Source organism: Nonomuraea sp. NPDC049129 (assembly GCF_040648495.1).
Taxonomy (GTDB): domain Bacteria; phylum Actinomycetota; class Actinomycetes; order Streptosporangiales; family Streptosporangiaceae; genus Nonomuraea.
Map to the genome: position 1 here is coordinate 1 of NZ_JBEZDU010000049.1, position 41,178 is coordinate 41,178.

General features: G+C 65.5%; 37 protein-coding genes and 1 pseudogene. 12 read left to right on the top strand and 26 right to left on the bottom strand.

The window, feature by feature from the left end; all coding sequences use genetic code 11:
* The 3 genes from AB0B64_RS59050 to AB0B64_RS59060 form a co-directional block, all read right to left on the bottom strand.
* On the bottom strand, window positions 1-159 hold a 159-nt coding region (locus tag AB0B64_RS59050; RefSeq protein ID WP_357961556.1), incomplete at its 3' end, for a DUF5999 family protein.
* A gap of 307 nt (window positions 160-466) precedes the next feature.
* Window positions 467-1,153, bottom strand: a complete 687-nt coding sequence (locus AB0B64_RS59055) for a HAMP domain-containing sensor histidine kinase (RefSeq protein ID WP_358205626.1) — start codon at window positions 1,151-1,153, stop codon at window positions 467-469.
* Window positions 1,154-1,579: 426 nt separating this feature from the next.
* Window positions 1,580-2,359, bottom strand: a complete 780-nt coding sequence (locus AB0B64_RS59060; protein WP_358205632.1) for a DeoR/GlpR family DNA-binding transcription regulator — start codon at window positions 2,357-2,359, stop codon at window positions 1,580-1,582.
* 164 nt (window positions 2,360-2,523) lie between these two features.
* Between AB0B64_RS59060 and AB0B64_RS59065 the strand changes: the two genes are divergently transcribed.
* Together AB0B64_RS59065 and AB0B64_RS59070 are read left to right on the top strand one after the other, a co-directional pair.
* Window positions 2,524-3,984: an APC family permease gene (locus AB0B64_RS59065; RefSeq protein ID WP_358205637.1), complete on the top strand. Its 1,461-nt coding sequence runs from the start codon at window positions 2,524-2,526 to the stop codon at window positions 3,982-3,984.
* A gap of 31 nt (window positions 3,985-4,015) precedes the next feature.
* Window positions 4,016-4,963 carry a carbohydrate kinase family protein gene (locus tag AB0B64_RS59070; RefSeq protein WP_358205643.1) on the top strand — a complete coding sequence of 316 codons (948 nt, stop codon included), beginning with the start codon at window positions 4,016-4,018 and terminating at the stop codon, window positions 4,961-4,963.
* A gap of 1,364 nt (window positions 4,964-6,327) precedes the next feature.
* Here the strand turns inward: AB0B64_RS59070 and AB0B64_RS59075 are convergent.
* From AB0B64_RS59075 to AB0B64_RS59095, 5 genes are all read right to left on the bottom strand, one after another.
* On the bottom strand, window positions 6,328-7,134 hold the full coding sequence (locus AB0B64_RS59075; RefSeq protein WP_358205646.1) for a BtpA/SgcQ family protein: 807 nt from the start codon (window positions 7,132-7,134) through the stop codon (window positions 6,328-6,330).
* Window positions 7,131-7,988 (bottom strand): alpha/beta hydrolase, encoded by an 858-nt coding sequence (locus tag AB0B64_RS59080; RefSeq protein ID WP_357961575.1) that lies wholly within the window; start codon window positions 7,986-7,988, stop codon window positions 7,131-7,133. The genes AB0B64_RS59075 and AB0B64_RS59080 overlap by 4 nt, the downstream gene beginning before the upstream one ends.
* Complete coding sequence (locus AB0B64_RS59085) at window positions 7,985-8,869, bottom strand: sugar phosphate isomerase/epimerase family protein (RefSeq protein WP_358205655.1); 885 nt, start codon at window positions 8,867-8,869, stop codon at window positions 7,985-7,987. The genes AB0B64_RS59080 and AB0B64_RS59085 overlap by 4 nt, the downstream gene beginning before the upstream one ends.
* Window positions 8,866-9,900, bottom strand: a complete 1,035-nt coding sequence (locus AB0B64_RS59090) for a Gfo/Idh/MocA family oxidoreductase (protein ID WP_357961583.1) — start codon at window positions 9,898-9,900, stop codon at window positions 8,866-8,868. Before AB0B64_RS59090 ends, AB0B64_RS59085 begins: the two co-directional genes overlap by 4 nt.
* 188 nt (window positions 9,901-10,088) lie before the next feature.
* Window positions 10,089-10,886, bottom strand: a complete 798-nt coding sequence (locus AB0B64_RS59095; RefSeq protein WP_357961586.1) for a DeoR/GlpR family DNA-binding transcription regulator — start codon at window positions 10,884-10,886, stop codon at window positions 10,089-10,091.
* Window positions 10,887-11,044: 158 nt separating this feature from the next.
* On the opposite strand from AB0B64_RS59095, the gene AB0B64_RS59100 reads away from it, so the two are divergent.
* From AB0B64_RS59100 to nagA, 5 genes are read left to right on the top strand one after another with little or no spacing between them, the layout of a single operon-like run.
* Window positions 11,045-11,971, top strand: coding sequence for an ROK family protein (locus AB0B64_RS59100; RefSeq protein WP_357961589.1), 927 nt, complete (start codon window positions 11,045-11,047; stop codon window positions 11,969-11,971).
* A 13-nt stretch (window positions 11,972-11,984) separates the two neighbouring features.
* Window positions 11,985-13,250 (top strand): extracellular solute-binding protein, encoded by a 1,266-nt coding sequence (locus AB0B64_RS59105; protein ID WP_358205666.1) that lies wholly within the window; start codon window positions 11,985-11,987, stop codon window positions 13,248-13,250.
* A complete protein-coding gene (locus AB0B64_RS59110) occupies window positions 13,243-14,214 on the top strand; it encodes a sugar ABC transporter permease (RefSeq protein WP_357961595.1) in 972 nt (323 codons plus the stop codon). Before AB0B64_RS59105 ends, AB0B64_RS59110 begins: the two co-directional genes overlap by 8 nt.
* Complete coding sequence (locus AB0B64_RS59115; RefSeq protein ID WP_358205672.1) at window positions 14,211-15,071, top strand: carbohydrate ABC transporter permease; 861 nt, start codon at window positions 14,211-14,213, stop codon at window positions 15,069-15,071. Before AB0B64_RS59110 ends, AB0B64_RS59115 begins: the two co-directional genes overlap by 4 nt.
* Window positions 15,072-15,103: 32 nt before the next feature.
* Window positions 15,104-16,324, top strand: a complete 1,221-nt coding sequence (gene nagA / locus AB0B64_RS59120) for an N-acetylglucosamine-6-phosphate deacetylase (RefSeq protein WP_358205678.1) — start codon at window positions 15,104-15,106, stop codon at window positions 16,322-16,324.
* 626 nt (window positions 16,325-16,950) lie between these two features.
* Here nagA and AB0B64_RS59125 read toward each other — a convergent pair.
* The 12 genes from AB0B64_RS59125 to AB0B64_RS59180 form a co-directional block, all read right to left on the bottom strand.
* A complete protein-coding gene (locus AB0B64_RS59125) occupies window positions 16,951-17,868 on the bottom strand; it encodes an IS3 family transposase (RefSeq protein ID WP_358205684.1) in 918 nt (305 codons plus the stop codon).
* 261 nt (window positions 17,869-18,129) lie between these two features.
* Window positions 18,130-19,044, bottom strand: coding sequence for an alpha/beta hydrolase (locus AB0B64_RS59130; RefSeq protein ID WP_358205690.1), 915 nt, complete (start codon window positions 19,042-19,044; stop codon window positions 18,130-18,132).
* A 24-nt stretch (window positions 19,045-19,068) separates the two neighbouring features.
* Complete coding sequence (locus AB0B64_RS59135) at window positions 19,069-21,114, bottom strand: prolyl oligopeptidase family serine peptidase (protein ID WP_357961609.1); 2,046 nt, start codon at window positions 21,112-21,114, stop codon at window positions 19,069-19,071.
* A gap of 190 nt (window positions 21,115-21,304) precedes the next feature.
* Entirely contained in the window at window positions 21,305-22,678 is a 1,374-nt protein-coding gene (locus tag AB0B64_RS59140; RefSeq protein ID WP_357961611.1) for an L-serine ammonia-lyase, read from the bottom strand.
* Window positions 22,679-22,989: 311 nt separating this feature from the next.
* Window positions 22,990-24,201, bottom strand: coding sequence for a helix-turn-helix domain-containing protein (locus tag AB0B64_RS59145; RefSeq protein ID WP_358205700.1), 1,212 nt, complete (start codon window positions 24,199-24,201; stop codon window positions 22,990-22,992).
* 134 nt (window positions 24,202-24,335) lie between these two features.
* Window positions 24,336-26,042, bottom strand: coding sequence for a DUF885 domain-containing protein (locus AB0B64_RS59150; protein ID WP_358205705.1), 1,707 nt, complete (start codon window positions 26,040-26,042; stop codon window positions 24,336-24,338).
* 4 nt (window positions 26,043-26,046) lie between these two features.
* On the bottom strand, window positions 26,047-27,336 hold the full coding sequence (locus AB0B64_RS59155; RefSeq protein ID WP_358205711.1) for an FAD-binding oxidoreductase: 1,290 nt from the start codon (window positions 27,334-27,336) through the stop codon (window positions 26,047-26,049).
* 66 nt (window positions 27,337-27,402) lie between these two features.
* Window positions 27,403-28,632, bottom strand: coding sequence for a M20 family metallopeptidase (locus AB0B64_RS59160; RefSeq protein ID WP_358205716.1), 1,230 nt, complete (start codon window positions 28,630-28,632; stop codon window positions 27,403-27,405).
* A 95-nt stretch (window positions 28,633-28,727) separates the two neighbouring features.
* Window positions 28,728-30,539 carry an ABC transporter ATP-binding protein gene (locus AB0B64_RS59165; RefSeq protein ID WP_358205721.1) on the bottom strand — a complete coding sequence of 604 codons (1,812 nt, stop codon included), beginning with the start codon at window positions 30,537-30,539 and terminating at the stop codon, window positions 28,728-28,730.
* Window positions 30,526-31,395, bottom strand: coding sequence for an ABC transporter permease (locus AB0B64_RS59170; protein ID WP_358205726.1), 870 nt, complete (start codon window positions 31,393-31,395; stop codon window positions 30,526-30,528). The genes AB0B64_RS59165 and AB0B64_RS59170 overlap by 14 nt, the downstream gene beginning before the upstream one ends.
* Entirely contained in the window at window positions 31,392-32,345 is a 954-nt protein-coding gene (locus tag AB0B64_RS59175) for an ABC transporter permease (protein ID WP_358205731.1), read from the bottom strand. Before AB0B64_RS59175 ends, AB0B64_RS59170 begins: the two co-directional genes overlap by 4 nt.
* Window positions 32,346-32,445: 100 nt before the next feature.
* Complete coding sequence (locus AB0B64_RS59180) at window positions 32,446-34,110, bottom strand: ABC transporter substrate-binding protein (RefSeq protein WP_358205737.1); 1,665 nt, start codon at window positions 34,108-34,110, stop codon at window positions 32,446-32,448.
* A 239-nt stretch (window positions 34,111-34,349) separates the two neighbouring features.
* Between AB0B64_RS59180 and AB0B64_RS59185 the strand changes: the two genes are divergently transcribed.
* Entirely contained in the window at window positions 34,350-34,601 is a 252-nt protein-coding gene (locus AB0B64_RS59185) for a hypothetical protein (protein WP_357961635.1), read from the top strand.
* A gap of 55 nt (window positions 34,602-34,656) precedes the next feature.
* On the top strand, window positions 34,657-35,100 hold the full coding sequence (locus tag AB0B64_RS59190; protein WP_357961638.1) for a hypothetical protein: 444 nt from the start codon (window positions 34,657-34,659) through the stop codon (window positions 35,098-35,100).
* Window positions 35,101-35,288: 188 nt separating this feature from the next.
* On the opposite strand, the gene AB0B64_RS59195 is transcribed toward AB0B64_RS59190, so the two are convergent.
* Window positions 35,289-35,795 (bottom strand): IS5 family transposase, encoded by a 507-nt coding sequence (locus tag AB0B64_RS59195; RefSeq protein WP_358205749.1) that lies wholly within the window; start codon window positions 35,793-35,795, stop codon window positions 35,289-35,291.
* On the opposite strand from AB0B64_RS59195, the gene AB0B64_RS59200 reads away from it, so the two are divergent.
* Entirely contained in the window at window positions 35,788-35,919 is a 132-nt protein-coding gene (locus tag AB0B64_RS59200) for a hypothetical protein (protein WP_357961649.1), read from the top strand. The two genes, AB0B64_RS59195 and AB0B64_RS59200, sit on opposite strands and share 8 nt — an antisense overlap.
* Here AB0B64_RS59200 and AB0B64_RS59205 read toward each other — a convergent pair.
* Together AB0B64_RS59205 and AB0B64_RS59210 are read right to left on the bottom strand one after the other, a co-directional pair.
* On the bottom strand, window positions 35,916-36,800 hold the full coding sequence (locus AB0B64_RS59205) for a CU044_5270 family protein (protein WP_358205758.1): 885 nt from the start codon (window positions 36,798-36,800) through the stop codon (window positions 35,916-35,918). The two genes, AB0B64_RS59200 and AB0B64_RS59205, sit on opposite strands and share 4 nt — an antisense overlap.
* On the bottom strand, window positions 36,793-37,365 hold the full coding sequence (locus AB0B64_RS59210; RefSeq protein WP_357961655.1) for an RNA polymerase sigma factor: 573 nt from the start codon (window positions 37,363-37,365) through the stop codon (window positions 36,793-36,795). The genes AB0B64_RS59205 and AB0B64_RS59210 overlap by 8 nt, the downstream gene beginning before the upstream one ends.
* A 285-nt stretch (window positions 37,366-37,650) precedes the next feature.
* Here AB0B64_RS59210 and AB0B64_RS59215 point away from each other — a divergent pair, with 285 nt between their 5' ends.
* Entirely contained in the window at window positions 37,651-37,803 is a 153-nt protein-coding gene (locus tag AB0B64_RS59215) for a hypothetical protein (RefSeq protein ID WP_358205780.1), read from the top strand.
* A gap of 394 nt (window positions 37,804-38,197) precedes the next feature.
* Here AB0B64_RS59215 and AB0B64_RS59220 read toward each other — a convergent pair.
* Window positions 38,198-38,308, bottom strand: a pseudogene (locus AB0B64_RS59220) (transposase); the annotation flags it as partial.
* A gap of 539 nt (window positions 38,309-38,847) precedes the next feature.
* Complete coding sequence (locus tag AB0B64_RS59225) at window positions 38,848-39,195, bottom strand: histidine phosphatase family protein (RefSeq protein ID WP_358205772.1); 348 nt, start codon at window positions 39,193-39,195, stop codon at window positions 38,848-38,850.
* Between the two features lie 103 nt (window positions 39,196-39,298).
* Here AB0B64_RS59225 and AB0B64_RS59230 point away from each other — a divergent pair, with 103 nt between their 5' ends.
* A complete protein-coding gene (locus AB0B64_RS59230; RefSeq protein ID WP_357962693.1) occupies window positions 39,299-40,804 on the top strand; it encodes an ISL3 family transposase in 1,506 nt (501 codons plus the stop codon).
* A gap of 99 nt (window positions 40,805-40,903) precedes the next feature.
* On the opposite strand, the gene AB0B64_RS59235 is transcribed toward AB0B64_RS59230, so the two are convergent.
* Window positions 40,904-41,178: ATP-binding protein (locus AB0B64_RS59235; RefSeq protein ID WP_358205765.1), on the bottom strand; the 275-nt coding region annotated here is incomplete at its 5' end.

Below are 41,178 nucleotides of genomic sequence, written 5' to 3' on the forward strand. Positions count from 1 at the left end.
GATGCTCCGTCCGTCGGGCAGCAGTTCGCCGGTGTCGTCGAAGACGATGACACCGTTGCAGAGCAGACCCCAACCCTGCTCTGGGTGGTAGGCCATCAGACGCGCCGCGTCATGATCGATGGCGTCTGCGGATGGACAGGGTGGTTGATGCTGGCACATGGTCTCGGTCCTTTGAATCCTCGTGTGAACGATCTGATCTCTCCTGCTGGCCGGGCGGTGTCGAGCCGGTCGATGGTGGTCGTGACCGCGGTCAGGGTGGCGGCCCCTCGCATCTCTGTCATTGGGGAGCCCTCCATTTCAGGAAGTCAGGAAAGAGGATGTGAATCGCTCCGGATTCGGTGGAGACTTTTGGTGTGCTCCGGTTTCGGTGGAGGTCTCCACCGAAACCGGAGCGATTCAGACCTACCACGTACGATGTGGCGCACAGGCTCTGACGTCTGACTGGGGTGCCGCCGCTTCGTCTCTGTCATCTTGATGAGCTGAAGCGTGGAAGCTGCAGCATGAGCTGAGCGCCTCCCATATCAGAGGCCCGGACGGTCAGGGTGCCGTTGTGAGCGCGTGCGATGCCCTGGGCGATCGCCAGTCCAAGCCCAGCCCCGCCGAGCTGGCGGCTGCGAGCGCTATCGGTCCGAGAAAAGCGGCCGAATACCCTGTCGCGCTCCTCGGCGGGTATGCCTGGCCCGTCATCGTCAACGGTGACGACGACCTTGTCCTCCTCGCTGCGGACCGTCACCTGCACTGTCGATCTTCCGTGTCGCTGCGCGTTGTCCAGCAGGTTGCCCAGCAAACGGGCAAGATCGCCTATCATGCCATCCACGATCAAGCCCTGCTCCAGATTCAGGTGAATGGGTAGGCCGTCGGCTCGCTTACCGACCTCGTCCACAACGAAGTCGGCCAAGTCGAAGATCACAGGCACGTCATTGGCGCCGACGTCCAGCCTTACGAGCACGAGCAGGTCGCTGATGATGTCCTGGATTCGGTCCACCTGCCGCAAGGTGTGGCGGATGAGCTCGCAAAGATCTGTCTGGCTGGGATACATCCGCGCCTCCTCAAGGCGCAGTCGGAGCCCTGTGAGAGGGGTACGCAGTTCGTGTGAGGCATCGGTGACGAATTGCCGCTGCTGTGCGTGCACTTGCTCCACCATGTTGCTCATGAGGCTAGCGATGTCGCAGTTAGCGCAAGTTGTAGTCATAGGGTCCTCCCCTGAGCACGGCTTTCAGCAGAAGCCCGGTGAATGCTGTCTCAGAGACCGGTAAGAAGGACATTTTTCCTACCGGGGTGAGTTTCCCTCGTTGTCCAGATACCTGTGCCGAGCGATCGGAACTGCGATAAGCAGGGCGCCGGTATCCGAGCGACTCCAGCGAAGAATGGGCCTGAACCCGATGCCGTCAAGCGACCTCGTTGGAGAGGCGGTTCTCCACTAGGGCTAGCTGTACACCCTCAGCCTTGGTCGGGGCCGAACAGGCAGCAGCCAGAGCGATCCTGCTGCCGCCGGTCTGCTCGATCCCGAGCTCTATACTTCTGCACGTATCAAGCACAGCATGCGCTAATTCGCGCAGTCAATACGCGCGAGCGTGCATCACGGATTGCACGGAGATGAGGCAGGGATGCACCTCAGCCCTGCGCCGTAGGAGCTTCGCTCGCCGGCGGCGAGCTCATCGTCGGTGAGGATCAGCGCAAGCTCTGAAAGCTGGCAGACATGGGCGAGGGCCCGGTGGCCGAACTTGGAGCTGTCGGCCACGAGTACAGCACGGTCAGCGGCGGCGATCATCGCTTGCTTGACCGGCACCTCAATGAGGTTGATGTTGGTGATGCCCGCCTGCGGATGGACCGCCTCGGCTCCGATGAATGCCCAGTCGACGTGCAGGCGGGTAAGGCTGTCGACGGCAAGGGGCCCGACGAGGGTATAGACGGTGTCGACCAGGAAGCCGCCGGTGACGTGCAGGCGGTTCGTCGGATGCCCGGCCGTGCGCACACCCACCATCAGGTCATTGGTGACCACTGTGAGGTTGCGCTTTCCCCACAGCGCACAGGCTATCTGGTACATCGTCGAACCACTGTCGACGATCACGCACTGCCCGTCGTCGACCAGCTCGGCCGCCGCCTGGGCAAGTGCCTTCTTGACCGATACGCGCTCCACGCGCCGCACATTGTAAGGAACGTCGATCGCCTCAGCCGGACTGGCTGGCAGCAGCCCGCCTCGGGTGCGTTTGATCAGACCAGCTCGCTCGAGATGGGCCAGATCTCGGCGGATCGTCGAGCTATCCACACACAGCTCGCGAGCGAGCCCCTTGACGCTGACATACCCTTCAGCCTGCACGCGCTCGAGCAGTACCCTTCGGCGATCCGTTGAGGACATCAGGCCTCCCTTCGAAAGCGTGCATTTATCGCCGCACGCTTTCGTGCATTGACACCGCATTCCGTGCGATACAAGCTCCTGGAACATCATAGTTGAGCGCATTCGCGCATGCGCTTCGTGCGCTGGCGCTTGACACGCAGAACGGCCGAAAGAGAGGCCGAGCGATGACCTATTCATCCTCGCCCGACAGCCCGCAAACCTCACACCCCGCGAGATCTGGAGGCCTGCGGCCTAACGCCGTCGGACTCGTCGGGCTGACGGTCCTTGGCGCGGTGATGATGTCACCGGCGATGGGGATCTATGGCACATGGGGCCCAATGGAGGGCATGGTTGGGCAGATTGTCCCACTTGTCTTCCTGGCCGCATTGATCATCTCATTGCCCAATGCGCTCAGCTACATCATCGTCAACCGAGAGATGCCCTCCACCGGCGCGGCCTTCACCTGGACGTGGCGAACGTCGAGTCCGATCGCCGGACTGCTGGTGGGCCTGGTGGCAATCGCGTACTACATCACTCAAGTGATCCTGCAGCCGCTGCTGTTCGGTCTCTTCTTCAATGACCTACTGCGGGCTGTCGGAGTGGAAACAGGGACCTGGACCCTGCTGTTCGGAGCCGCACTCGTCACCGTCGTCGTCTGCATGATGACCTACCGAGGCATCCAGGCATCGACCAAGTCAGCGGTCACCTTCCTGATCATCGAGACGGCGGTACTGCTCGCTCTGTGTGCGACGATCCTCATCACGCGAGGAATCGATCACGAACTCAGTCTGAGCCCGTTCCTGGTCTCCGAGGGGCAGGGTGGCTTGCCGGCGTTCTGGACCGCGGTGCTCCTGGGCGTCTTGTCCTTCACCGGCTTCGACGTCATCTCCACCCTAGCGGAGGAAGCACACACACCCAGGCGCCTTCTCCCCAAGGCCACGCTGCTGGCCGTCAGCCTCGTGGGCTTGGTGTGGGTCTTCGCGACCTGGGCATTCGCGCTCTCCGAGCCCCCGTCGACCGTGAGCAAGTACAACGCCATGGGGTTGACCGCGGTAACGCCCATGGCCCGCGACTACTGGGGATGGGGTCACATATTGATCATCATCACTGCGATGACAGCCTTGACCGGCATTTATGTGGCGACGGTGCTGGGCGCCTCGCGGATGATCTACGCGATCGCGCGACAGGACCTGCTTCCCAGCCCGCTGGCACGCCTCCACCCCCGTTCACGCGTACCTCACAACGCCATGACGCTGGTCTACCTGGTGAGCGCATCCGGCGCCGGCGGGATGCTCGTCCTCCTTGGGAACGCCGTGGACGCATTCGTCTGGTGGTCCCAGGTCGTCGTATTCCTCGCCCTCATCCTCTACAGCGCTGTCAACCTTGCCAACCTGCTGTTCTTCGCCAGGATCGCGCGGGCGCGCAGGCGCTGGCTCAGTAATGCGATCCTCCCGGTGGCGGGCATCGTCCTCAATCTCTACGTCATCTACCGCAGTTTCTTCCTGGCGCTGTGGGACTCAGACTTTCGTCTGGGGAAAAGCGTGGTCATCGCCGCGCTCGCCACGCTGGCGATATTCGTTGCCTACGCGGTTGTCGTCAGGCTACGCGCGCCCGGTCGGCTGCGAGGGGATCCAATCACCGACTGAGGCCCGGTAACACAACGCAGAGGACCCTGACATGTCCAGAATCAGCATCATCGGCAACGTGGGACTCGACATCATCGCCTCCTCCGTTGATCGCCTGCCTCCTCCGGGAACAGAGGTAGTGATCGACAGTATAAGTGTGCGTCCCGGCGGCGGGGCGGGGAACACCGCCATGGCCCTGGCTGCCCTCGGCGTGCGGCACGAACTCTACGGATCGCTCGGCGACGACGCCGTCGCGGCCTTGGTCACCGACCTGCTTGAGCGGGCCGGCGCCGATTGCTCTCATATCCTTCGAACCCCGAAGAGCCCTACATCCGCCACCATCGCCGTCGAGAGCCAGTTCCGCGACCGGGGATTCCTAACAGTGGAAGGACATCTGCGGCACTTCGACCGGAACATCCTTCCCGACGATGCCCTGACCGCCGACTTCGTGCTCTTGACGGGGTACTTCACCACGCCAGCCCTGCACGGGCAGCCCACCGAGGACATGTTGCGCGCGGTCAAGGCCAACGACGGGTGTACCCTTTTCGACCCGGGATCAGACCCGGATGGATGGAAACCGGGCACTGTTGACCGGCTGCGATCCTTGCTCCCACACGTGGACGTCTTCCTGCCGAATGCGCAGGAGCTGTCCGTCATCGGTGGCCACTCGGATCCATGGGCAGCGGCCAGAGCCCTTCACGCATCATCGGGCGGTTGGATCATCGCCAAGCTTGGCCCCGCAGGCTGCATAGGTGTTGGCCCCGGAGAGGAATTCGCTGTCCCCGCGCGAGCGCTACCGTCCACTGAGACGACGGGTGCCGGCGACTGCTTCGACGCGGGGCTGCTCTATGGCTTGGCGAATCATATGTCGTGGGTCCAGGGCGCTCGACTGGCCACAATCATCGCGACCGAGACAACCGTTCGCCCATCACATGACCGGCACGTTCGCCGATCGGACCTAGCAAATCTCTTTCGACAGCACACGGACGAATTTGGATAATCTCACGGCCTCGGGTGCACCACCGCTTGATGCACCCGTGCTGCCTGCCTCCTGCACGCCGCCGATGAACGGGCTTGACCGCAGGGATCGCACTCGATCGGCTGGGGCTCGCCCCAGGGCAGACGTTGGCCGTCACCGGACCAGCAAGGGCCTTTCGCCAGCTAGGTGATCCAACGGGCCAAGGCTGATGGCATACGGTGATCGTGGACGCCTTGGCCGCCGACGGGACCTGATTCGCGAGCTCGGAGCCGGTGCAGTGGCCCGTCGCGGCGACGATGTCGCCGACCGGTTTCAGGCAATTGTCACCGGCGGAGTCGACGGGGCGTTGCGGGACGAACTGGTGGCGCCCGGAGTCCGGGACGGCGGCCAGATGGTGGGTGCCCAACTCCCGGGCCTGGGATGCGGAGACCCGCTTCACCCTGCATCGTGTGCGCGTCCCGGACCACGCCAAAGACACCGCCATGCCTGGATCGCCTGCGTAAGCAGGCCGAGCAGGGCGTGCTCACAGTTGCGGGTGGCCGACGTGCCACCCGGCTGAGCATGCGGCCGATGCGCATCGCCGGTTCGAAGCCAGAGGTGTCCGCGGACGAGGTGTGGGTCAGGCGTCTGGCTCGGACACGCCACCACACGGGCGCGGCGCGTGACGGCCACGTCGACGGAGTCCCTTCCCCAGGACGTGTTGAACTACGGGGCTTCCTGAAGGGCGGGGCCTCAACCGTCGATGTGCGCGCGCTCCAGGGTGAGGGAGAAGGTGGCCCTCGCACATCCTGAACTCGTCGCTGTCCAGCACGCAGCCGAAACCCGAGCATCGAAACGAAGGAGAAACCGAATGCAAGAATGCTCAGGGAACCAGATGGGGCCCCGGCTTCGATCGCGGCGATGGCTATCCGATGGCTTTCGCCGACAGCCTCACCACGGTGGCATCCGCGCAAGCGGCCAGCTGCTCAGTTAATCTACAAGGTCGTGGGTGCCCGGCAGCTCGTCTATGTCCACGACTCCAATTGGAATTGGTGCGGCAGGAGGAGAAAGGGTAATCATGTCCTGCTCGATATGTGTGCGACGGCCTTGACCTCCACCAGGTTGGCTGAGCGTCGCCACCCCTTTCTGGTGATGCCGAGGCCCCGCTCCTGCGCAACCGAGGCGAACTGCTCTGAGGCGGGACGCGGTGGCGGTCATGGTGCTCATCGCAGTGCCCGGATCGCGACGGGCGGACCATAGCAGCACGATCGCGCCGCCACCGGCCACACCCTTTTACCAGGAGAGTCGCTGCCCAGTTCCTGATCGTGAACGAGGGACCCGGCGCAGTCGCCGGGTCTACCGAACTGTCCGGGGCGACCCCGCAAGACACCGCATAAAGGTAATCCTCAGAGAGAGCGGGCTATCTTGACGAATTCGGTGGCCCGGGCCGGGTCCACGGCATTCCAGGTGTAGCCGTCGATCTTGAGGTCGCTGCCGACGATGCAGCCGTCCGCGACGGAGAGGAACTCTCGGATGGTACCCCGCTTGGCGCCGGTATTGAGAAGGACCGGAACGTCAGCCGGCACCGCCTCACGCACGGCCTGCACGGTGGACAGGTCGGGGCCTGCTCCTGCCATGGGACCGGACACCAGGATCGCGTCGGCGAGACTGGAGATGACAGCTGAACGAGCTGTTTCCGGGGCCTGGCGATTTCCGATGGGCGAGGCGAACTCGGGTGTGATGTTCATGAAGATCCCGAGGCCGTCTGCGTGGAGCCGACGGCGTTCACGTAGCGTGTGCGCAGGGTTGGTGTTCCAGAGTCCCATGTCGGATTCCCACACGCCGGTGGTCACCTCACGGATGAATGAGGCTTCACAAGCGATGGCGGCGGCGAGTGCGATGCGCGGGTCCCACAGGAAGTCGACGCCGAAGGCAATCCCTTCAGGGCGGCATTCGGCGACGACGCGGGCCATGACCGCCGCGGATTCGGGTCCGGCGTTCAGCTCGTAGGGGCGGTCGTTCTCGTTGCAGAAGAGGATCGCATCGAAGCCGGCGTCGACCAGGACCGCCACATCCTGGCGGACACGGCGGACCAGGCCGGAGATGCCTTCCTTCTCGTCGTACAGCGGGGTTCCGGGGAGCGCCGGCACGTGGGCCATGGCGATGAGGGGCTTCGTTCCCGGTCCGAAGATGGCGTGAAACCTGGAAGTCACGACAGGGGTCCTTTCGAAGAGCAGTCGCGGACTTGGCCGGCGACGGTCGCGATGATCGCGGCGGATTCGGTGACGTAACGGTCGTCGGACGCTTGTTTCGGCGGTACGACGTGCAGCGTGGTGTGGCACGAATCGGCCCAGTCGCGGGCGATATCCAGCGGATGCAGCGGGTCGTGCCGGGTTCCGATGACCGCGACAGGCGCCCGGATGCGCTGGAGATCGGCCAGGTCGGCGAAGGGGGCGGACATGGGCATCCGCGCGAGCCGAACGTGCCGCGCGGCTGCGTGCGGGGCGGCGAACTGGTCCATCAGGCTGTTCGCAACGGTCTCGGATTCCCGGCGTATGGCCTGGTAGACGGCGGATCGGGCGAATTCCGCAGCGGCGGCGGCATTGTCGCGCGTGGCGAGAAGGTCGGCAATGACCCTGAACGCGCGCAGGTTGCCGGGGTCGGGCCGGTCCTCCCAGGCGGGCCTGATGAAGACGAGCCCACCGAACAGCTGGGGCTCCTGGATCGCCAGCGCGGCCAGGACTCCGGCACCCATGGAGATGCCGACGCCGACGAGCGGCCGGGGGATGGAGCGGGCGGTCAGCAGCGCCGCGAGGTCGGCGCTGAACTGCTGGAAGGTGAAGTCGCCCGCGTCTCCGGTCAGCGTGGTCTTGCCGTGGCCGCGCAGGTCCGGCAGCAGCACATCGTAGGGGAGCCTGGTCAGATGGGGGAGGAAGGCGTCGAACTGTGTGGTGTCGCCGCCCAGGCCGTGCACCAGCACGATGGTGCCGGCAGTCGGCGCGCTTGCAGGTATATGTGTCACCTGGGCTGCTTGGACGTAGCTGTCTGCGGACGAGAGCGTGCTCACGGATCTCTCCGTGTTCGACCTGCGGCGTCGAGCTGTTCGCGGAGGTAGGTCCCGGCTCGGGCGGCGTCGTGGTCGGCGGTGTCCTGGATGATGATGGGTACCGGATGGTCGAGTTGGAGAGCGCGGTCGCAGATGAGCGAGTGGTCGAGGTCACCGCGGCCCAGCGGTGCGGGCCCGGCGGCGGTGAGGTCCTTGGCCTGCAGGCCGATGATGTGCTCGCCGAGCAGGTCGAAGGCTTCGTCGAAGATGTCGCGCTGGTGGTCGAGGGTTCGCGCCGTGACGAGGTTGGCGGGGTCGAGGACGATGCCGACGTGGCGGGCGTCCGCTCCGAGTTCGGTGATGAGCCGCATGGCGCGTTCGGCGGAGTCGATGACGTTGGTTGGTTCCGGTTCGATGCCGAGTGTGACACCCGCCTCGGCGGCGGCTTCCAGGAGGGTGTCGAGGGTGGTGCGCAGGTCGGCCCAGGCTGCGGGGGATCGATTGTCCGGGTGGTCTGCCCACATGTTGTCGGCGTTGCGCGTTCCGCTGCACAGCGTCACCGCGGTGACCTCGAGCGCGGGTGAGAGTCTGATCAGCCGTGCCGCGTCATGGGTTTGCTCGGTGCGGCGGGCCTGGTCGGGGTTGATGATGTTGTAGGTGGCCGACAGCCCCCACAGGCTGACTCCCGCGTCACGGAAGGTCTGCCCCACGGAGGCGACGGTCGCGGCGGAGACATCCGGTGCGAGAGTTGGGGTTGCGATCGCGGAGAAGTTGAACTGGGCGAGGGTGAAGCCGGCCGCCGCGACGGCGTCCGCGACCTCGGCGGCGGTGTCGCGGGGGAACGTGCGGGCGAAGACGCCGACCTCGGGGAGCGCCGCCCCTTGCGGCTCGCGGAGTGTCATCGATGGTCCTCAGGCTGGCCGGCGGCGTCCCGGATCGCCTCGATGATCTTGAGGGCTTCGATGCCATCGCCGGCGGTGGGGTCGGCACTTCTGCCCAGGAGGATGGCCTGGGCGAAGGACTCGACCTGGCGCTCGTACGGGTCGCTGTCGCCGAACACCGGTTCGGAGTAGGTCTGGGTGGCCTCGTCGAAGGTCCTGACGGTGCTGGGCTGCTTGGTGAAGGGGAAGGGGCAGCGCAGCCGGACATGACCGCGGTCGCCGTAGAGGTCGAAACCTTCGGACCATTCGGCATGGACGCTGGCCGTCACCTCCAGGCTCACCGCGGCTCCGTCGTGCAGGCGGCCCAGGGCATGCCAGCTGTAGTCCCGCTCGTTGGTGGACAGAACCGCGCTGTGGATCTCGTAATCGCCCGCCAGGTAACGCAGCAGGTCGACGGTGTGGATGCCATGGGTAGCCAGCAGATGCTCGGCTCGGTGGGCCGCCTTGTACTCCAGCTCGCGTGACTGCACGGCGGGGTCGACGATCAACGGAGGGAAGAGGGTCGCTTCGATCGGCGCGCGTAGCCGTGACATCACGCGGTACCAGCCGACGACGCTGCGCAGAGGGCCGATCTTGGCGACCGCTTCGGCGGCGTACTGCACGCCGGGGTCAAACCGCTTCATACTCGCCACCTGCAGCTCGAGGCCCGTCAAAGCGGCCAGGTCTCGCACCTGTTCGGCCTCGGCGATGGTGCCGGCGATGGGCTTCTCGATGAGGACGTGTTTGCCGGCCCGCAGCGCGAGTTGCGCTACTTCGGCATGGAATCGGTCGGGGATCGCGATCAGTACGGCGTCGACACCCGCGTCGAGCAAGTCGTCAAGCCGGGAAAAGGCTCTCGCGCTGTAGCGCCGGGCCATGGCCTCCGCCACCGCGACGCTCGCGTCGCACACTGCCGTGAGCTCGACGTTCTCGGCTTTCGCGATGGCCGGCAGATGAGCGGCTTGGGAGATGCGTCCGCATCCGATGACGCCGAGACGAATGTGTTGGGACACGATGTGGGCTGTCTCCTCGGGTATGTGGCCCACTGCGCGCTGTGGCTGTATGCGAGCGCGGTGGGCGTCACCAGCGACCGGTCTTGGTCAGCGTGAACACCACATCATGCACGGAAGCGTGCGTCAATAAGGCAGATGCGTGCACTTTCGGCTGCACGCATCATGATCGTCTGCGTTCCCGGAGGTCACTACCCCTCTGCAGGTGTGTCGGCGTGTCCGGTGGCTACGGGAGCCATGCGCAGCCGGGATCCATAGTGCGCGCGCTCGTCGTCGGCGATCCCGTCGTCCGTGATGAACAAGGAGATGGCGTCAAGAGAGCACACCGGCGCCAGGGCCCGCTTGCCGAATCTGGGGCTGGCGGCGATGACGGCGACCCGTTCGGCGGCGTTGACCATGGCGCGCTTCACCGGGAGTTCGACCATGTTGATGTTCGTGATACCGGCCTCGTGATGTACCGCCTCGGCACCGAGGAATGCCCAGTCCGCGTGCAGGCCTTCGAGCTCCGTCACTGTGGATGGGCCGACCAGCGTGTACGCCGTGTCGATGGGAGATCCGCCCGTCACATGTACGCGGATCGTGGGGTCGTTGGCGAGACATACGGCGATCATCAGATCGTTGGTGACGACGAAGATCGCCTTCTTCTGCCGGCGCAGTGCCAGAGCAAGCTGGTAAGCCGTCGAACCGCTGTCCAGGATCACGGACTGGCCGTTCTCGACAAGATCGGCCGCTGCCTCGGCGATGGCGGCCTTCTCCGCCAGATCCGCTGTACGCCGCACGTCGTAGGGCACGTCGATGGCGGCGGCCGGCTCGGCCGGGAGCAGTCCGCCGCGCGTGCGTCTGATGAGTCCCGCCCGCTCCAGGTGCGCCAGGTCGCGGCGGATGGTGGAGCCGTCGACGCCGAACTGGCGTGCCAGCCCGCCCGTCGCCACGTAACCGGTTGCCCGAAGCTGTTCGAGCAAGGCACGCCGACGAGCCGCAGACTGCATGACCTTCTCCCTACGTGCACCCAGAAATGCACACAATGTAGCACTTGACGCACATTATCCGCCGACTGCATGCTGCGATGCACGCAATCGTGCATAACGCCTGCACCACCTGGCCAGTGCCCTGGCATCGGTCGTGGGCCGGCGGAACGGGAGGTCGCATGGCTGACGTGTTCGCGATCGGTGTCGATCTCGGCGGCAGCAAAATCGCCGCGGGACTCGTGGACGAGCGCGGCCTCGTACATCGCCGGATGTCTCTTCCTACACCCCACGGACAGGGGCCATCGGCGATCATCGGCCTGATCGCCGACACGTGCCGCACTCTTGGCGCCGGAGCCGCAGGCTCGCACCTGCCGATCGGTATCGGCAGCCCGGGCGTGATCGACTCCCGTCGCGGGTCCGTCGTCACCGCTACGGACACCATGCCCGGCTGGGCTGGAACCGAGCTCGCCGACGATCTCGGCCGGGCTTCGGGAAGATACGTCGTCGTCGACAACGACGTCAACGCCTTCGCCCTGGGGGAGCACCGCTACGGAGCCGGCCGCGGCGCATCCGACGTGTTGTATGCCAGCGTCGGAACGAGTGTCGGCGGCGGACTCGTGCTCCACGGCCGCCTGTTGACCGGCGCTCATCACGGCGCGGGCGAACTCGGTCACGTCCCGGTCTCCGCAGCGGGCGGCGATGCCTGTAGTTGCGGACGGACAGGACATCTGGAGACCGTCGCCTCCGGCCCGGCGATGGCTGCCGCGTACGCCCGGCTGACCCGCCGCAACCCCCCTCTCGACCTGCGGCACGTGGCCGAACGTGCACGTCGCGGCGATACCGCCGCGATCACTGTGCTCAACCAAGGGGCCGAAGCTCTGGGCAGAACCCTGGCCGGGCTGGCCACGGTCATCGACCCGCAACGGGTCGTGGTCGGCGGCGGCGTCTCCCAGATCGGCCCAGCCTATTGGGCGCCACTGCGCGATGCCTTCCACGGGAGCGGCCTGCCAAGCACGACGGCGGTCGACATCGTCCCCGCAGCCCTCGGCATCGATGCTGGCATCGCCGGCGCAGCCGCCCTCACCCGGCAGCACCCCCGTAACTGAACAGGAGAAACAGATGAAGAAGCAGAGTGCCATCCCCTTGCTCGCCGCAGCCGCGGCATCGGTTCTGCTCACCGCGTGCAGCGGCGGCACCGGATCCGGCAATGTCTCACCCGCGGGCAGCGATGCCGGCGTCAAGGAACTGAAGGTCGTCATCGCGGAATACAGCAAGGACCACACGAAGACGTTCTGGGACGCCTTCGCCAAGGAATACCAGACCCGGACCGGCATCAAGATTAATCTGCAGATCATCGGCTGGGACAACATCGACCAGCAGACCAGCACCATGATTCAGAACGGCAGCCCGCCGGACATCCTCAACCTCAACGCCTACGCCAGCTACGCCAAGGACGGGCTGCTCTACAACTCCGACGAGGTACTGCCCGCCGCGACCAAGGCCGATCTCATCGACGCCTTCGTCAAGAGCGGAACCTACAACGGCAAGATGTACGGCTTCCCCGACCTCGCGTCCAGTCGAGCGATGTTCTACAACAAGGACCTGTTCCGGCGGGCCGGTATCACGGCACCTCCGACCACCTGGACGGAGTTCGTGTCGGCGGCCGAGAAGATCACCGCCATCGGTGACGGAACAGTCGGCTACGCCCTGCCTCTCGGTCCCGAAGAGGCGCAAGCGGAGTTCTCCATCTGGGCCTTCAACAACGGCGGTGCCTGGAAAACCGACGGCAACTGGACGATCAACTCGGCCAGGAACGTCGAAACACTGCAGTTCCTCAAGGACCTGTCGACCAAAAACCGGGTCACACAGAACAACCCCGGCAAGACGAACCGCACCGACGGCGCCTTCTCACTCTTCTCCTCGGGCAAAGCCGGCATGGTCGTCGGGCTCTCGCAGTTCGCCACCAGCCTGGACCAGGACAAGAAGATCAACTACGGGGTGGCGGCCATGCCGACCAAGGACGGCGGCCCGCCCCAGACCTACGGCGTCACGGACTACCTGATGGCCTTCAAGAAGGCCGGGAACCAGGACGCCGTCAAGAAGTTCTACGAGCTGTACTACCAGCCCGACCAGGTGAACACCTGGATCAAAGGCGAAGGCTTCCTCCCGGTGACCAAATCGGGACTCAAGGCATTCGCCTCCGACGCCGGCCTCAAGGTCTACCTGGACACCCTGCCCAACATCCACCTGACCCCCACAGACGACCCCACGTGGGACAAGATCAAGATCGCGGTACAGCAGAACATCGGAACCGCGGTCGCCCCGAGCGGCAACCCCGCCGCCGTGCTGGGCGACCTGCAGAAGCTGGCCAAGTCCGGTGGCTGAGCCAGGCCAGGCCTCACGCACAACGGATCGGCCGAAGGAGCACCGGGCGCCGCCCGCCCGCCGGCGCCGACCTCGGCCCCGAGGTCGCGTATCACCGCTCAGATCGGTTCTCTGGCTGGGACCGGCGCTGCTGCTCATCGGCGGCGTCGTCCTCTACCCCGCCTACGAGCTGGTCCGGGCATCGCTGTCGCGCTACTCGATCACCGGACTGCATCTCGGCGACGCGGGAGCCGCCAACTACGCGCATGTCCTCCAGCAGCCGGCTCTGCCCACCGTCCTGGCCAACACCGTGGTCTGGGTCCTGGGCGTCGTCGCCCTCACCATCGTCATCAGCCTGGCCCTCGCCCAGTTCCTCGCCAAGGAGTTCAGCGGCCGGCGCTTCGTACGGTGGGCCGTCATCGTGCCGTGGGCCGCCTCGCTGGTGATCACCGGCCGACTCTTCACATTGATCTACGACTACTACCACGGCATCCTCAACCGGCTGCTGATGGGCGCGCGTATCATCGACCGCCCGATCGACTTCCTCGGCGACGATCGCTGGACGATGCCGTCCATGATCGCCGTCGGGGTCTTCGTCTCCATCCCGTTCAGCACGTACGTGCTGCTGGCCGGGCTCAACACCATCCCCCGCGACGTGTACGAGGCCGCCCACATCGACGGGGCGGGCGCGTGGAGGATCTACCGCAGAATCACGCTGCCGCTGCTGCGCCCGGCCCTGATCGTCACGATCGTCCTCAACGTCATCTACCTCTTCAACTCCTTCCCCGTCATCTGGACACTCAACGACCGCAACCCCGGCTTCACCCACGACACGACCATCACCTTCATGTACAAGCTGGCCTTCAAGAGCGCCGAACGCGACATCGGCCAGTCCGCCGCCGCCGGGGTCTTCAACGTGCTGCTGATCCTCGTCGTGGTCGTGGCCTACCTTCGTATCGTCAAATGGCAGGAGACCGAGGCATGACGGCCGCGCCCACAGCCCCGCCGGCGAGAGGAGGGTGGAAGAGGGCCCGCCGCTATGTGCTCGCCGTCACCGGGTTCGCCGTCGCCGTCGCCTTCCTCGGCCCGTACCTGGTCATGATCCTTGACTCGCTGCGCCCGAGCGCGGACGTGCTGCAGACACCGCCGACCCTCTTTCCCCGCCACTGGACACTCGCGGCCTACACCGACATAGCCACCGACGCACGCTTCCGCAACTGGCTCAAGACCTCCCTCATCGTCGCCGCCGCGTCCACCGCCATCGTGCTCCTGGCCGCCGTCCCGGCCGCCTACTTCACGGCCCGCCACCGCTTCCCCGGCCGCGGCGCGTTCCTTTTCACAGTGCTGGTCACACAGATGTTCTCGCCGGCGTGCCTGGTCGTCGGGATCTACCGCGAGTACTTCGAGGTCAACCTCATCAACACCTATTTCGCGATCATCGTGACCAACGCCGCCTTCAATTTGGCGTTCGCGATCTGGATCCTCCACGGGTTCTTCGCCTCGGTCCCGCAGGAGGTGGAGGAAGCCGCAGAGCTCGACGGCTGCGGCCGCCCAGCGACACTTCTCCGCGTCATGCTGCCGCTGGTCCTGCCCGGCGTGGTGACCGCGATCACCTTCACCTTCATCGCGGCATGGAACGAGTACGTGGTAGCCCTCACGCTCATGCAGGACGACGACAAGAAGCCGCTGACGGTCGGACTCAGCTCGTACGTCACCGGCTACGAGCAACACTGGGACCAGCTCTTCGCCGCCTCCGTCATCGCGATCGTGCCGGTAGTCATCCTGTTCGCCATGATCGAGAAACACCTCGTCGGCGGCCTGACCGCAGGCGCGATCAAATAGCCAGCCGGGCGACCACCCACGAAGGAGCATTCATGCAGAAGATCTTCGCCCGCCGCGCGATCGTGGACGGCCGAGAATGGGCTGCGGTGGCCCTGACCATCGAAAACGGCGCCTTCACCGAAGTACGCCCATCCGCCGATCCGGCAGAAGCGGATGTGGTACTGGAAGACGGAACCCTGATCCCGGGCCTGATCGACCTCCAGGTCAACGGCTACCATGGCATCGACTTCTCGCACGCAGACCCCGCCGGCTGGCAGCACATCGCACAGCGGCTGCCAGAGACAGGCGTGACCTCCTTCGCTGCAGCGTTCGTGAGCGCGCCCATACCCGACCTGGCGCAAGCCCTCGGCCGGTGCCACACGGCGATGAACACGCCGTCGAGCACTCCGCGGGCCCGCCTGCTCGGCGCCCACGTCGAAGGACCGTTTCTCTCCCCGGCGCACGCGGGCGCCCACAACCCCAGCTTCTTCTGCGATCCCGAACCGGAACACATCAGCGCTCTTCTCAACGCCGCACCGACCGGAACCCTGGCAGCGATCACGCTCGCGCCCGAAAGGGTCTCAGCGCTCACAGCCATCGAAGAACTCGCCTCGGCAGGCGTCCTGGTCTCGCTCGGGCACACCGACGCGACCGCGGCGCAAACCCATGCCGCCATCGACGCAGGCGCACGATGCGTCACCCACCTGTACAGCGCGCAACGCCCGTTTCATCACCGCGACCCCGGAGTGATCGGCCAAACCCTGGTCGACCCCCGAGTGTCCTTCAGCCTCGTCCTCGACGGCCACCACCTCAGTCCTCAGGCCGCGCAGCTGGCCTTCGCCACGGGGGCCTCACGCCTGGTCCTGGTAACGGACGCCGTGGCCGCGGCGGGCACAACGCCAGGCCGGTACCAACTCGGCAACCAGACCATCCACACGACGGCAGACCGCCCACCCACCTCAGCCAACGGGGCCTTCGCCGGCTCCACGCTGCGACTGGACCGCGCGCTCGCCAACGCAGTCCGGCTGGGCCTGCCACTTCCCGACGCGGTGACCGCCGCCGCAACGCGCCCGGCCGACCTGCTTGCCCGCCCTGACCTGGGCCGCATCGCGGTCGGCGCGCAGGCCGACCTGGTCTGGCTGGATGAGGACCTCACCGCGAGGGCAGCCTGGATCGGCGGCGAATTGGCGTTCGGCACCCCTCTGCGCCCCCGCCGATTCGACCCCCCGAGCAGGCAGCACGGTGAGGCCGACGCCGAAGCACATCCCGGCTGATTCCAGACACGACAAGCGCTTGAACCCCGGACAAGCCCGGGGTCCAGCGCGGCGTTCACACCTGACGACGAATGGGACCGCCTAAGTCGCCCGGGATCGGTCGATAGGCTCTGGGCCTTGTCACCAAGCGCGACGCTGCTGGCCATCGCGGCCGGGCTCCGGCGTATGGGAACAGCCCTTCAACGGCGCCTACCTCGGCGGTTGCTCGTCGGACTGTGTCACCTCCACCGTTGCGGGCCATCGCACGCTCCCTTCCAGCGAAGATCGACAGCCTGACGCGTCAGAGTCCATCGTTCCGTTCCCGCGTGGGGATGGCGGGCCCAAACCCCATCAACGCATGACTGCGGATCAACCCTGATCCCATCGCTTCCTCTCCGGCGAAGGCTTCTTTCCCGCTCCGAGGAGTGCAGAGCCAGGACTCCTCGGACTTCAGGTGCAATCGGTGTCGGCGTACGCATCTAGGTGTGGCGCCGCGTACGGATGGTCATTCGTACGCGGCTGTGCACGTGAACCCGTACGCCGATAATCGGCGTTGTGCGCAACGGCCGCGCGAATGATCCGCACTGCGCGGCCGGGCCGTTCGAGGGCACCTGCAAGCAGGTCCTTGGCGACGCTGCGTCGCAGGCTCAGCTGGCGATGATGCCGGCGTTGGTGTGGTGCCCGGGTGAGGTGAGGGGCCACGGTGATTCCGGACAGCGGATGACCTGCCGTTTCGCTTTGGCTCGGGTGGTGAAGACGAAGCGGTGCAACCATTCGTTCTTGATCGTGCTGAAGAACGACTCGGCCATTGCGTCGTCGTAGCAGACGCCGGTGCGGCCGACCGAGCGGCGGATGCCCAGGCCGGCCAGGAAGCGGCCGAACTCATCCGAGGTGTAGTTCGAGCCGCGGTCGGTGTGGAACACAGCGTCGGGCTGGAGCAGGCCGGTGCCGGCTGCCATCCGGATGGCGTCCTTGATCAGGTCGGTGCGGTAGTGGTCGGCCATCGCCCAGCCGAGGACCGCCTTGCTGTGGCAGTCGATCACGGTGGCCAGGTAGAGGAAGCCCTCCCAGGTGCGGATGTAGGTGATGTCGCCGACCAGCTTGGTGCCCGGCCGCTCGGCGGTGAAGTCGCGGCCGACCAGGTCGGGAATGCCGCGAAAGTCGCCCTGCACGGTGGTGACCGGCCGAAAAGCTCGCACCTGGGACGGGACCAGGCCCAGCTCGCGCATCAAGGCCCGCACCAGTTCGGCCGAGCAGGACTCGCCGCGGCGCAGTAGAGCGCCGTGGACGCGCCGGTAGCCGTAGGTCTCGTGTGAGTCGGCGAAGATCTCGGCGACCAGAGCAGTCAGCAGCGTCCGGCATTGCGTGGTGGCCGAGGCCGGCCGACCGAGCCACTCGTAATAGCCCGAGCGGGACACACCCAACCAGGCGCACATCCGGGCGATCGCATGGCAAGCCTTCTCCGCGTCGATCAGCTCGTACTTGGCGAGCGTCATTGACTGTCGGCGCGAAGAAGGCGGCACGAGCATCCGGCGATCGGCGAACACCCGCCCGCTCTCGCGCACGTCCGGCGCCCCTCCAGCCCGCAGCGTGCGACGCTAACTGTGGCACGTCACAGCCTTCAGGCGGCAGAGGAATCCGCGCTCCCTCCTTTCAACCTTTGTCGGTGCCTACCATGACCAGCGCGGGCCGGCCGATGCGGGCCAAGGAGGTGGCTCAGGCGCTTGGCGAGCCGCAGGCGCCCCGCTCGGCCTGCCCGCCGGCACCCTCGCCGTCGACCGCGCCTACACCGACCGCCCGCGGACCCCACGGGGGGCACATTGATGCTAGGGGTAACAGTCCACGATCAGTTGGCAGAGTTCATGCGGGCGCTCCATCGGCATCAGGTGCCGAGCGTCGGTCCGGAGCAGTCGCAGGTTGGGCATGGTCGCCGCCATTTCAGTGAAGGCTTTATCGATTCCTGCTCGATGCGCGCGTATGAAGTCCGCATCCGGCTCGGGGATCAACGGCGGTTTCAACGCGAGCACGAGAACCACCGGGCACCGTACCTTCAGGTAGAGCCCGAACATGTCCAGTCGGGACAGTTGCCGATACATGTCCACGCTCAAGTCGGCTCCGGGCCTACGGTTCCAGCCGCCCCTGCGATCGCGTTGGATCGAACGCTTCGCCAACGCGGATATCGTTTCCGGCGCGACGCCGTGCGCCTCGGCGTAGGCTCCCATGCGGGCCAGGTGCGTCTCGCGTAGCTCATGCGATCCGGAATCCTCGCCGTCGAGGTAGGCGAGCAGCGCCTCGTACTGCTGTGTCCAGAACCGCCCTACCTCCTCCGGGGTCTTGCCGGCGTAGTGCTCGGCCCGTCCGTCGCCGTGGCCGTCGATGTTAATGACTATCGGACACTCCAGATGGTCGACGGCGTACCGTACGGCGAGCATCCCTCCGTAGGAGTGCCCGATCACGGCTGGCCGGAACAGCCCGAGCTCGGCGATAACGCGCTCCAACGCGGCGAGATCGGCCTCGACGGTGAATCCCTCGGGTACGGATGACGCGCCGTGCCCGAGGAAGTCGAGTGCTACCACGTGGTAGCGGTGGGCGAGTACGTCGGCGACGGCATCCCACAGGGCGAGGTTCAGTCCGGCACCATGCAATAGCACCAGTGGCCTGCCATTGCTGGGGTAGTCGCGCACCGCGATGTGAATGCCATGGCCCACGTCGATGAAGAGTTCTTGGTAGCCGCGTTGCATGTTGTCTCCTCCGTCAGCGGCATTTCAGGCCAGAAGATGGCGCAGGAAGAACCTGGCCGCTGATTCGAGTGCGTACAGCTGGTGAGTGCCGGTGATCTGGTGCGACTCATTCTGGAGGATGACCAGTTCGTGCTGCCTTCCCGCCTGCATCAACGCGTCGGAGAACCTCATGGTGTGCACCAAGGGGACGTTGACGTCGTGAGTTCCGTGCACGAGCATGAGCTCGGACCGGAAATCCGCTGCGTGCGTTACGAGGCCGGCGTCGGCGAAGCGCTGCGGGTCGGCCGAGTAGGACGCGCCGAGCAGGCGTTCGAACCATCCGGGTGCGATGACCTCGAGGTCATAGGGACCTGCGGCCGCGACGATCGCGCGGAAGACTTGCGGTGCGAGCAGTCCGCAGCGGGCGGCGTGGTAGCCGCCGAAGGACAGTCCGATGGCGCCGCAGCGAGTTGGATCCAGCCACGGTCGCTCGGCGGCTAGGCCCGTGATGGCGGCCACGTGATCGCGTACCGCGATGGTGCCGAACTCGTCGGCGGCTGCTTCCTGGAAGGAGCGGCCACGGCCAGGTGTTCCTCGCGCGTCCAGGACGATGCCGACGAAGCCGAGCTGAGCGAAGGCCTCCGCGAGGGTCGCGGCGGAGGTCCAGACCGACCCGCTCGGCTTGGGCGGATCACTGTAGCGATTGAGATGCGAGATCGTCTGCGGCCCGGCGTAGATGCAGTCGATCACCGGATAGCTGCGGCGCGGATCGAATCCGGGTGGCTGGAACAACACCCCGTAGAGGTCGGTGACTCCATCGGCGGCCTTCACCACGAAACTCTCGGCAGCGCCGCGCCCCAATTGTTTCACTCCGGCGATGTTCGCCGTTTCGAGGACGGCGACATGCGTCCCATCGGCGTTCCACAGGTCCGTGCGCGGTGGACGGTCCAGGCTCGAGTGCGCGTCCAGGAAGAGCGAGCCGTCCCCGAGCAGGGTGGCATCATGTGTCCCAGGCAGATCGGTCAGCACCTTGAAGGCGCCTCGCGCGTCGGTCCGGCAGATGTGCAGGTCGTATGGCCGGTTCGGATCGGTGCGTGCAAGCAGCAGGACACCGCCGTCCGCGGTGGGACCGACGACCCGCGATACCTGCGTCCCCTCAGGGGTCACCGCGATCATGTCGCCGCCACCGCTGCGCGCCACATACAGCCGGAGCGTGCCGTCGCGGTCTGAGGTCCAGCCGAACCCGTCGAAATCCGGCACTGGTGTGAGGGCAGCGCTCAACGCCGCGGGCAGGTAGGCGTGGAGTGCGATGATGCGCTCCTGGACGATCGTCTCGCTCGTGCCGTCGGCGGCGTCCAGGCGGATCACCGAGAGGATGCCGTCGGGCATGTAGGTGATGGCGAGAAAGGCATCCCCATCGGTAGTCCACCGCAACGGCAGGAACCGGGCTCCATCCTCCACCTTGGCCAACACGATCTCACCGGTCGCGACGGACACGAAAGCGGCTCGGGAGAGCGCTCTTCTGGGGCGTCCTTCCACCTGGTATGGATGCATCTGGATCGCCGGGGGATAGGTCGACCAGTCAACGAGTGGGTACTGGTCGAGCCCGGTCAGATCAGCCTGCAGTGATAGGACCCGCGATCCGTCGGGGGACCACACCGGAGGTGCCGGGATCAGGGACTCCGCCTGGGCGTCGACACGCCACGGCAGATCGGCGCTGCCACCGCTGGTGAGTATGCGGGTGGCGCCGGTCCTGATATCACGGACGGCCAATTCGTGGTCGATCTCGGTGAGGACGTGCATGCCGTCAGGGGAAAGCGCCTCGCCCACTGCCGGCGCCCCCTCGGACGAGGGCGGTCGTATCTCACGTGGTCCCCACCGCGCATCCCGCTGCGGGTTCTGTCCGTCGGGGTCGTCACTGACGCCACGCCGACCGGTGATGGGGTCTAGATGCCATGTCACGCCATCGCCGTCTGTCCACCGGACAGCTCCGTTCCCGGTGATGCACGGCTGGGTGACGGTGCCGCCGGCGACTAGCTCGTTCCAAGTGAGGAATCGGCGAAATCGCTCCCAGTCGTGGGTTGCCGCCACTCTTCACTTCCCTCTGATGTTCCATCACTGCTGTCGCAGCTCATCTTGCCCAACAGGCCGGCCGCAGTTATCCGACATTGGATGAGACATTCGTGCACAGGATCCATCGAATGTCGGGTCCGGGGGGTCCGCACTGAGGCGCCGTACGGGCGGGGATAGCGACCGCGTGGGCATTGGCCTCTGCTGGATGTCAGCATTCGATGACGTTGACTGCCAGCCCGCCGCGGGCGGTTTCCTTGTATTTGGTTTTCATGTCGGCACCGGTTTGGCGCATGGTCTTGATGGCTTTGTCCAGTGTCACAATGTGCCTACCGTTGCCACGCAGGGCGATTCGGCTGGCGTTGATCGCTTGGTTGGCTGCCACGGCGTTACGTTCGATGCAGGGAATCTGCACCAGTCCGCCGACAGGGTCACAGGTCAGCCCGAGGTGGTGCTCCAATCCGATCTCGGCGGCGTTCTCCACTTGTTCTGGACTGCCACCACATACTTCTGTGAGGCCAGCGGCGGCCATCGCGCAGGCCGACCCGACTTCGCCCTGGCAGCCCACCTCGGCGCCCGATATCGATCCAGTCTCCTTCAGTACCACACCGACCGCGGCCGCTGTGAGCAGGAACCGTACGACCCCCTCGTCGTTGGCGTGGGGCACGAACCGCCGGTAGTAGTGCAGTACGGCGGGGATTATCCCGGCAGCTCCGTTAGTCGGCGCGGTCACGACGCGACCGCCGGAGGCGTTCTCCTCGTTGACCGCGAGCGCGTACAGGCTTACCCAGTCCGTCACGGCCAGGGGATCGCCGTCGACGTCCTCGGTGGAGAGCTTGTCGTGCCAGGTCTTGGCCCGCCGCGGGACCTTCAGACTTCCCGGCAGCACGCCGTCGCGGGCGCAACCCCGCCGTACGCAGTCGGTCATGACCTGCCAGATGTGCATCAGGCCTGCATCGATCTCCTGGTCTGCACGCCAGTAGTGTTCGTTGCGTCGCATCACCGCGCTGATCGGAACTTGTTCTCGACGGCAGTGTCCCAGCAGTTCCGCCGCGGTACGGAAGGGGTGACGTACAGGGGTCGGGTCCGGCACGATCATGGGCCTGTTCGCTGGGGAATCTGCGAGGACGAAACCTCCGCCGACGGAGTAGTAGGTGCGCGTGGCGAGTATTCCGCCTTCGCTGTCGAAGGCATGGAAAGTCATGCTATTAGGGTGTGCCGAAAGGGTTTTGCGGCGGTGCAATGTGAGATCGGCGTGCTCGTTGAAGGCGATCTCGTGCCCGCCCGACAGGAGGATCCGTCCTCGAGCGCGGATCTGGGCCACGAGGTCGGGGGCGGCATCGGTGTCCACGTCCTCGGGTCGCTCCCCCAAGAGTCCCAGCAGGACCGCGTTGTCGCTGCCATGGCCGCGGCCGGTCGCGCCGAGCGAGCCGAACAGCTCTGCCCGTACTCGTGCAACTCGCTGCAGTGTGCCGGACAGGCTCAGGCTCTCCATGAAGAGCAGCGCTGCTCGCATCGGGCCGACGGTATGTGAACTGGAGGGGCCGATGCCAATGCTGAAAAGGTCAAATGCGCTCAACGTCATGGTGGTTCCCGAGATGTGGATGCTCAATGATGCGGGCAGGCGAGGTTCAGCTGATCCTCGCGAAAGGCGTAGATTCCGGGAGGACTAGTTGATTTCCTTTTGTGGCTTACGCATGGTGATTCGTCGGTGGAGGCCGTTGGGGCGGGCATCTACACAGTAGATTCGGTAAGCACGTGGCACATCGGATTATCGATGGGATTGGTCGCCGCTGTCTTCGACATGTGTCGACAAGCGCTCACCCGATGATGCCCAGGAGAAGCTGATTCAGACGAGGGGCTCCGCGATGAGTCCGGCAGGCGATGGAACGTGCATCAGCGTATTTCAATGAGTCGAGCCATCTTGAGGCCCAGGTGCAGAGTCAGCCGGTCATTGCCCAGAGACAGATCGAGCCCGGTGATCTCTTCAATCCTTCTGAGGCGGTAATACAGACTTGTGCGGTGGATTCTCAGCCGGTCGGAGGTCTTTTTGACATGGCCCGCGTTGTCGAGAAACGTCTCTATCGTTTCGACGAGCGCGTCGTCACCGGCGCTGTGCCGTTCGAACAGCGCCCGTAGACCTGGATGCAGGCTGTCGGCGAGCCTGTCGGCGGGAAGTTCGGCGAGCATGCCGTACACCCCGAGTTCGCCGTACCGGACGACCGTACCGAGCACATGGACGATGCGTGCGACGTCGGCTGCGCGGCGGGCATCGGCGTAGGAGTGGTGGACATCGCTGAGCGCTGCCCGGGCCTCACCGATGCCGACCCAGCAGTGTCCTCCGGTTTCCGTTTCGGCCAGCACGCGTTCGCGAATGGAACCGGCGAGATCCTTGATCGCTTGGCGCTCGATAGCGTCGTGCTGGGCCAGCAACAGAATGGCATGGTCGGGACGTTCAAGCGTGAGGGCTGTGCGCTGCGGGCGACGATTCCGGCCGAAGTCGACGCCTGCGGCCAGCGCGATCCGGTCGGAATCGGTGAGAGGTGCACCGGTCCGCGTCAAGCTGACGACCAAGGCCAGGGCAGGACCGGCTGAGAACAGATTCTCGGAGACCAGTTGATCGGCTGCCTGCGTGCGGACCTCGGCATGACCAGAAATAAGATCGCGGGTCAGTTCGCGTTCGCGACCACGGCTGAGTTCGCCGAGCAGGTATTCGCGATGCATGATCATGGCGACTGTCTCGGCTGATCGGCGTACGGCATCTGCGTGATCATCGCCAACAGGCCCGTCGGAGGCCAGCAGCCAGATGAATCCCAGAAGCGCGCCCCGGTGGCGGATGGGCATGCCGATCCGGGCTATGTCCATGCTCATGTCAGGACGGGCAGGGACGGTGAACAGATCCTCGGCTGTAGCCGCTCCGCAGTCATAGACGTATTGGACGACCTCGCGGGGGACCGCGCGCTTGAGAATGGATTCGGTACGGGCTGTGTCTATGGTGCCGGCATGGGGGTTGTAGGCCAGCAGATGCAGGGCCGGATCATCGACCGCGACCGATCGGCCGAGGCGGTTGCCGAGATTTTCGACGAGTCGTTGCAGTTCAGACACCACGGCGTAAGCCTACGGTGTCCGACGACGGAGTCGCGCTTGCCATCTGAGGGCAGCGGTCACCATGCCGTGGATGCGTTTCCCGCCGCTTGGCTTGGCACATTTGATCGTTCACGTCGTTAGTGGATCTACGGTCGTTACCGGCCGAACGGCCATAGCTCGCGCGTCAGCCGGCTGTCGAGTGCGGTGAGGGGCAATGCTCCGGCACTGAGGATCGCGTCGTGGAACTCGCGGATCTTGAAGTTGTCACCCGCCCGTGATTCCGCCTCAGCGCGCATTCGGGTGATCGCGAGGAAGCCGGTGCGGTAGCTGAGAGCCTGTGCAGGTCTGTCCGTTGCGTAGCGCAGCAGTTCCGACCGCAGTTGGGTCTCGGACTCGGACATGTTGCGGCGCATGAACGCGAGCGCTTCTTCTTCGGTCCACCAACCGCAGTTGAGAGCTGTGTCCAGAGCCAGTCTTGCCGCTGTGAACCGCTCGTTCGACAGACGGCCGTAGGCATCCCAGGGGTTCTCGTAGAGCCCCATCTCCCAGCCGAGGCCGCTTGCGTATTCGGCCCAACCCTCGATGAATGCCGTGAAGTCCAGCGGATATCTTCTGAAGGGCGGTAGTTCGGTGTTTTCGAGTTGCCGGGCAAGTTGGAGGTGATGCCCCGGCACCAGTTCGTGGTAGATCAGCGCTGCGGCGGAGAGTAGGGAGCTTTCGGCCGGGTTTGCCGCGTTGTATCGGTAGCGTCCCAGTTGTTGTGTGGGGGTGGGCAACTCGTAGTAGCCGAAAGTCAATCCGGATTCCAGACTCTCCTCCATGCGGGTCACTCCGTACCGTGCGGATGGCAGGACGCTGAAGTAGTCGCCGATCAGTGGTTCCACCTGGGACATGTATGAGCTATAGCGTTCCTCGATTTCTGCCGGTGAGCTCGCATAGAGATGGCTCTGCGCTTTCAATATGTTCCTGAATTCTGGCTCGTCGACGTTAAATCCCAGCACGGACCGGATGTGGCTCATGCGTTCGCCGAGTTGCTGACACTGCTCCAGGCCGAGCCGATGTAGCTCTTCAGGGCTTATGTCCAGGCTGGTGTCGCGCCGGACCATGAAGCGATAGGCCTCCTCCCCACCGGGATAGATTGACAGGCCGACGCCGGCGGGTGCCCGATCCGCGTAGTCGGCCGAATCTATGATCGCCAGCACTCGTTCGATCGCCGGGACTACCTCTCTGTCCAGCAGGTGCGCGATGCCGCCGGTGAGGCGCCCCACGGCGGCGATATCCAGCTCGGTCAATCGGGCCCCATTGACGTTCAGGGTCTCAGCCGCGGATTCCCGGAGCGCTTTGATCGTGGAAATGGCGGATCCAAGTGCCGGCCTGGCGATCAAGATCCCTCGCGTCCGCTGGCCGTGCAGGGTCGCGGCCAGCGCATGGAAGCGGCGGGCGTATTGGGCCGCGAGATCGAGATAGCGGGTCACGTCAAACGCTGATGCGAAATGATGGGCGGCGAAGACCGTGCTGCGGTAGCGCGATAGCTCGTAGGTTTGATAGGGCGTGGCGGCGGGCGTCAACCAGAAATGGTCCGCCTCACCGGAGGCGGAATCGGTCAGGAAAACCAGCGAATTCAGGGTGTCCGCGTCTGCTCCGCTGAGTTGAGCTCGATCGAGATCAGCGACTTGCTCCACGATCTGGCGTAGCCTGGCTGCCCGGTTCGTCACCTCAGCGTGGCTACGGGTGGGCAGTCGTTCCACCGGCAGGCCCGCGCGCGAGCGGATCTCCGGTTCATGCGCCGCGAGGAGTTGCCAGTAGTCCTCGGCGGCCTTGGCGACTCTCGCCGCGTCGGGGTCACCCGGCGTTCTTGTCATCACGTCACCCCAGAACCGATTGCGAGGAATCTGTATTGACGGGCCGCTTTCGAGAGAAAGCACCAAGATTGATGTCGTGCCCGGTGTGCTCGCCCCGGTAGCGAAGCGGCTCAGTATCGTGGTCGTGGCCGTCTTCGACGCCCTTGACGAGGGCGGCGATGAATCGGCCGACGAGAGGGGCGTTCTTGAACTGGTTTCCGCTCGTACCCATGGCCACGTAGAAGCCGTCAAGGTCGGTGCGGTCATAGATCGGCGTCCAGTCATCCGCGACGTCGTACACACCGGCGATTCCCGTGAAGGTGTTCGGGACAGTAAGGCCGGGCAGGCGCCGTGCGGCACGGGTGACCTGTGCCGCGAAGCGAGGCGCGGTCGCATTCAGGTTGGCCTGGTCGGGATCATCAAGCCATTCCAGGGGGTCACAGTCGGGTTCGGTCCCTCCGACGAGAAGTTGACCACCCGGTGCCGGACGCAGGTAGACACCCAAATCCAGGTCGCCGATCAACGGCGCAAACCCGCCGTTTTCTCCGTAGTCCGGCGGTGCGGTGACCTGATGCACCTCCTGGCGCATCGGGCGGACGCCGATGGTGAACTCGGCTCCGACCCCGGCGAGCCTATTCAACGCACTCGACCAGGGCCCTGCGGCATTGACGAGCACGGGGGCCGAAAGCCGGGATCCGTCCGACAGAGTGACACCGCGGACGCGTCCGGCGTCCCGGACGACCTTGACCACCGACCGATTAAAGATGAACATCGCATTCCGGGCTTGTGCAGCCGCGGCGAGGTTGTGGGCGGCCAGCTGAGGATCATCGATGAAACCGGCGTCAGGGGTGTACAGCGCGCCGAGTTGTTCGGTCGCATCGACGTAGAAGCTCTCGTCATCCACCGGCTTCGGTGGCCAGTACTTTCCTGTATCAATCGCCGGGAGACGCACGCTGAGGGTTCTGCTGTCCCATTCCTCGTACGGGACACCAACGGTGGTGAACAACCCGGTCACGCGCCCGCGCGGCGCGACCGGCGCGTCGAGCATCACCATGCCGGCGCGAACGAACGCCGCCAGGCCAACCTCATCGCGGAACTCGAGGTAGTCGGCCCAATCGTCCCAGCAATGCTTGGACTCCCAAGCGGTCGCGACGCCGTCCCAGGTGGAGTAGTTGAAACGCACAACCGCGCTCGAGGCGCTGGTCGACCCATGACCGACCCCTCCGGCCTTGTCAACGACGACGACACGTAGTCCGAGCTTCGCCAGTTCCAAGGCTGCGGAAGAACCGATGACACCTGCGCCGACGATGACCACGTCAGCCGTAGTTGATGACATTGTGTCTCCAGACCAGTGGACCCCAAGATGGGGGTCGCGGGACGGTTACCCCAAGACCTTGTCGCTCGCATCGGATCGGAACAGTGACACTCGCGCAAGCTCGCCGAGAAGAGCGACGCCATCAGACATGACGGCGTCGTCGAAGAGCACGTGGGGAGAGTGGTTGTCCGGCGCGTCATTCCACTCATCGGTGACGGACGCGCCCAGGAAGAGCATGGCGCCGGGAACCGCCTGAAGCACTCGCGAGAAGTCCTCCGCACCTGCGACGGGATTCGGCATGGCATGCCACCGTTCGCCGCCCAAGACCCGGCCGACCTGCTGCTCGGCAAGGCCGACCGCGTACGGGTCATTTACCGTCACCGGGTACATACGCTCGAATTGCACATCCGCCTGCAGCCCATGTGCGGTGGCGATGCCATGACATAGGCGCGTGCAATCTGTTTCCAGCCGGTTGAGGACGTCTCCATCGAAGCACCGGATGGTCGCCGAAAATCTGGCATGCGAGGGGATGACGTTCTCCTTGGTTCCCGCATGAAACTCTCCCACCGTCACGACGACCGGATCGAACGCAGAGGTGGTCCGCGACACGAGTGTCTGCAGAGCTGTCACCATCTCCGCCGCGGCAGGTATCGGATCCCGGGCCCGGTGCGGCGCCGATCCATGCCCGCCGGCTCCGCGGACCGTGACGCGCAGCGCATTGCTTGAGGCCAGCATCGGCCCGCGCCGGGCGGTGACTACACCACGAGGCACCAGCCCGGACATCACGTGGAGAGCCCACGCCGCGTCCGGGTGCCGTCCCGCTGCGCTCAGCACACCCTCCTCGATCATCACGCTGGCGCCGTCGAAGCCCTCCTCGCCCGGCTGGAACATCAAGATGACGTCGCCGGGTAGGCGATCCCGTTGCGCAGCCAAGACATGCGCGACACCGATCAGCATCGCGGTGTGGACGTCATGACCGCAGGCGTGCATGGCACCGTCGTGCCGCGATCGGAAGGAGATATCCGCTTCTTCGCGAAGCGGAAGGCCATCCATGTCCGCGCGGAGCAATATCGTTCGCCGGTCGGCATCGGGAACGTTCCTCTCACCGCGCAGCACACCGACGACCGATGAACAATTGATCCCCGTGGTGATTTCCAGGTCGAGGCCCGACAGCGCTTCCAGCACGATCGCTTGGGTAAGCGGCAGATCCAAGCCCACTTCGGGAACTTGGTGCAGCGCATGGCGCAGGCCGGTCAGATCGGTGAAGTCGTGTGATCGCTCCATCGAAGCGGTCATGGATAGCTCCTGTCGTGGACGGTGGAAGTCATCTGCCTCGGGCCTCTCGGAGAAGGCACGCCGTGCGCGTCGCGCCGTTTCGGCTGAGCCGGCGGCTACCTGCTGGTGGTTCGGTCGTCGGCGAGCCAGTCCGGGGTTCCGGTGGGAACAGCCGCGATAAGTCGCCGGGTGTAGTCGTGCCGAGGGCTGTCGATCACCTCGGCGGTGGCGCCACGTTCGACGATCTCGCCGTGGTAAAGAACGACAAGCTCTTGGGTCATCTGCCGTACGACCGCCAGGTCGTGGGTGATGAACAGGAGGTTGACGCCTTGCGCTTGAACATCGCGCAGGACTTGCAGGACCTGTGCTTGCACGGAGACATCGAGAGCGGCCACAGGTTCATCACAGATGAGGATCTTGGGTCGCATCGCCAGCGCGCGGGCGATGGCGACACGTTGCCGCTGTCCGCCCGACAGCGTCGCAGGCCGTCTGCCGGCGAAATCGGCGGGCAGGCCGACTTGTGTGAGTAGTCGTTCGATTTCCGCGTTTACCGACCTGCTGTCCAGCTCGCCGCCCGATCGGAGACGAATGGCCTCACCGAGGATGTAGCCGACTCCGTGGGCGGGGTTCAGGGAGGAGTAGGGGTCCTGGAAGACACACTGGATCAGGCGGCGCGCGCGGCCGGACTGATGTCGGTCAAGTGTGGAACGGTCGTCCAGTCGCAACCCGGCGGCCTCGATGCTGCCCGATGTCGGTGTCTCCAGTCCGAGCAGGCATCGCGCGAGGGTGGTCTTGCCGGAGCCGGATTCGCCGATGATCCCCACATTGGTGCCGTCGCGTAGTTCGATGTCAACGCCGTTGAGCGCCCACAGATTCTCAGCTTGGTCTTCGGGCGAGGGCGAGCCGAAGCGTTTTTTCAGATTTCGGATCTGGAGCAAGGCGCCGGGGCCGTTGTCGTCCCGGCCGCTGGCCACTATCGGGGCGGCGTCAGGCGCTCCCGTGGTGGGAGAGACCGTGGTTGAATCTCCGCTGCTCGGTTCGGGGGTGAGGGCTTCTCGGTGCAGTTGCTCAAGGCGGCGATGCAAGGGCAGATCGGCCGCGAGCAGTTTCCTGGTGTAGTCGGTCTTGGGGTGCTGGCGCAAAGTCTGCGGGTCGGCTTGTTCGAGTAGATTGCCGTCCGACATGACCAGCACGTGGTCACTCATCGAGAACGCGACTCGAAGATCGTGTGTGATCAGCAAAAGCCCCATCCCGCGGTCCTTTTGGATGCGGTGGAGCAGCCTCAGCACCTCGCGCTGGATCGTGGCATCCAGCGCCGTGGTGGGCTCATCAGCGATCAGCAGACCTGGGTCTTTCGCTATCGATGCGGCCATGCCCGCACGCTGACGCATCCCGCCCGACAGCTCCCATGGATATTTGCGCGACGCGCCCGCGGCGGTGATGCCGACCTCGGCCAGCCGTCTGTCGATCTCGGCGGTCAACCTGGTCCTGGACCGTCTCGGCGCGCCAGAGGGCGTGGCGAGAAGCGTCTCGCCGAGCAGCGTTGACACCCGGATCAGCGGGTTGAGCATGGTGAACGGGTCCTGCAGCAACATGCTGACACCGCTGCCCCTCAGTTGCCGCAGCCGTCGCGGGGAAGCCGTGAGCAGGTCGTCGTTTCCCAGCATCGCCGAACCCGAGCAGCTCAGTCCCTTGGGGAGCAGGCCCACCAGTGCCTTGGCCGTCAGCGACTTGCCCGACCCGGACTCCCCGACCAGGGCGACTGTCTCACCACGCCGAACGGTGAAGCCGATGCCATTGACCAGCGTGCGCCCGGAGCGGGTGTTGGCTATCCTCAGGTCCCGCACCCTCAGCAGCTCGTCCGGCTCCACTCCCGGTGGTGTTGCCTGTTGTGCGGCGTCCGGTCGCATCCCGCTAGTCGCGGACATTCCGTCCCTCCTCCAGCCGGGCGTAGGCCCAGTCACCCAGTACGGTCACCGAAAACGCAGCCACGATCAGCAGCAGGGCAGGAGCGATCGCGGCCCATGGGTTCTGCCCCAGCAGGCCACGGTTCTCGGCGAGCATCCGCCCCCAGTCCGACGCCCCCGGGGGAGAGCCGAGGCCCAGGAACGACAGAGACGACAGGGAGATCAGCCCACCCACGAAGTCAAGCAAAGCCGCAGCCACCACGTTCGGCAGGATGTTCGGCAGGATGTGGATGAACATCAGCTTTCGGGTGGGCACCCCCAGGGTGCGCGCGGCCTCGATGTAGGGCAGATTGCGTTGCGCGAGCACCGACGAGCGGATCACCCGCGTCCCGCCTGGCGCCGTCAACACGACCAGCATGATCACGGCCAGCCAGTACCCGCCACCGAACAGACCCACGACCACGGTGATCACGAGCAAGCCCGGGATCGCGAACAACATGTCCATCACACGCATGATGACCGCGTCGGTCCAACCGCCCTTGAACCCCGCGAGCAGCCCGAGTGTGACGGCTACGGCGGTCGCACACAGGGCGACCACCAGCGGTCCCTCCATCGCCGCCCTTGTGCCCACCAGCACCCGTGACAAAATGTCGCGGCCGAACTGGTCGGTGCCCAGCAGATGTCCACCCGCCGGAGGCAGTCCCGCTTCGAGCAGGTTCTGCTGGGACAGATCCAAGGGCGCCAGCCAACTCCCGAACACCGCGGCGAACGCCAAAGCCAGCACACAACAGCACGAAAGCGGGACGAGAACCGGCAGTCGCCGTCCTGCCAATCCCGGTGGCTTCGACGGTTTCTGTGTGAGGACGTTCAGGTTCATGCGAACATCTCCCTGCGCAACCGCGGATCGAGAATCGTGTAGGAAAAATCGGCGAGCAGGTTGGCGAGCAGTACGAACAGCGCTGCAAGCAAACCCAGCCCCTGCACCATCGGGAGATCCTTGGTACTGATAGAGCTCAAGATCACCGATCCGATACCTGGCAACGCGAAGGTCTGTTCGACGATCACTGCCCCGGTCAGGAAGTAACCGAGTACCAGGCCGATGGACGTCGCGACCGGTAGCGAGCTGTTGCGCAACAGGTATCGCCCCCACACCTGGTGGCGCGGCAGCCCCCGAGCCATGGCGAAGGTCATGAAGTCCTGATCGCTGACCTTGATGGCCGACGCCCTGGCCTGCCGTGCGATCAGGGCGATGACCGTGAGGGCCAGCGTTCCCGCCGGGAGACTGAGATGCCAGGCTCTGTCGACAAAGCCATCGCCCGAGCCATAAACCGGGAACCAACCCAGCGTGACACCGAAGACGTACAACGACGCGATACCCACCGCGAACGCCGGAGCGCTGAACCCCACCGTGGTGATCGTCGTGACGATCCGGTCGACGACCGTACCAGCACGCACCCCGGCGACCAGACCAAGAGGTACCGCGACCAAGACCACGAGAGTCAACGCGTAGACCGCGAGAAAGAGTGTGACGGGGAGACGCTCGCCGATCACGCCGGTCACGGTCTGACCGGTCTGGATAGACCGGCCGAAGTCCAGATGGGCCGCCTTCTGCAGCCACAACCAGTATTGATCCACCAACGGTTCATTCAGGTGATATTTCGCCCGAATCGCCTCAAGCGCTGCAGGGGTGGACGGCTGTGTGCCCAGCAGGATCTGCTCCGGCTTCCCCGGCGTCAGGTGCAGCACCGCGAAGATCGCCACTGAGACCATCAGGAGCTGCGCCGCGATGGTCAGCAGCCGCCGCCCCACCCACCACAGACCCTTCACTCACGTTCCCCCTCTGCCCACGGCTCCCACCGTTCCCGCCACTGGTCGGTGGCGGGAACAGAGCGGGCAGCGCCGATCGTGTCGTGAACCGGGACCGGCATCACGACGCCGACTTGATGAACTGGGCCCACCCACCGCCGGTAGACGTATTGCCGGTGATATCGCTGGTGAAGGCGAAGTCCTTGCCCAAGGCGATGCTGGCGGTGCCGTAGACGATGGGCACGAAGGGCATCTCCGCCGACAACTGCGTGACAACCTTCTTGGCGATCTCCAGCTGGCGGGCGGGAGCAGCCGACTTGTACTTGGCCAGATCCGACGTCATCCCCGAGGGGGCGTAGGTGCTGAAGCCGCCCGTGAGGAGCGACCCGACCAGCGAAAGCGGGTCCGGCGAAAGCGGGCTGAGTCCGGCGATGCTCATCGGCGGCTTCTTCTTGCCGCGCACCGAGCCGGCCCAGTCCGCCAGCGGCACCTCCTTGACGTCGATCGTGATGCCCAGGCCCTTCACGTTCTCCTTGAGCGTTTGCATGATCAAGCTGAGTTCGGTGAACGCGTTGCTGGGCACCAGGACCGTAACGGAGAACCCGTGGGGAGTGGCGGACTTGGCCAGCTCGGCCTTGGCCGCCGCCAGATCCAGCGTCAGGTTCGGCAGCGTCGAGAAGTACGTGTCCACCTCAGCCGCCGACGCCGCGTTCTGCCACGTGAAAGGGCTGGAGACACTGTTGGCGGGCGACCCGTGACCGTGCCCGATAGCTCTGACGATGCCAGGACGGTCCAAGGCATAGGCGATGGCCTGCCGCGCGTGAACGTCGTTGAACGGCGCCTGGGTGGGATCAAGGATGAGAAGGGTGACACTGGGCGATGGCCCATACGTGACGCTCGCCGACGTCATGGTGTCCCATGCGGACGCATTGGTTTGGGGAACGTTGAACGTCCCGGCGACGTCACCTGACTGGATCGCCAGGCGCAGTGTGTCCGGGTCGGAGATGACCTTTACCTCGATCTGCTCCGCAAGGGGTCGAGTCCCCCAATACCCAGCGAAGCGGGTCATGGTGGCACCGGTGGCGGGCGAGAAAGCCTTGATCTGGTATGGGCCGGTGCCCATGATCAAACCTGTTGGGCTCCCGAAGTTCTCGCCGGCGGCAATGCCGTGCTCCTTCTGATAGATCACCGGGAAGCGCAGATTGTAGATGAAGGTGTTGTCGGGTTCCTTCAACCTGATGGTGATCTTGTCTGCGGACGTGGCCTGCACCGAGTCGACGTTCTGCCAGTTCGGGGCGAATTCGGAGGCGACCTTTGGATCCCCCGTGCGGTTCAGCGACCAGACCACGTCCTCGGCCGTGAGCGGCTTGCCATCCCAGAACTTGACGCCCTGGCGCAGCGTGACCACGATGCTGTTCGGGTTCGGCTGCTCCCAGGAGACCGCCAGCTTCGGAAGCAGCTTTCCTTGGGGACTGGTGGCGACCAACGGCTCCGCCAGTTCGCTGAAGACGACCCAGGAATACCCGTCGAAGGCGTGGTTGAAATCGAGGCTCCGTGGTCCCGATTCCACCGCCCAGGTCAGCTTGGGGATGGGCTTGTCCGACCCTTGTCGCGCGACGCGCGAGTCCGAAGCAGCGGATCCACCACTGGCCCCACATCCGACCAGGCCGGGGACAGTGAACAACGCTCCGCCCCAACCGAGCAGGCGCAGAGCGTCTCGTCGGGAAAAATCATGATCGAACCGGATCAGGCGCTCTCCGCTCACCGGTGGAACCGGCTTCTCCATGACACCCTCCATGTTGCAGTTGCCTATAGGTGATCTGCTCCAGTCGCATGACCACGTGTTGATCGGATAACCAGTTGCTCGCCGCGCCCAGAGGGTCACGTGAAGTGGTGAGAACACCCTGCGCGGCTGGCCTCCGCTATACAAGCAACCAATGTTGAATCTTCGGACCTCAACGTCCTACATCAGTTGGGCAGGGCATACTTCGCGACTCGATCTCAGCGTCCTGTGAGGGACATTTGATGAAGCCCGCGCAAACATCTCTCGTCGGATATCGATTCATTCGGACTGTCGGATCGAACAAAATTGGGCCAGCCACGACCGAGAGGAAGCACAGCATGGTGCCGGTGCCATCGGACCGCGCGGAGGCCATCGCGGAGCTATGTGACGGCGCCGAAGCGGCTATCGCCGCCGTCCGTGACATGGCCACCGGCGCTGCTCTGGACGACGCCGCGCTCGCGGCTTTCATGGATGAGAACGGGAAATTCCTGTGAGCCGACGCCGTGATGAGCTGGGCTGGACTCGCGCCGAGACCACGTCGCCGAGGTGATGATCTGGCTGCGCAGCAACCACGGCCGCGAGCTCAGCTACGCCGACATTGCCGCCGACGCCGGCGGCAAGGACGGCGCCCGCCTGCGGCGGGCCGTCAAGGTCGTCCGTGTGATCGCGGCCAACCGAGGCGACCGCCTGGAAGGGTTCCAGCCGTCGGCCGACCCCACCCGGCGTGACTCTGCCCGGCGCCGGGTCTGGACCACCCGCTACATGCGCGAGGGGCACGGCGACGAATTCAGCGCCCGCGACGCGATGTCGGCCGCACGCGCGGCGATGACCTCGGTCAAGGACATGCACCGCGCCACCACCTACGAGGCTGCCAACCCCCACTCGATCGCGCGCCAGGAGTTCGCCACCATGGCCCAGGCCGCCGACGAGTGCATCACCAAGGTCGCCGGTCTCGACAAGGTCGGCTCGCAGGTAGTCCGACCAGCCTGCTGACGCAGATGATCGCTGGCTTGGAGGCCCGGCTGACCTAGCACGCAGCCGGCTGGGGCCTGGTACTGGTGAGGTCGGAATTGAACGATAAGCCTCCGCCGCAGGTCAGGGAGTTGCGGGCCGAGCGTCGCGGACGAGTTGATCTCGGTTTTAGGTGTACCGGCTGGTAGGCGGTCATCGATCTCATACCGTCACGGTTTATGTCGTTTCAGTACTTGGGTCCGGGCGGGTGTGGGTCGGCCTTTGCCGCTGCGAGGCAGTCGCAGCTTGGCCATGGCCGCTTCGAACGCGGTGCAGTCCACGACGTTTTCGCGCGTCAGGTGGAGGGTCATGGGCAGGCCGCGGGCGTCGGTGATCAGGTGGAGCTTGGTGGTGAGTCCTGCTCGGGACCGGTCGAGCGGCTGCCGTTTTGTGATTGCTTCGTATCCGTCGTCCCTTCCGCGTCTCCCCCTTTTTCGAGCTCCGGCCACGTGCTGGTGTGCCTGGGCGATGGTGGAGCCGATGGTGAAACTCCACTCCACGTTGCCGATCGAGTCGTCTTTGACCTGGGCTTCCTCCAGCAAGCGGGCCCAGGTGCCGTCCTGGTCCCAGCGGGTGAGCCGCTCGTAGCAGGTCTGCCAGGGACCGTACCGTTCGGGGATGTCACGCCGGGTCGCTCCTGCCTGTAACCGCCACAAGATCCCGTCACGGATGACCACGATCGTCCGTGACGGGCAGCAGCGGCTCGATCCGCTGCCAGGCTTTATCGGTCAGCTCGCCACGCCTTACCGTGACCGATCATTCAACCGCACCGGCGCTGATCATTTATCAGGCACTGTCTAGTCGCCAGCGGGGAGCGTGTCGGTCCATCCAGCGTCGATCGTCACCGGCTTGTCCTGGACAGTGACTTCTGCTCCGTCGGCGGTGACGTAGAAGTTGGTGTTGCGCACCTGGGAGGTCGCAGGATCGACGACCAGCTGTACTGGTGATTCGGCAAAGGGGATCAGCAGACCCTCCCCGCCATCGACCGCGCCCAGGTTCTTGACCTCGGGGTAGGAGGCCAGCGCCCGGAAGGCTGCGGCTCGGACCTCGGGCGAGGCCGGGAGTTGCGAGACCAGGGAGACCAGTCCGCTGAAGACCGAGCGGGCCTGCCCTGCGGCGTCCAGTCGCCCAGCGCTGGTTTTGACATCGCTGTGCTCCAGGCCGTCGCTGATCCAGGTTTTCAGCGCGTCGGGTTCGGCGGGCAGCTTTTGCAGCTGCTCGAAGCTCACCTCCAGGCCGCCGAGCCGGAAGGGGGTAGATCTGGCGAGCTTGACCACCTTGCCAGCCGTTTTGTCGCCCCGCCACCAGGTGCGTCCGTCTCGAGCGGTCCAGCTCTCCAATGCATTGCCGCTGTAGCTTGTCTTGACATGCCAGTAGGCGCCCGAGCCTTCAGGCTCGCGTTCCGCAGTGGTGGCAGCGGCGAGCAGTATCCCACCGGCCGTTAGCTGAGCCGCGGTAGGCGGCGGGCCGTTCGGAGCGGCCGTGGGTGCAGCCGTACCGGAGACGACCACGACGGCAGCGGCAGCGGCAGCTGCCAAGCTCACGCCAGCTGCAAACCATGCTCTGCGGCTCGGCCGCGAGGGACGGCGCATCCGCTGCTGGATTCGGCGCAGGCTGCGTTCGGCCGCCTGGGGTGACTCGGGCGCGGCCAGCAATGTGGCAAGAGCCTGCAGGTCATCCATGAAGTGCCTCCTTGTCGAAGGTGTTGTGGAGTTTGGCTCGAGCGCGGCTGATCCGCGAGCTCACCGTGCCGACGGAAATACCGAGCGCCTCGGCTACCTCCTCGTGACTGAGCTGGCCCAGCGCAACGAGCAGCACCGCGTCGCGCTCTCCCGGTGACAGCGCGGCCATGGCTTTGACCAGGTGCGGCTGCATCCGCTGGGCGGCGACGAAGGTGACGACACGGTTCTCGGGCCCCTCGACGTCCGGTTCGGGCGCGATACGCGACAACGCCGCGTAGTGGCGGGCCTCCTTGCGGCGGTGCCCAGCTATCAGATTGGTGGCAATGCCGAACAGCCAGGGCCGCAGGCTGCCACGTCCTGGATCGAACCGATCACGCCGGTCGAAGGCGGTCAAAAAGGTGTCGGCGGCGATGTCCTCGGCCGTCTGTGCATCCAGCCGCCCGGCGGCGTAGCGGTAGATGGCTTGGAAGTAGCGATGGTGCACGACCGTGAACAGCTCCGGCTCTGACCGCAAGCGGGCGCCGAGATCGCTGTCGGACACCTGCTCATCCGCGTTGGCGGTCACGTCACTTTCTCTGTCATCGGCGAGTGTCTTCCTGTTGAAGGGTCAGGCTGTCATCCATACTCCGCCGCACCCGCCGATCACCCTGCACGTGCACTGGCCGATCATGCGGGTCTCGGTCGCCGGGGTGCCGTCTGGGGCCGGCGCACCCCCGCCCGGCCCGGGCATCCGCCCGGCGCGCCGGTCCGCGTCCGGGTGATGGTTGCGGTGGCGGGCAGGGCGGCGGCGGTTGCCGGAGCCGTCCTGCAGGCTCACTGCGGGCGTCGCGGCCGTGAGTCTGTACGCCTGGTGCGACGCATTCTGCTCGGCGGCGTCGAGGGGGTCGCCGCCGTCCTCGCCTGCTACACCGCCGCCTGGCACGTCCGGGCGCGGCTGTGGCGCTCGCGGCCGTCCGCCGAGAGCCGCTTGGGCCTGTTCCTAGTTCCCGTAGTGGGGGATTGAAGGTCGCGGAGTCACAGCATGGCGCTGCGGAGGTGGAGGCCAGCGAAATAGCTCGCGGGAGTCTTGTCGTGGCGGGTGCGATGCCGCGCCACTGCTTGATCTTGCTGATGCAGCGCTCGACGGTATTACGGTGGGTGTGGAGCGCTTGGCGTCGGCGCTCTTCGCCGCACCGCCTCACCGGGGTCCTCGACCGCTGCTCACGGCCCGTTTTGCCTCTTTGGTGGATCCCCTTTTCCTCTGCGACGGCCTGCTCCAGCGCCTGTCGCAGCTCAGAGTCGACGACCATTCCGGCTGCGTGCTGGGCGCGGGCAACAGTGGAGTCCACGCTGACCAGGCTGAGGTCGACCTGTTCCCGGGCCGCGGCCTCAGCGATCATCTCGTCCATCAGCGCCTGGAAGGTACTCGCGGTCACCCACAGCCGGAAGAGGTTGTAGACGGTTGACCAGGACCCGTAGCGATCAGGCACATCCCGCCAAGGGCTCCCGGTCCGAAATCGCCACACCACGGCATCAACGGCCGACGCAAAGCTGGGTAGGGCCCGCGCTCACCCACCGGCAAGAACGGCTCCACCAACTGCCACTCCGCCGCCTACGACCAGTTGCTGCACCGCGACGGGGAGCCCGGCCCGGCGACGGCTGATGGCCCACGCCGTCCGCACACGCTGGCCGGCCTGGCGGTAGCGCTTGCCCGGGGTGCGCAGCTTGTTCCCAGCCTTACGGCCAACCCGCTCCGGTCGCCGGTCATAATGCCCCATGTGGTGGCAACCGCACCGCATAACTCCGGCCACACGGGGCGTCCCTGGTTCTGGACATGCTTCGGGACACCTGCGGGATCCTCGCGACTCCGCCTGGGCTAACCCGCGGGCCGACCAGAAGCCAGCCCGGAGCTGCGCCGTGCTGAGGTGCTGAGGTCATTTCAGGCCAGGAACCACCACGCTGAGAACGCTCGTGGCCAGTGGGGCCAGGATGCCGAAGGGGTGTCCGGGAACGTACTGACACGCCCATGTAGCCGGCCGAGCATCGGCCGTTCGCCACAACGACCTGATTAGGAGTCGCTGGGCGGCACCGCTCCGCACCATGTTTCACACCGAAGGCCATCCGGTCCGTGCAGCGCCACGATCGTGCCCGCGTTCACGAGGGGGAATCCTTCGGCCCACTCAGGGGACACGTTTCGCAGGAGCTCGGTAAGGCCGATGTGCAAGAACGTCCCATGGCTGACCAGCACGATGGTCGCGCCCGGGTGGCGAGTCGTCACGGTGTCGATGACGCGCCGCATGCGTGCGTGAATGAAACACGCGGTCTCCCCGCCGGGAGCCTGGTGGCGGCTACCCCGGATGCGCCGGCCCGCTCGAACGCGTGTCGGGCCAGATACCGCAGCGCGGACGCTGTCCAGGGGGACTGTAAAACTAACGGCCCTGTCTCACATTCGGTGGTGACGGAAAGTCGCGAAGATCGTTGATCTTCCTGTGAAGGATGTCAACGAGCTTGCGCAGATAGTGTTCTCGGGTCTGTCCCCGCTGGTCATCGAGGATGTGGCCGCCGAGAGCGAGCAGGTCGTGGTGCAGGCGAGGACTCCGCAGGAGGACGCGCTCTGTCCGGCGTGCGGGGGGTCGTCAAGGCGGGTGCACGGCTATCAGCTGCGGACGGTGACAGACGTGCCGGTCGACGGGCGGCGGGTGGTGGTCCGAGTGCGGGTACGGCGTCTGATGTGCCCGACGCGAGGTTGCCGCCACACCTTCCGCGAGCAGGTGCCCGGGGTGCTGGAGCGCTATCAGCGCCGCACCGCTCGCCTGACCAGGCAGGTCCAGGCCGTGGTCCACGAGTTAGCGGGCCGGGCGGGATCGCGTTTGCTGGCGCTACTCGCGGTGAGCCTGTCGCGTCACACGGCCCTGCGCACGCTCCTGCGTATCCCGTTACCCGCCGTGCGGACACCCCGAGTGATCGGCGTCGACGATTTCGCCCTGCGTCGGCGCCATCGCTATGCCACCGTGGTGATCGACGCCGAGACCCACGAGCGGATCGACGTGCTACCCGACCGGACCGCCGACACCCTGCAAGCATGGCTGCGTGATCATCCCGGCATCCAGATCGTGTGCCGCGACGGCTCCGCGACCTACGCCGAGGCCATCCACCGCGCTCTTCCCGACGCCGTGCAGGTCGCCGACCGATGGCACCTGTGGCACAACCTGTGCGAAGCCGCCCTCAGCGAGGTCAAGGCGCACAGCAGCTGCTGGGCCAGCGTCCTGGATGCACCCATCTACGACGGGCCGCGCGCACAGACCACCCTGGAGCGTTGGCACCAGGTCCACGGCCTCCTCGAGCAGGGCGTAGGCCTGCTCGAATGCGCCCGCCGCCTCCAACTGGCCCTGAATACCGTCAAACGCTACGCCCGCGCCGACCGGCCCGAGCGGATGCTCCGCGTGCCCAAATACCGCGCTAGCCTCGTCGACCCCTACCGCGAACACCTGCGCAAGCGCCGAGCCGAGAACCCCGCCGTCCCCGTCAAGCACCTCTTCGAAGAGATCAAGACCCTCGGCTTCACCGGCTGCCTCAATCTCCTACACAAGTACATCAACCAAGGCCGCGCGGACGCCGACCGCCCTCACATCTCCCCGCGCAGGCTCGCCCGAATGATCCTCACCAGGCCCGACAACCTCAAGACCGAACATCACGACCTCCTGGCCCGGCTCACCGCCGCCTGCCCCGAGATGACTGAACTGGCCGTCAACGTCAGGGACTTCGCCAAGCTCCTAACACCTCGCGAAGGCAATGCCGACAGGCTCTCGACCTGGATCGTCCAGGTCCGCGCAACCGGACTGCCTCATCTGCACGCCTTTACCCGGGGCCTGGACCGAGATCGCGCCGCCGTCATCGCCGCGCTCACACTGCCCTACAGCAACGGCCCCACCGAGGGCGTCAACACCAAGACCAAGCGGATCGCCCGCCAGATGCATGGACGCGCAGGATTCACCCTCCTTCGCCATCGCATCCTTCTCGGATAGCTGCACGCTCGGTCACCACCGAATGTGAGACAGGGCCGTTAAGTTGACACTCCCGGAGCGCTTCATTGTCCCCGGGCCTGCCGGCTTGAGGTGGGCATGTCAGGGCTCTGACAGCTCGAACCAGACGGCCTTGCCGGCAGGGGTAGGTGTGGTGCCCCAGCAGCAGGCGAACTGGTTGATCAGGCTCAGCCAATGGCCTTGTTCGTCGTCCTGGCCGGCGTGGCGCGTGTGGGGGAGTGCCGGATCGGCGTCCTCGACCTCGCAGCGTAGCGTGCCGTCCATGGTCCACAGGGTGAGCCGGATCGATCCCCTCCCACGGTGGAACGCCTTGGCGACCAGTGCGGTGACGAGCAGGTCAGCGCTCTTGCTGTGGC

What these genes read in the sequence shown, in the direction of transcription:
- AB0B64_RS59055 (WP_358205626.1), bottom strand. Translation starts at nt 1,153, where the DNA reads ATGAGCAACATGGTGGAGCAAGTGCACGCACAGCAGCGGCAATTCGTC.
- AB0B64_RS59060 (WP_358205632.1), bottom strand. Translation starts at nt 2,359, where the DNA reads ATGTCCTCAACGGATCGCCGAAGGGTACTGCTCGAGCGCGTGCAGGCT.
- AB0B64_RS59065 (WP_358205637.1), top strand. Translation starts at nt 2,524, where the DNA reads ATGACCTATTCATCCTCGCCCGACAGCCCGCAAACCTCACACCCCGCG.
- AB0B64_RS59070 (WP_358205643.1), top strand. Translation starts at nt 4,016, where the DNA reads ATGTCCAGAATCAGCATCATCGGCAACGTGGGACTCGACATCATCGCC.
- AB0B64_RS59085 (WP_358205655.1), bottom strand. Translation starts at nt 8,869, where the DNA reads ATGACACTCCGCGAGCCGCAAGGGGCGGCGCTCCCCGAGGTCGGCGTC.
- AB0B64_RS59095 (WP_357961586.1), bottom strand. Translation starts at nt 10,886, where the DNA reads ATGCAGTCTGCGGCTCGTCGGCGTGCCTTGCTCGAACAGCTTCGGGCA.
- AB0B64_RS59100 (WP_357961589.1), top strand. Translation starts at nt 11,045, where the DNA reads ATGGCTGACGTGTTCGCGATCGGTGTCGATCTCGGCGGCAGCAAAATC.
- AB0B64_RS59105 (WP_358205666.1), top strand. Translation starts at nt 11,985, where the DNA reads ATGAAGAAGCAGAGTGCCATCCCCTTGCTCGCCGCAGCCGCGGCATCG.
- AB0B64_RS59115 (WP_358205672.1), top strand. Translation starts at nt 14,211, where the DNA reads ATGACGGCCGCGCCCACAGCCCCGCCGGCGAGAGGAGGGTGGAAGAGG.
- nagA (WP_358205678.1), top strand. Translation starts at nt 15,104, where the DNA reads ATGCAGAAGATCTTCGCCCGCCGCGCGATCGTGGACGGCCGAGAATGG.
- AB0B64_RS59130 (WP_358205690.1), bottom strand. Translation starts at nt 19,044, where the DNA reads ATGCAACGCGGCTACCAAGAACTCTTCATCGACGTGGGCCATGGCATT.
- AB0B64_RS59140 (WP_357961611.1), bottom strand. Translation starts at nt 22,678, where the DNA reads ATGACGTTGAGCGCATTTGACCTTTTCAGCATTGGCATCGGCCCCTCC.
- AB0B64_RS59150 (WP_358205705.1), bottom strand. Translation starts at nt 26,042, where the DNA reads ATGACAAGAACGCCGGGTGACCCCGACGCGGCGAGAGTCGCCAAGGCC.
- AB0B64_RS59160 (WP_358205716.1), bottom strand. Translation starts at nt 28,632, where the DNA reads ATGACCGCTTCGATGGAGCGATCACACGACTTCACCGATCTGACCGGC.
- AB0B64_RS59165 (WP_358205721.1), bottom strand. Translation starts at nt 30,539, where the DNA reads ATGTCCGCGACTAGCGGGATGCGACCGGACGCCGCACAACAGGCAACA.
- AB0B64_RS59170 (WP_358205726.1), bottom strand. Translation starts at nt 31,395, where the DNA reads ATGAACCTGAACGTCCTCACACAGAAACCGTCGAAGCCACCGGGATTG.
- AB0B64_RS59180 (WP_358205737.1), bottom strand. Translation starts at nt 34,110, where the DNA reads ATGGAGAAGCCGGTTCCACCGGTGAGCGGAGAGCGCCTGATCCGGTTC.
- AB0B64_RS59185 (WP_357961635.1), top strand. Translation starts at nt 34,350, where the DNA reads ATGAAGCCCGCGCAAACATCTCTCGTCGGATATCGATTCATTCGGACT.
- AB0B64_RS59190 (WP_357961638.1), top strand. Translation starts at nt 34,657, where the DNA reads ATGATCTGGCTGCGCAGCAACCACGGCCGCGAGCTCAGCTACGCCGAC.
- AB0B64_RS59200 (WP_357961649.1), top strand. Translation starts at nt 35,788, where the DNA reads ATGACCACGATCGTCCGTGACGGGCAGCAGCGGCTCGATCCGCTGCCA.
- AB0B64_RS59205 (WP_358205758.1), bottom strand. Translation starts at nt 36,800, where the DNA reads ATGGATGACCTGCAGGCTCTTGCCACATTGCTGGCCGCGCCCGAGTCA.